This is a genomic window from Myxococcus sp. XM-1-1-1 (assembly GCF_020037095.1).
Lineage (GTDB): Bacteria > Myxococcota > Myxococcia > Myxococcales > Myxococcaceae > Myxococcus > Myxococcus fulvus.
On the sequence record NZ_JAIQDH010000036.1, the window covers coordinates 1 to 57,347 of the forward strand.

48 protein-coding genes and 1 tRNA gene (1 of these 49 running past the window's edge) are annotated in these 57,347 nt (G+C 70.8%); 24 read left to right on the plus strand and 25 right to left on the minus strand.

The window, feature by feature from the left end:
• Positions 1–29 precede the first annotated feature (29 nt).
• The 9 genes from K8640_RS39730 to K8640_RS42760 all read left to right on the plus strand — a co-directional run bounded on the left by K8640_RS39730 (position 30) and on the right by K8640_RS42760 (position 8,507).
• Entirely contained in the window at positions 30–1,436 is a 1,407-nt protein-coding gene (locus K8640_RS39730; RefSeq protein WP_223751888.1) for an asparagine synthase C-terminal domain-containing protein, read from the plus strand.
• Complete coding sequence (locus K8640_RS39735; RefSeq protein ID WP_223751833.1) at positions 1,421–2,614, plus strand: glycosyltransferase; 1,194 nt, start codon at positions 1,421–1,423, stop codon at positions 2,612–2,614. Before K8640_RS39730 ends, K8640_RS39735 begins: the two co-directional genes overlap by 16 nt.
• Before the next feature lie 77 nt (positions 2,615–2,691).
• Positions 2,692–3,468, plus strand: a complete 777-nt coding sequence (locus K8640_RS39740; RefSeq protein WP_223751834.1) for an ROK family protein — start codon at positions 2,692–2,694, stop codon at positions 3,466–3,468.
• Positions 3,469–3,659: 191 nt separating this feature from the next.
• Positions 3,660–5,087 carry a tetratricopeptide repeat protein gene (locus K8640_RS39745; RefSeq protein ID WP_223751835.1) on the plus strand — a complete coding sequence of 476 codons (1,428 nt, stop codon included), beginning with the start codon at positions 3,660–3,662 and terminating at the stop codon, positions 5,085–5,087.
• A gap of 65 nt (positions 5,088–5,152) precedes the next feature.
• Positions 5,153–5,815 carry a hypothetical protein gene (locus tag K8640_RS39750; protein WP_223751836.1) on the plus strand — a complete coding sequence of 221 codons (663 nt, stop codon included), beginning with the start codon at positions 5,153–5,155 and terminating at the stop codon, positions 5,813–5,815.
• Positions 5,816–5,947: 132 nt separating this feature from the next.
• Positions 5,948–6,844 (plus strand): S1C family serine protease, encoded by an 897-nt coding sequence (locus tag K8640_RS39755; RefSeq protein ID WP_223751837.1) that lies wholly within the window; start codon positions 5,948–5,950, stop codon positions 6,842–6,844.
• A 16-nt stretch (positions 6,845–6,860) separates the two neighbouring features.
• On the plus strand, positions 6,861–7,775 hold the full coding sequence (locus K8640_RS39760) for a S1C family serine protease (protein ID WP_223751838.1): 915 nt from the start codon (positions 6,861–6,863) through the stop codon (positions 7,773–7,775).
• 160 nt (positions 7,776–7,935) lie between these two features.
• On the plus strand, positions 7,936–8,376 hold the full coding sequence (locus K8640_RS39765; protein WP_223751839.1) for a type II secretion system protein GspG: 441 nt from the start codon (positions 7,936–7,938) through the stop codon (positions 8,374–8,376).
• Complete coding sequence (locus K8640_RS42760) at positions 8,373–8,507, plus strand: hypothetical protein (protein ID WP_255653851.1); 135 nt, start codon at positions 8,373–8,375, stop codon at positions 8,505–8,507. The genes K8640_RS39765 and K8640_RS42760 overlap by 4 nt, the downstream gene beginning before the upstream one ends.
• Here K8640_RS42760 and K8640_RS39770 read toward each other — a convergent pair.
• Positions 8,504–8,797, minus strand: a complete 294-nt coding sequence (locus K8640_RS39770) for a UBP-type zinc finger domain-containing protein (RefSeq protein WP_046710489.1) — start codon at positions 8,795–8,797, stop codon at positions 8,504–8,506. The two genes, K8640_RS42760 and K8640_RS39770, sit on opposite strands and share 4 nt — an antisense overlap.
• 149 nt (positions 8,798–8,946) lie before the next feature.
• On the opposite strand from K8640_RS39770, the gene K8640_RS39775 reads away from it, so the two are divergent.
• A complete protein-coding gene (locus tag K8640_RS39775) occupies positions 8,947–10,362 on the plus strand; it encodes an MFS transporter (protein ID WP_223751840.1) in 1,416 nt (471 codons plus the stop codon).
• Here K8640_RS39775 and K8640_RS39780 read toward each other — a convergent pair.
• The 5 genes from K8640_RS39780 to K8640_RS39800 all read right to left on the minus strand — a co-directional run bounded on the left by K8640_RS39780 (position 10,350) and on the right by K8640_RS39800 (position 17,624).
• Positions 10,350–12,626, minus strand: coding sequence for a zinc-dependent metalloprotease (locus K8640_RS39780; RefSeq protein WP_223751841.1), 2,277 nt, complete (start codon positions 12,624–12,626; stop codon positions 10,350–10,352). The genes K8640_RS39775 and K8640_RS39780 overlap by 13 nt on opposite strands.
• A 134-nt stretch (positions 12,627–12,760) precedes the next feature.
• Positions 12,761–13,342, minus strand: coding sequence for a thioredoxin family protein (locus tag K8640_RS39785; protein WP_223751842.1), 582 nt, complete (start codon positions 13,340–13,342; stop codon positions 12,761–12,763).
• A gap of 55 nt (positions 13,343–13,397) precedes the next feature.
• On the minus strand, positions 13,398–15,701 hold the full coding sequence (locus K8640_RS39790) for a protein-disulfide reductase DsbD (RefSeq protein ID WP_223751843.1): 2,304 nt from the start codon (positions 15,699–15,701) through the stop codon (positions 13,398–13,400).
• A 183-nt stretch (positions 15,702–15,884) separates the two neighbouring features.
• Positions 15,885–17,138 (minus strand): VWA domain-containing protein, encoded by a 1,254-nt coding sequence (locus K8640_RS39795; protein WP_141331093.1) that lies wholly within the window; start codon positions 17,136–17,138, stop codon positions 15,885–15,887.
• A 321-nt stretch (positions 17,139–17,459) separates the two neighbouring features.
• Positions 17,460–17,624: a hypothetical protein gene (locus K8640_RS39800; RefSeq protein ID WP_170300443.1), complete on the minus strand. Its 165-nt coding sequence runs from the start codon at positions 17,622–17,624 to the stop codon at positions 17,460–17,462.
• A gap of 574 nt (positions 17,625–18,198) precedes the next feature.
• On the opposite strand from K8640_RS39800, the gene K8640_RS39805 reads away from it, so the two are divergent.
• Positions 18,199–20,409, plus strand: coding sequence for a (Fe-S)-binding protein (locus tag K8640_RS39805; RefSeq protein ID WP_223751844.1), 2,211 nt, complete (start codon positions 18,199–18,201; stop codon positions 20,407–20,409).
• An 84-nt stretch (positions 20,410–20,493) separates the two neighbouring features.
• On the opposite strand, the gene K8640_RS39810 is transcribed toward K8640_RS39805, so the two are convergent.
• The 7 genes from K8640_RS39810 to K8640_RS39840 form a co-directional block, all read right to left on the minus strand.
• The gene (locus K8640_RS39810) at positions 20,494–21,048 is read right to left on the minus strand and encodes a DUF2378 family protein (RefSeq protein ID WP_223751845.1); all 555 of its coding nucleotides are present in this window, start codon (positions 21,046–21,048) and stop codon (positions 20,494–20,496) included.
• A gap of 145 nt (positions 21,049–21,193) precedes the next feature.
• Entirely contained in the window at positions 21,194–21,652 is a 459-nt protein-coding gene (locus K8640_RS42995) for an ankyrin repeat domain-containing protein (RefSeq protein ID WP_223751846.1), read from the minus strand.
• A 63-nt stretch (positions 21,653–21,715) separates the two neighbouring features.
• On the minus strand, positions 21,716–22,693 hold the full coding sequence (locus tag K8640_RS39820; RefSeq protein WP_223751847.1) for a hypothetical protein: 978 nt from the start codon (positions 22,691–22,693) through the stop codon (positions 21,716–21,718).
• Between the two features lie 120 nt (positions 22,694–22,813).
• On the minus strand, positions 22,814–23,341 hold the full coding sequence (locus K8640_RS39825; RefSeq protein WP_141331083.1) for a non-proteolytic archaemetzincin-like protein: 528 nt from the start codon (positions 23,339–23,341) through the stop codon (positions 22,814–22,816).
• Between the two features lie 66 nt (positions 23,342–23,407).
• A tRNA-Gln gene (locus tag K8640_RS39830) sits at positions 23,408–23,478 on the minus strand.
• A gap of 210 nt (positions 23,479–23,688) precedes the next feature.
• Positions 23,689–24,846, minus strand: coding sequence for an RtcB family protein (locus tag K8640_RS39835; RefSeq protein WP_223751848.1), 1,158 nt, complete (start codon positions 24,844–24,846; stop codon positions 23,689–23,691).
• Positions 24,843–25,232 carry a ribosome-binding factor A gene (locus K8640_RS39840; RefSeq protein WP_223751849.1) on the minus strand — a complete coding sequence of 130 codons (390 nt, stop codon included), beginning with the start codon at positions 25,230–25,232 and terminating at the stop codon, positions 24,843–24,845. Before K8640_RS39840 ends, K8640_RS39835 begins: the two co-directional genes overlap by 4 nt.
• A 570-nt stretch (positions 25,233–25,802) precedes the next feature.
• Between K8640_RS39840 and K8640_RS39845 the strand changes: the two genes are divergently transcribed.
• The 8 genes from K8640_RS39845 to K8640_RS39880 all read left to right on the plus strand — a co-directional run bounded on the left by K8640_RS39845 (position 25,803) and on the right by K8640_RS39880 (position 36,344).
• A complete protein-coding gene (locus tag K8640_RS39845; protein ID WP_223751850.1) occupies positions 25,803–27,194 on the plus strand; it encodes an NAD(P)/FAD-dependent oxidoreductase in 1,392 nt (463 codons plus the stop codon).
• Between the two features lie 433 nt (positions 27,195–27,627).
• Complete coding sequence (locus K8640_RS39850; protein WP_223751851.1) at positions 27,628–28,890, plus strand: glycosyltransferase family 87 protein; 1,263 nt, start codon at positions 27,628–27,630, stop codon at positions 28,888–28,890.
• Between the two features lie 82 nt (positions 28,891–28,972).
• A complete protein-coding gene (locus K8640_RS43000) occupies positions 28,973–29,749 on the plus strand; it encodes an energy transducer TonB (protein ID WP_305070718.1) in 777 nt (258 codons plus the stop codon).
• Between the two features lie 44 nt (positions 29,750–29,793).
• Positions 29,794–30,546 (plus strand): MotA/TolQ/ExbB proton channel family protein, encoded by a 753-nt coding sequence (locus K8640_RS39860; RefSeq protein WP_074948347.1) that lies wholly within the window; start codon positions 29,794–29,796, stop codon positions 30,544–30,546.
• A complete protein-coding gene (locus tag K8640_RS39865; protein ID WP_046710473.1) occupies positions 30,530–30,937 on the plus strand; it encodes a biopolymer transporter ExbD in 408 nt (135 codons plus the stop codon). The genes K8640_RS39860 and K8640_RS39865 overlap by 17 nt, the downstream gene beginning before the upstream one ends.
• Positions 30,938–30,946: 9 nt before the next feature.
• Positions 30,947–31,372 (plus strand): biopolymer transporter ExbD, encoded by a 426-nt coding sequence (locus tag K8640_RS39870; RefSeq protein ID WP_141324143.1) that lies wholly within the window; start codon positions 30,947–30,949, stop codon positions 31,370–31,372.
• Positions 31,373–31,737: 365 nt separating this feature from the next.
• On the plus strand, positions 31,738–34,938 hold the full coding sequence (locus K8640_RS39875) for a TonB-dependent receptor domain-containing protein (protein ID WP_370640445.1): 3,201 nt from the start codon (positions 31,738–31,740) through the stop codon (positions 34,936–34,938).
• A 26-nt stretch (positions 34,939–34,964) separates the two neighbouring features.
• Positions 34,965–36,344, plus strand: a complete 1,380-nt coding sequence (locus tag K8640_RS39880) for a hypothetical protein (RefSeq protein WP_223751852.1) — start codon at positions 34,965–34,967, stop codon at positions 36,342–36,344.
• 174 nt (positions 36,345–36,518) lie between these two features.
• Here K8640_RS39880 and K8640_RS39885 read toward each other — a convergent pair whose 3' ends face one another.
• The 3 genes from K8640_RS39885 to K8640_RS39895 form a co-directional block, all read right to left on the minus strand.
• On the minus strand, positions 36,519–37,037 hold the full coding sequence (locus tag K8640_RS39885) for a hypothetical protein (protein WP_223751853.1): 519 nt from the start codon (positions 37,035–37,037) through the stop codon (positions 36,519–36,521).
• Positions 37,038–37,193: 156 nt separating this feature from the next.
• A complete protein-coding gene (locus K8640_RS39890) occupies positions 37,194–38,300 on the minus strand; it encodes a metallophosphoesterase (protein WP_223751854.1) in 1,107 nt (368 codons plus the stop codon).
• Between the two features lie 178 nt (positions 38,301–38,478).
• The gene (locus tag K8640_RS39895) at positions 38,479–39,852 is read right to left on the minus strand and encodes a hypothetical protein (protein ID WP_223751855.1); all 1,374 of its coding nucleotides are present in this window, start codon (positions 39,850–39,852) and stop codon (positions 38,479–38,481) included.
• Positions 39,853–40,301: 449 nt separating this feature from the next.
• On the opposite strand from K8640_RS39895, the gene K8640_RS39900 reads away from it, so the two are divergent.
• Entirely contained in the window at positions 40,302–43,130 is a 2,829-nt protein-coding gene (locus K8640_RS39900) for a serine/threonine-protein kinase (protein ID WP_223751856.1), read from the plus strand.
• A gap of 445 nt (positions 43,131–43,575) precedes the next feature.
• Here K8640_RS39900 and K8640_RS39905 read toward each other — a convergent pair whose 3' ends face one another.
• A complete protein-coding gene (locus K8640_RS39905; RefSeq protein WP_223751857.1) occupies positions 43,576–44,205 on the minus strand; it encodes an FMN-binding negative transcriptional regulator in 630 nt (209 codons plus the stop codon).
• 130 nt (positions 44,206–44,335) lie between these two features.
• Here K8640_RS39905 and K8640_RS39910 point away from each other — a divergent pair, with 130 nt between their 5' ends.
• Positions 44,336–45,346 (plus strand): hypothetical protein, encoded by a 1,011-nt coding sequence (locus tag K8640_RS39910; RefSeq protein ID WP_223751858.1) that lies wholly within the window; start codon positions 44,336–44,338, stop codon positions 45,344–45,346.
• 114 nt (positions 45,347–45,460) lie between these two features.
• Here K8640_RS39910 and gyrB read toward each other — a convergent pair whose 3' ends face one another.
• Complete coding sequence (gene gyrB / locus K8640_RS39915; protein ID WP_223751859.1) at positions 45,461–47,914, minus strand: DNA topoisomerase (ATP-hydrolyzing) subunit B; 2,454 nt, start codon at positions 47,912–47,914, stop codon at positions 45,461–45,463.
• A 157-nt stretch (positions 47,915–48,071) separates the two neighbouring features.
• Positions 48,072–48,530, minus strand: a complete 459-nt coding sequence (locus K8640_RS39920) for a hypothetical protein (protein ID WP_223751860.1) — start codon at positions 48,528–48,530, stop codon at positions 48,072–48,074.
• 100 nt (positions 48,531–48,630) lie between these two features.
• Here K8640_RS39920 and K8640_RS39925 point away from each other — a divergent pair, with 100 nt between their 5' ends.
• Positions 48,631–49,380 (plus strand): GNAT family N-acetyltransferase, encoded by a 750-nt coding sequence (locus K8640_RS39925; protein ID WP_223751861.1) that lies wholly within the window; start codon positions 48,631–48,633, stop codon positions 49,378–49,380.
• Between the two features lie 10 nt (positions 49,381–49,390).
• On the opposite strand, the gene K8640_RS39930 is transcribed toward K8640_RS39925, so the two are convergent.
• The 3 genes from K8640_RS39930 to K8640_RS39940 form a co-directional block, all read right to left on the minus strand.
• Positions 49,391–50,209, minus strand: a complete 819-nt coding sequence (locus K8640_RS39930) for a helix-turn-helix domain-containing protein (protein WP_223751862.1) — start codon at positions 50,207–50,209, stop codon at positions 49,391–49,393.
• A gap of 10 nt (positions 50,210–50,219) precedes the next feature.
• A complete protein-coding gene (locus K8640_RS39935; RefSeq protein ID WP_223751863.1) occupies positions 50,220–52,370 on the minus strand; it encodes a cation:proton antiporter in 2,151 nt (716 codons plus the stop codon).
• A 95-nt stretch (positions 52,371–52,465) separates the two neighbouring features.
• Positions 52,466–52,834 (minus strand): response regulator, encoded by a 369-nt coding sequence (locus K8640_RS39940; protein ID WP_141324131.1) that lies wholly within the window; start codon positions 52,832–52,834, stop codon positions 52,466–52,468.
• Positions 52,835–53,278: 444 nt separating this feature from the next.
• On the opposite strand from K8640_RS39940, the gene K8640_RS39945 reads away from it, so the two are divergent.
• Positions 53,279–53,968, plus strand: coding sequence for a hypothetical protein (locus K8640_RS39945; protein ID WP_223751864.1), 690 nt, complete (start codon positions 53,279–53,281; stop codon positions 53,966–53,968).
• Between the two features lie 11 nt (positions 53,969–53,979).
• Positions 53,980–54,693 (plus strand): ferritin-like domain-containing protein, encoded by a 714-nt coding sequence (locus K8640_RS39950; RefSeq protein WP_223751865.1) that lies wholly within the window; start codon positions 53,980–53,982, stop codon positions 54,691–54,693.
• 10 nt (positions 54,694–54,703) lie between these two features.
• On the opposite strand, the gene K8640_RS39955 is transcribed toward K8640_RS39950, so the two are convergent.
• The 3 genes from K8640_RS39955 to K8640_RS39965 all read right to left on the minus strand — a co-directional run.
• Positions 54,704–55,312: a TIGR02265 family protein gene (locus tag K8640_RS39955; protein ID WP_223751866.1), complete on the minus strand. Its 609-nt coding sequence runs from the start codon at positions 55,310–55,312 to the stop codon at positions 54,704–54,706.
• A gap of 296 nt (positions 55,313–55,608) precedes the next feature.
• Positions 55,609–56,769: an alanine--glyoxylate aminotransferase family protein gene (locus K8640_RS39960; RefSeq protein WP_223751867.1), complete on the minus strand. Its 1,161-nt coding sequence runs from the start codon at positions 56,767–56,769 to the stop codon at positions 55,609–55,611.
• A gap of 103 nt (positions 56,770–56,872) precedes the next feature.
• Positions 56,873–57,347: the 3' end of a M20/M25/M40 family metallo-hydrolase gene (locus K8640_RS39965; RefSeq protein ID WP_223751868.1), read on the minus strand. Its footprint extends 821 nt past the window's final position; 475 of the gene's 1,296 nt are visible here — the last part of the coding sequence; the start codon falls outside the window, past its right edge; its stop codon occupies positions 56,873–56,875.

Sequence of the window (57,347 nt, forward strand, 5' to 3'; positions counted from 1 at the left end):
CCCACCGACCTGAGGAGGGACACGCGCGCATCGCCACGCATCGCGAGGCCCACCGGCAGGATGACGGACAGGCCCGCGCGCATCGCACGGCCCACCAACAAGAGGACGGACCGGCCCCTCCCGTTGCTCACGGTGACGACGAGCTCGCCGGGACGCTCCTTTCGGCATGCTCCGATGCCGTCTCCGCGAGGCTGGATGAAGGGGCACGGGACGTCAGCCTGAGCGGCGGCGTGGACAGCGCGGTGCTGTGCATGCTCGCGGCACGCCTCGCGCCGGGCCAGGTTCGCGCCTGGAGCATGGACGTCCACTTCGCCGATGAGACGGAGCGCCGCAACGCGCGCACGGTGGCTCGGCTCGCGGGCGTGGAGCATGTGGACGTGCCCATCCCGGACGCCGTGCTGCCCGAGTTGTTCGAGCAAGCCGTCCTCGCCACTGAGAGCCCCCTCCTCAACGCCCGAGCCATCGCGAGCTTCGCGTTCTACGCGGAGGCGCGACGACACGGCGCCTCGGTGATGCTGAGCGGCGCCGGCGCGGACGAGGTGCTGATGGGCAACCCCGGCGCGCTCGCGGCGGCCATGGCGCGCATCGAGGAGGACCGACGACTCGTTCAAACGGTGCTTCGCCCCTCTGTGGACAACTTGCGGACGGGCAACTCGCGCGCGCCCGCGCCTGGTGCGGCCAGCGTAGCGGAGGACCGACGGCTCGTTCGCACCTCTGTGGATAAGTCACAGATGAGCAGTCTTGGCGCGGCCCCGCCTGGCGGAGTGGAGGAACATCGCCGCCCCCGAACCGACGACGAATCACAGAAGGACAGTCCCCGCGTGTTCTCCCCGCCTCCGGCTCGTGCCCAGGAAGACGGTCGACACACGGGAACGAGGCATCGCGGCACTGTGGACAACTTGGGGACGGCACCCTGGTCCGTCACGGAAACCTCCGCCTCCGAAGAGGTCCGTTACGCGGCCTGGGTCCTCCGTGAGCTGGTGTTGCCCCCCGAGCTGCGCGGTGCCCGGGCCCACGGCATCACCGTGCACACGCCCTATCTCGACACACGCTGCGCGGACGTGGCGCTCGCGCTCCCCGAGTCCTCACTCCGGCGAGAGGGTGTGGGCAAGTGGCTCTTCCGTCACGCGGTCCGTGGGCTCGTCCCCGATGAAGTCCGCCTCGCTCGCAAGACGCCCCGCTACGGACACACCGCGCTCTCCAGCCCCGTGCGAGCGCGCTGGCTCGAGCTCTATCGTGAGTGGCTGTCCCCCGCGCACATGGAGCCCCTCGGAGTCATCCTCCCGGGGGCTCCGCTCTCGCTCCTGGAGCGCTACATCCGCTTGGAACCCGAGGCGCCGGAGGCGAGCGTCGTGGACCGCCTGTTGATGCGCCTGTGCTCCCTCGCCATGCTCCACGCGCACGCCGTGCGACTCCGCCCATGTCCCGAATCCTGATCGCCACCTCCCCCGAGAAGGGCCACATCAACCCGATGATGGGCGTCGCGCAGTGGCTGCGCCGCCTGGGACACACCGTGGGATGGCTCTGCATCCCCGAGCCGTCACCCCAGCTCTCCACGCTCGGCGTGGAGGTGCTCCACCTTCCCGCCGCCGCGCACGAAGCCCCTGGCATCGAGACCGGAGGCGAGGCCCTGGCGCGACTGGTGCGCGACGAAGCCACGCTCGGGAAGTGGATTCGCGGACTGCTGCTGGACGCGGTGCCCACGCTGCTCGAGCCCGTGAGCGAGGTCGTCCGCGCCTTCCGTCCGGACGTCATGGCCCTCGATGGAATGCAGTACGCGGCGGTGCTCGCCGCGCATCGCGAAGGCATTCCCTGGGCCGGAGTCTCCTCCGCGCTCTCCCTGCTCGAACCCATGGAGGACTACGGGCTGCGCCGCAACGTGCGAGCCCTCGCGTCCGAGCGCGCCGCGCTCTTCGCCCAGCACGGCTTCGACGCGCGCTTCCGCAACTGCGAGTGCCTCTCGCCGCGCCTCAACATCATCTTCGCCACCGAGGACTTCCTGGGACCCGACGCGGGCCTGCCCCCAGCCACACAGCTGGTCGGTCCGTCGACTCCACCCGAGCCCCGAGGCGACGAGGTGGACTTCCCCTGGGAGCGATTGGGCACGAGGCCCGTGGTGTACGTGTCCTTCGGCAGCCAGATTTCGTGGCAGCCCACGTTGTTCCGCACCATCGCCGAGGCCGCCGCGCCCCTCGGCGTCACCCTGGTCCTCAGCGCCGGAGAGCTGGCCGACACGGACTTCGCACGCTCGCTGCCCGGTGACGTGGTGGCGGTGCCCTACACACCTCAACGTCAGCTCCTCCCACGCGCCTCCGCCTTCGTCTCGCACGGCGGCGCGAACTCCGTGATGGAAGCGCTCACCGCGGGCGTGCCCCTGTTGCTGCTGCCTGTCTGCAATGACCAGCCCATCCAGGCCCACTTCCTCCAGAAGTCTGGCGCGGGCCTCGCGCTGTCGCCCGACACCTTGAGCGTGGAGGAGTGCCGCGCCGCGCTCCGTCAGCTCCTCGATGCGGGGACGCCCCTGCGCGCGAAGGTGTCCGCCATCTCCAAGGCCTACCAGGCGCGCGACGGCGCGAAGGAAGCCGCCGAGCGCATCGCCGCCCTCGTCGCATGAGCGCACCGAAGCAAGGCTGGCGCCCACGCCGATATCACGCCCCCGGAGTGACTCCGCTGGAGGTGTGGAACCTCCCGGTGCTCGGCCACGAACTGTGGGAGCTGCTCAGCACCCCGCGGGTCGAGGCGGACCGGAGCGCCAAAGTCCCCGAGCACGCGCTGGCGACACGCCTGATGCCCGCGCTCGCGAGCGCGCTGGAGTCCCTGGTCCATCAGCACAAGGTGGACGCGGTGTGGCTCAGTGGCGGACTCGCGTGCCTCCAGGGTTTCGAGCAGGCCCTCACGACCGCGACGACGAAGCTCGGCCGTCCCGTGGTCCTCGCCGCGTCCCCGCGCTTCGCACCCGTGCATGCGGGCCTCGGGTTGCTGACGTCCTCAGGCTCCGCACACGAAGCGCTGTGCCTCGACGTGGGCCAGACGAGCCTCAAGTGCGCGAGCCCCCAGACCCTCCAGGTCTTCGAGCGGGACACCACGATGCTGCCTCGGCTCTTCATCGGCATGCCTCGCCCCGAGGACGGGCACCACATCATCGCGGCGGTGCGCTTCCTCGCGGGAGCGCTGCGCGCCCTGGCCCCAGACGCCTCGCTGGACGCACTGTGCCTCGCGCTCCCGTGTCCTCTCGATGAGGGACTCGTTCCGGGCGGCTGCACCTACGGCTGGGAGGGACACGCGACGCTCGTGGCCGACATCCTGGCGGAGGCGCGACTGCCAGGAAGCGGAGAGGTGCTCGTGCTCAACGACGCGGAGCTCGCGGCGGAGGCCGCGCGCGGCGACGCCCGTCTCGCGAGTCATCGTCGCATCCTGTGCCTCACCCTCGGCTTCGGTCCGGGAGGCGCGCTGCTCGTGCGCGCCTGACACATCACCGTCGACCACGCGCTGTTCCTCGGCCCACGGGGACGACCCGCACCTCGCGAACGGTCCGTGGTCCTCATCATGCTACCGTCCCTCACACCGTGCGCTCCGAGCACGGCGCATGAGTCCCCGAGCAGGCGTCGGCGCTGCCCTTCCCCGGTCTTCGCCATCCATCCCGCCGCCTGCGTCCCGACATGAACCTCCCCTCCCCGCTCCGAGTCCTCACGCTGGCGGTCCTCGTCACCGCCTGCGCCACGTCGCCCAAGCCCCTCCCCGAGTCCAAGCCGGGCGAGCCTCGCTACGTCGTCGGCTTCCTCTCCCTGCGCCCCACCACCCCCGAGGCAGCCGAGGAGGCCCGAGCCCAGGAAGCACGACTCCTCACCGCGCTGACCGAGCTGAGCCGGAACACGCCCATCGACGTGGTGCGCCCCACCGTGGCGGTGCCGGCCTCGCTCGAACAGGCGCCCGGGCTCGCCCGCGAGGCGAAGGTGAACCTGCTGCTCTGGGGTGACGCCACGGTGGACGCGGGCAAGCTCACGGTGAAGCTGAGCGCCTTCGAGACACTGCTGTCCCTGCCCTCGTCGTTCTGGCCCATGGAGTACGCCGCCGGCGACGCGAAGCGACCCGAGGCCCTGTCACTGGACGCCCTGCGCCTCTCGCAGGCGGTGCTCCAGGAGACCCTGCTGCCGATGATGATGCTCGACCAGCCGGCGAACACGCGCGCCGTGCTGGGCGTGCTCGTGGTGCAGCAGCCCAAGGACTGGGTCGACTGGAACATGGACATCATCCAGCGGCGCTGGGGCATGCTGGGTCGGCTCCTGCGTGACGGCGCGCTGACGGAGAAGGGCTACCGGGCCGCGCTCGACAGCGTCCTCGCCTGGCGCGAGGACCACGCGGCCACGCCGAGCTCCGACATCAAGGAAGCCTTCTACAGCGTCGGGCTCGCCCGGGGACTGTTGCTGCAAGGCAAGCCCCAGCCGGTGGTGGACCTGCTCGCGCCCATCGTCGAGCGCATGCCGAGAGACCTCGAGTCCCGCCTGCTGCTCGGCCGCGCCCTGCTCGCCCTGGGCCGCGCGAAGGACGCGGCGGACACCCTGGAGCCGCTCGCCCGCGAGGGCACGTCCATCGGCGCCACCCGCATCTACGTCGCGGCAGTCACTGAATTGCCCGATGGCCCATCACGCGCGACCACGGCGCTCGACACGTTGGTGGAGAGGAACCCGGAGGACGCCATGGCCCATCTGCTCCGCCACCTCACGGCGCCGGGCACCCGGGACGCCTCCGCGCTGAAGTCCTTCACCGCCACGCACCCCGGCGAGGACTGGCCGCTCCCCCTGGCGCGCCACCTCACGGGCGAGGCCCCGACCTTCGGCGCCAACCCGGACGCGGAGGAGGCGACAGACCACGGCGTACGCCTGCGTCGCATCCAGCTCCACTACTACCTGGGCGAGGCCGCGCTCGCGGGTCGGCTCCCAGGCAAGGCAGGCGTCGTCGACCCCACGCTGGCCCGACAGCACTTCGAGGCCGCCCTGGCCACGCACGCCTTCCACCATCCCACGTACGACGTGGCGGACTTCCAGCTCGAGCAGCTCGCCCGGGCACCGTCGGCCGAGACGCCCTGAGCGCCGTTGCGCAAGAAGCACGGCTCCGGGGTGATGCCGTGACGCGGGCTGTGAAGGGAGCACGGATGCGGCTGGGAACGATGGCGACACTCACCGGGCTGCTCTGTGCTTGCGGCACGGGCCTCCAGAGCGCTCCTCCGGACGCGGGGGCGGCTCCGAAGGAGGAGACCCTCCCGCCCATCACCCTGGAAGAAATCGCGGTGACGGACCATGAGGACGGCACCCTCACCGTTCGCGTGCGTGGCGAGGACTTCAGCACGGGCAGCCTCCTGGTGATGACGCGTCGGACACTCGCCACCCAGGTGACGAGCAGCACCGAGCTGCGGGCGACCCTCCCTCCCTCCTTCCTCGAGGAGCGCGAGGGCCTCTATCTCGAAGCGCTGACCGCCTCGCCCCAGTACCCGCATGGCGCCAGGTCCCCGCGGCTCGGGTTCAACATCCCCGCCCCCGAGCTGACCACCGTGGAGCCCCAAAGCGTCCCCGCGGGCTCGTCCGAGCCCATCACCGTCCTCCTCTACGGAAAGAACTTCGTGAGGAACAGCGTGGTCACCTTTCGTGGGTTGACGTACCCGCTCCACGTGGTCAGCCCCACCAGCGGCGTGGTGAACCTGCCCCCCATGCTCACCCCCGGCGAAGAGGAGTTCGAGCCCATCCACATCGGCGTCCCCGCGCCGATCTCCGCGAAGACGAACTCCGGATGGCTGACGGTGTCGGCGCCCTCTCCCTGAGGTGAGGGCGCCGGGTCTCACTCCTCCGAAAGGAGGGGTGACCTCCCCGAACAGGCAGGTCCCCTCCCTGCCCGGTCCGCCGATGTGGCGCGCCTTCGAGGCTTTTACCTTCCGCCTCGAAAGGAACACGCCATGTCCACCGACCTCTCCTCCCTCTCCCAATCCCTCGCCTCCGTGGTGGAGCGCACCGCGCGGAGCGTCGTCCGCGTGGACGCCCGCCGTCGTCGCTGCGCCACCGGCATCGTCTGGAGCGCCGACGGGCTCATCCTCACCACCAGCCAGGTCGCCGAGCACGGCAGCCACCTCCAGGTCGGCCTGGGCGACGGGCGCACCCTCCCCGCCGAGCTCATCGGCCGGGACGCCAGCACCGACGTCGCGCTGCTGAAGGTCGACGCCACCGGACTCAATCCGCTCACCCCCACGCCGCTGGACGGCGTGAAGGTGGGGCACCTCGTCGTCACCGTGGCGCGGCCGGGGCGCACGGCGAGGGCCACGCTCGGCATGGTGAGCGCGCACGGCGAGGGCTGGCGCACGCACGCGGGCGGACGCGTGGACCGCTACCTCGAGACGGACGCGGACCTGCCTCCCGGCTTCTCCGGGGGCGCGCTGGTGGATGCGACGGGACAGTTCATCGGAGTGCTCTCCGCGGCCTTCTCTCGCACGTCCGCGGTGGTCATCCCGCACGAGACACTGACGCGGGTGACGTCGTCGCTGCGAGAGCACGGCGGCATCCGCCGGAGCTACCTGGGCGTGGGCGCGTATCCCGTGAAGCTGCCGCAGCACCAGTGGGCGGCGGCCGGAACGGAGGCAGGGCTCATCTTCCTCTCCGTGGACCCTGAGGGCCCCGCGCAGAAGGCCGGGCTGCTGATTGGCGACGTGCTGGTGAGCCTGGATGGACAGTCACTGCACCGCGTGGAGGACCTGCTCGGCTATCTGGGCGACGCGAAGACGGACACCACCATCCAGGCGCGCGTGCTGCGAGCCGGCGAGGTGAAGGAAGTGCCCATCACCCTGGGCCGGCGCTCGTGAGGACGAGGAGCACACGATGAAACTCCTGCAACAGTTCTCGGACGACCTGGAGACGCTCGTCGCGCGCGCCTCGCCCGCGGTGGTGGGCGTGGAGCACGCGCGGGGCCATGGCACGGGGCTCTTCCTCACGCCGGATGGCTACGTGCTCACCAACCGCCACGTCGTCATGCGCGGCTCGCGGAAGCTGACGGTGCAGTTGTCGAACGGAGAGGAGCTGCGCGGCTCGCTGGTGGGAGGCGACGCGCCCACGGACCTGGCGGTGGTGCGAGCGGAGGGGACGGACTTCCCGACACTGCCGCTCGCCGCGCCGGAGACGGTGCGCGTGGGCCAGCTGGTGATGGCCATCGGAAATCCGTTCCGGTTGGAGCAGTCGGTGGCGCTCGGCGTGGTGAGCGCGGTGAACCGGAGCGTCACCCTGCCGGACGGCGTCATCCTGGAGGGCATGCTCCAGACGGACGCGGCCATCAACCCGGGCAACTCCGGCGGGCCGCTCATCAACACGCGGGGCGAGGTGGTCGGGCTCAACACGCTGGTGCTGCCGTACGCACAGGGCATCGGCTTCGCGGTGAGCGCCACCACGGCGGCGTGGGTGGCCAGTCTGCTCATCCAGCGTGGCAAGGTGGAGCGGCGCTTCCTGGGCATCGCGGCGGCGGCGGTGAACCTAGGCGCGGAGCACGTGAGAGACCTGGGGCAGCCCCGGGCCGTGCGTGTCATCAAGGTGCAGGGTGGAACACCGGCGGATGACGCGGGGCTCCAGCCGGAGGACCTGCTGCTCGCCATCAACCGACGACCGGTGAGCAGCGTGGACGACCTCCAGCGACTGATGGCCCTGGCGACCGATGACGAAGTCTCACTGGACGTGCTGCGCAAGGGACGGCGAAGGACGGTCGCGGCGCGCACGCGTCCACGCATCGAGCCGGTGGCCGCGTGAGCACAGTGTGGCTCCGGGGCCCTGTGCGCCTCGGAGCCACGGCTGTCATTCCGGCCGGTGCGGACCCGTGGCCTTGACGGGATGACAGACACCGAAGGACGCGAGTCGGTCGGAGCGAGGGGAGGGCCACCTCGGCACGTGGCTTGAAACGCGGGCGGCGATGACCGAATCCATCCCTCGTCGCCCGTTGTCACGAGCACTCCGCCAGGCGGGCCTCGCGCTGCTATGGGTCGCGGGGCTCGGCGTGCTGGTGTTGTTCGCGATGCTCGTGGTCGCATCGGAGGTCTGCGCCGAGGCCTCACGGCGCGACCGTGCGGCCATCGACCTGAGCGCCATCCAGGGGGCACTCCTCATCCACCAGGAGCAGCACCGTCGACTGCCCACGGAGACCGAAGGGCTCAGGCTGCTCGTCGAGCACCAGTCGCTCCAGGCCCTGCCGATGGACCCGTGGCACAACGCCTACGAGTACACGGTGCGCGACGGACAGGTGCGGCTGCGCAGCCTCGGCGCCGATGGAGACCTCGGCGGCGACGGCGGCGACGCGGACATCGAGCTGACCTTCCCCGTGGCGACAGCCCCCGAAGGCGGGCCGACACCATGAGCCCCTCTCCGCATCAGCTCATCACCGGCCTCTGGCTCCACCTCTCGGGCGTCCTGGCGGCGCTGCTGCTGGCGATGCTGCTGGTGGGCTGCTTCGCCAGCCTCTTCCGCGAGGACCGCGACACGCCCTAGACGCGAGAGCCCTCTTCCTGCTCGGGCCTGTCGTCCAGGAAGAGCCGGTCCTCGAAGCACCACACCCACGTCTCACCCGGCTCGAACGACTGCACCACCGGGTGCTTCGTCTGATGGAAGTGCTTCGTCGCGTGCTTGTTCGGCGACGAGTCGCAGCACCCCACGTGCCCGCACTCCAGGCAGCGGCGGAGGTGGACCCACTGGGCATTCATCTTCAGGCACTCCTCGCAGCCGTTGGTCCGCGGCTCGGGGTTGCCCGCCTGCTCGATGTGCTTGCACTCGGTCGCCATCGCTCGTCTCCATTCGAAACACGTTGTCCGCGGACAGGGTGTGCACGGGGCCTTCGCTCCACCATGTGCTGGGCATCCGGGCAGCCAGGCTCACGGCTCCTCGAAGCCCGCCGTGGCACGATGACGATGCACGTCCCACGCTGAAGCGTATGCCTTCCGACACCACGTCCGTGGCCTACGCCAGTCCGCGCGGGCGCGGGGTGCTGCTGGCCAGCGTGCTCGGCAGTGGCATGGCCTTCCTCGACTCCACGGCGGTCAATGTCGCGCTGCCCGCGCTCGGACGCGAGCTGAACACGGGCCTCGCGGGCCTCCAGTGGGCCGTGGATGCCTACCTGCTCACGCTCGGCTCGCTCGTGCTCACGGGCGGCGCGCTCGGTGACGCGTGGGGACAGCGGCGCGTCTTCGTGCTCGGCCTCATGGCCTTCACGCTCACATCCGTCCTGTGCGGCCTGGCCCCCAACGCCTGGATGCTCGCCCTCTTCCGCGCGGCGCAGGGCCTGGGCGCGGCGCTGTTGGTGCCCGCGAGCCTCGCGCTTCTGCGCACCTCCTTTCCCGAGGCGGACCGACAGCGCGCGGTGGCCGCGTGGGCGGGGCTCTCGGGTGTCACCACGGCCCTGGGTCCGCTGCTCGGTGGCTGGTTGGTGGATGCCGCGTCCTGGCGCTGGGTGTTCTTCCTCAACATCCCCATCGCCGTGCTCGCCGTCTGGGCGGCCCTCCGCTACGTGCCGGATGACCGGCCCACGCGAGACACCCGAAGACTGGACCTCGCCGGCTCCATCACCGCCGCGCTCGGACTGGGCGGCGTCATCTACGCGCTCATCGAAGGTCCCTCGCGAGGCTGGTCCCTCGCGCCCGTGCTCGCCGCCGTGGCTGGCGTGGCGCTCCTGGCCGCGTTCCTCGTCATCGAGGCACGCGCGAGACATCCGATGCTCCCACTCGGGCTGTTCCGCTCGCGGACGTTCTCCGGCGCCAACCTCACCACGCTCGCGGTGTACTTCGCGCTGGGCGGCGTGAGCTTCCTGCTCATCCTCGCGCTGCAGCAACAACTGGGCTACTCGGCGCTCGCCGCGGGCGCATCCCTGCTGCCCATCACCGTGCTGTTGCTCACGCTGTCTCCGCTGGTGGGAAGGCTCGCGGGACGCATCGGCGCGCGTCCGTTGATGACGGCGGGGCCGCTGCTCGCGGGCCTCGGCATGGCGCTGCTCACGCGGCTGCACCGTGGCGGTGGCTACGTGGATACGGTGCTGCCAGGGGTCCTCGTGCTGGGCCTGGGATTGAGCCTCACCGTGGGGCCCCTGACGGCGGTGGTGCTCGGCGCGGTGGAGGACCGACACGCGGGCATCGCCTCGGGCGTGAACAACGCGGTGGCGCGCATCGCGGGCCTGCTCGCGGTGGCGCTGTTGCCGTTGCTCGGTGGGCTCGCGAGCAAGACAGGGGACGCGTTCCTCCAGGGAACACGCGAGGCGCTCTGGGTCTCCGCGGGCCTGTGTGGAGCGGGAGCGCTGTGCTCCCTGCTCATGTTGCCTCGTGACGTGGGCCGGGTGGAGCCACCTCAGCGGAAGTAAGGCGAGTTCGCAGCCTCGATGCGCCCCAACAGCTCCAGCGTCCCCCATCGCGCCTCACCGCTGAGCGTCGGCAGCCGTGCGGTCAGCTCGGCGTGCAGCTCCAGCAGCAGCCCATAGGCCGCGAGCGTCTGGTGCGCCTTGAGCACCGCCACCATCTCCCGGCGCAGCGAGAAGGGCCTGTGCCCATCGACGTCGAGGAGGATGCCACGCACATCCGAGAACAGGGCCTCGGTATAGGCGGGCGTGCTGGGCGGCGGGTTCGGGAACGGCGAGTAGTAGGGGTCCAGCTCCAGGAGGTAGAGGTCCCTCAGGATGCGCAGGGCCATCGCATTGGCTCGCGCCACATACGCGGCGCCCTGCCCGGAGGGCACCTGGAGCGGCGGCCGGACCTGCTCCATGAGGAGGTCATAGCCCCGGACCTGCTCCTGCGCCGTGCCTCCCCGCACGTAGTCCTCGACCGTCTGGCGGGAGATGATGAACGGGAATGATTGGGGCGTGCCCGCGAGCACGTCCGCCATCAGCTCGCGCATCACCGGCGTGTGGTAGCGCGTCAGCGGGTCGTCGAAGCGGTCCAGGCTCGCGCACGCCGGCTCCGCGAGGGCGCGGCCCCTCGGCCCCGACGTGCAGAACAGGTCCGTGGGCAGCGCCGAGGACAACCCATGCAGGTAGCGCACGGCCGCCACGTCGAACGAGCCGGGCTTCACCATGTGAATGGTGTCGAGCTCGTGCAGGTGGTCCATGACCGAGCTCGAGCGAGGCGTGGCCGGCGTCCCGTCGTACGTCCGCGAGCCGTTGAGGTTGTGCCGCAGCCCCAGCGTGTGCCCCACCTCATGCACCACGATGTGCGTGAAGTGGCGCTCCATCTTCTCCTTCTTCGTCATCGAGGCCAGCGCGGCGCGGTCCGGGTCCGTCAGCGCGGCGAGCGAGCCGTGCGCTCCCATCCGGGACGTATCGAGCTCACAGAGGCGCTCCTGCGCCTCCCCTCCCCAGGACAGCCTGGGACGAGGCGGACGCTCCACGGGCGTGTTGGAGGAGAGGAGCGCCGGGTCATCCGAGAAGAAGAGGTCGGCGTCACGGAACAGGCCCGCGTTGAACACGAAGTGCGCCCGGCGAAGCTCGCCCGTGTTCGGATTGGGCGCGACGTCGGCCCAGGCCCCGGCCGGCTCGAGGACGGGGTGGAAGATGGCGAAGTTCTTGTCGTCCTCGCCGAAGTCCACGGACGCGTCCGCCAGGACCGCCTCGAAGACGGGGAAGCCGAACACCTCGTTCCACGCCTCGATGCCCCGCTTCAGCGCGCCCACCAGGTCCAGGTCGCGGTAGCGTGGGTCCTTCTTCAGCTCCAGCAGGTTGGGCGTCATGTACCAGCGGATGGGCTTCATCCCGGGGTGGATGTTCCACTTGAGGGCCTCCTGCTCCACCTCGCCCGAGGCGGGCAGCAGTCGCCCCGAGTTGAGGAAGTAGTACGGGAGCTCCGGCGGAGGCGTCCGCGTGTAGCCGGGCCCCTCACGGTACTTGCGCAGCGCGAGCGACAGCGTCCCCACCCAACGCGTGTCGTTGTACTCGAGGTACGCGGTCCGGTCCTCGGGGATGGACAGGTGCCCGAGGAAGACCTGCTCGAACATCGCGCCGCCGTCCGATGCCCGTCGGAAGCGCTGGGCGAAGCTCATCTCCATCCGGAACGTCGCGCCCCCGAACCACCGGTCTCCGACGATGCCGATGCTGTCGCCTCCCGCCGCCGGGTCGATGAGCACGTACTGCTCCGAGCCCGACAGCCGGTTGAACGGCGCATGGTCCGTGACGATGGGATACGACTCCAACGGGAAGTCGAGCTTCTCGTTGCCCCCGAACAGCAGGCCGTCCTTGGCATTCATGAAGAACAGCCGCCCGTTCTTCTCCCGCATCGTCACCACGTACGTCCGCAGGTTGTGGGGAACGCCCCAGTAGGCGCCGTCCGGGAAGAAGTGTCTCAGCATCCCCGACCAGAACCAGCGCTGGGACAGCTCGCTGCGGCGGATGGCCAGGTAGAACGTCCGCTCGCCATTCCCCACCACGCCATCGACCTCGCCGCGCAGCTTCGACTGCGCCTCGGACAGCGCGCCTCGGGGCACCTCCACCACGTCGCCCTCCAGCACCACGTCCGACTCCGGAGGCTCCGCCACCCGCACGGTCTCCGGGGGCTCTGAACATCCCGAGCCTGGCACCCCGCACAGGATGAACATCACCGCCACGAGGCATCGCTTCGGCAGGCGTCCGCGTCTCACCATGGGTTCGCTCCCTCCGGACGGAAGAGACGCGCGAGTCCGCTTGCAGGGGACATCGACGGCATGGCCCAGAAAAAACGAAGGTCCTCCTCCCGCGAAGGGAAGAGGACCCTGGGGACCACAGGTGGCCAGCGTCTTCAGCTCTTGTACTTCACCGAGCAGCCGTAGGGCGTAGTGGTGGCCGCGGGCACGGGCTTGCCATTGAGCACCGCGTCCACGGCGGTCTGCACGTGGTTGACCTTCTTGTCGTTCTTGCCGCGCGGGTCATCATCGATGGCGCCCGCGTAGCGGACCACGCCCTCGGTGTCGATGATGTACATGTGCGGCGTTGTCTTGGCGCCGTACGCCTTGCCCGTGGCGCCGCTCGCGTCCTGGAGCACCGGGTAGGCGAAGCCCTCCGTCTTCTTCCAGGCCGCGGACTTCTCCGGCGTGTTGTGCGCCGTGGAGTCCACCGCCAGCCACACGACCTTCTGGGCGTCGAAGCCCTTGAGCGTCTTGGTCATCGTGTCCGCCTCGTAGTGGCGCTTCACGAAGGGGCACTCGGGGTTGGTCCACTCCAGCACCACCACCTTGCCCTTGTACTTCGACAGCGAGTGCTCCTTGCCGGCCTCGTCCTTCAGCGTGAAGGCGGGAGCGGGCTTGCCGACCTCGGCATCCGCGAGGGCGGGCATGCCCACGAACAGCGAGCCGAGCGCGAGCGCGGTGAAGACCTGCTTCATGGCGTTCCTCCAGGTTGGGGACTGCATCACATGACTGCGGATGACTTCGGATGCCTCAAGGCCGCGGGAGCTGCGCGGCGCACAACACCTTCGAGCCGTCCGGACGCGGCGAGCACGCCGACGCGCGCTTCACCGAGTCCACCACCGAGTCCACCGTGAGCAGCTCCGGCAGCACCTCCGGCTTGTCCGGCGCGCTCGGGCTCAGCACCAGGTACATGGGGACACCGGCGCGCCCATGGTCCGCCAGCCGCGCCGTGATTCGCGCGTCGCGCCGCGTCCAGTCCGCCACGAAGAAGGCCACCTGGTGCTCGGTGAACGCGGCGCGGACCTCCTCGCGCGACAGCACCGTGCGCTCGTTGAACTTGCAGGTGAGACACCAGTCCGCGGTGAAGTCGATGAACACCGGCTGCCCCGCCGCCAGTGCGGAGGCCACCGCCTCATCGCTCCACGGCTGCGCCATCGCCACGGTGGAGGACGCCTTCGCCGCCGGAGCCGCCGCCTCGTCGAAGCGCAGCGCCGCCACGCCCGAGCCCACCAGCACCACCGCCGCGATGCCCAGCGACGCCCAGCGCTTGCCGCCCTCCTGCAGCTGCGACTGGCCATACACCCACGTGCCCAGGCCCACCGCCACGAGGAACGCGAGCAGCCGCGCCATGCCGTCCACACCAGCCAGCCCGCCCATCACCCACACCAGCCACACCGTGGTGCCCAGCAGCGCGAAGCCCAGCACCTGCTTGAAGCGCTCCATCCACGCGCCCGGCTTCGGCAGCTTCTGCGCGAGCCCCGGCACCAGCACCAGCAGGCAGAACGGCAGCGCGAGCCCCAGGCCCAGCGCGGTGAACACCGCGAGCACCGTCAGCGGCCCCGCCGCGAAGGCGAAGCCCACCGCCGTGCCCAGCAGCGGCGCCGAGCAGGGCGTGGCCAGCACCACCGCGAGCACACCCTCGCCCGCGCTGTGCATCAGCCCGTGGCTCCGGTCCACCTTGCCCGCGAGCGCCGTGCCGTCCAGGCCCACGTTGAAGACTCCGAAGAGGTTGAGCGCGAACGCCACCAGCACCGCGCTCACCGCCGCGACGAAGAGCGGCTCCTGGAACTGGAAGCCCCAGCCCACGCCCGCGCCGCCCGCGCGCACCGCCAGCACCGCGCCCGCGAGCACCAGCATGCTGGCGATGATTCCGCCCGCGTACGCCGCCGCGTGCGCGCCCACCCGGCCCTGCTCCTGGCGCACCATGCGCGTGAAGCCGTAGGCCTTGAGCGCCAGCACCGGGAACACACACGGCATCAGGTTGAGCAGCGCGCCGCCGAGGAACGCGAACAACAGCGCCATGCCCAGCCCCATGGACGCCTCCTGGGGCGCGGCCGGCGCGGCGCTCGTCACCGGCTTCACCGCCGCGAGCGAGTCCTTGATGGAGGGCGCCTTCGCCACCGCCGTCGGCGCCAGGCCCGGCGCCGCGGCCACGAAGGGCGCCAGGGCCAGGTCCACCTCGAGCGCCTGATAGCCCGTGGCCTTCGTCCCCAGCCGCAGCACGCCCTTGAGGCGCGGCTCGACCTCGGGCGCGTCCGGCTCCGCCTTGCCCTTCAACGCATAGCGGCCCGGGGCCGTCTGCGTGAGGGTGACCTTGTCCACGCCGGGGTTGCGCTCGGGGACGAAGAAGTCCTTCTCCGTCGCGGCTACGCCAGCGCCGCCCGTCAGCGTGACGGTGCCGGTGAACTCCTTGCCCGCGGTGAGCTCCTTCGCGTCCAGCGCGAGCACCGCGCTGTGCCCCGTGTCCTTCGTCGGGCGGGGGACCTGCGCCTTCGCCGCGTCGAACGTGGGCGCGGCCTCGGTGTCCGCCACCGTCGCGGGCCCCACCGGGATGGAGCGCGTGAGCATCAGGTCCGCGGGGATGCAGTGCACCTCGCACACCAGCGCGTTCACCGCGGCCGACAGGTTGAGCGAGCCCGAGGCCTGCTCGGAGGCGCGCGCCTGCGCGAACAGGAGCACCTCCCCCTCGTAGCCGTGCGTGGTGATGAAGCCGTCGGGGGTACGGAAGGTGCTCGGGAACGGCCACTGGAGCGCGCCCACGGTGGAGCCGGGCGTGTCCCACGCGATGTCCGTCTCCAGACCGGAGTCGCCCGGGTTCTTCCAGTAGACATGCCAGCCCGGGTCCAGCCGGAAGCGCACGCCCACGCGGAAGGTGTCGCCCGGCTTCACCTGGGTGGAGTCCACCAGCAGCGCCGCCTCGATGCGCGGGTCGCCCTCGTCGGGCGCGCCCGTGGCCACCGCGGACGGAGGCAGCGCCGCGTGCGCCACCGCCGCCGTCAGCCACAGACCGATACCGCCCACCAGGGCGAACCTCTTGGACACCGAGTGCTTCATGCGCCTCCCGTTAACCCAGCCGAGACGGGCCCGCCAGCATCGGCGCGGGGACCACGTCCGTGCCAGAACCTCCCAGGCGGGCGGACATTCCCCGCGCCCGGCTGTGGTCCAGGGAGGTAACGAGGCACACATTCCAGCGCCAACACGGGGGCGGCCCACCCGGGAGGGGCAGGCGGCCGAGCCTCAATCCTCCGACTTCCAGGGCGCCAGGGCGGGCAGGGGCAGCGCCGGACCGATGCGGCTCAGGGTGATGCGGGACGCCTCCGAGTGCGCGCGGCGCATCACCAGCGCCTGGGGCTGGGCCGCGCGACGCTCGACGATGCGGCGCAGGTCCGCCAGCCGCTCCAGGTGGCGCTGCGGGGGCACCTCGGGCGCGCCCAGCCGCGCGAGCTTGTAGAGGGCCAGGTCCGCGGACTCCAGCGCCTGCTCCGCGGCGGACTGCTGCTTGCGTCCCAGCGACTTCCAGGCGGCGGCCTCGGCGGCCACCAGCTCCAGCTCCGCGGACACCGCGCGCACGAAGCGGCCCGGGTCGCTGTCGGTGTCCACGCGCGTGACGGACACGGGCCCCCGGCGCGTGTCGCTGCCCTCCACGAAGGACGTCGTCACACCCAGGCTCCACTCAGTGGACACCGGACGTCCCGCGAAGAGCACGCGGCGCGGGAAGGACTGGGACACCGAGCCCAAGGACGCGCTCATCGCGTCCCCCTCCACCCGCGCGGGATAGCGGTGCCGGCAGCGCAGCTCCAGGAAGCCCGAGGGCAGCACGTACACGCGCGCGTCCGAGCCCACCTCGCCGAACAGCTCCGCGGACAGCGAGCCCACCGCGTCGGGCAGGCCCTCCGGGTCGTCCACGTGCACGAAGCCCGTGCCGGACGGACTGGTGAGCGCCTCCAGGATGTCGGGCAGGTAGTGGCGCCCCAGGCCCAGCGCGTGGAGGACGACGCCGGACTCGACGACGCGGGCGCCCAGCGTCTTGAACTCGGCGAGGTTCGACACGCCGACGGACGGCTCACCGTCGGTGAGCAGCAGCACCTGGGGCCGCGCGCCGGGGACGAGCACGCGGCGCACGGCGTCCGCGCCCCGCTCCACGGCCTCGTGCAGCGCGGTGCCCTCGCCGGACTCCAGGCGGGAGAGCGCCTTGAGCAGCGCCGCCTTCGCGGGCGCGTCCATCGCGCGCACGGGCAGCACCTGCTCCGGCTCCGCGTCGAAGGTGAGCAGGCCCAGGTAGTCACGGGGGCTGGCGCGCTCCACCAGCGCCTGCGCCGCCTGCACCGCCGCGAGCAGGGGGATGCCGCGCATGGAGGCGCTGCGATCCAACACCAGGTTCACCGCCACGGGGGCGCGAGGCGCGTCGACGTCCGCCTCCAGCGTGACGAGCAGCAGCACTTCCCGGCCGTGCTCCGCGTCCCGCTCCACTGCCAAGGCCGTCTGCTTCATCCGCGCTCCCGTGCGAGCCCACGACCCGTCCCGCCCGCGAACCGTCCCAGGCAGACGGCGCCCGCCAAGGCCGGAAGTCTCATGGACCTTCAGGGGGCGCCTCGCGGGGGTGAGGCCAGCCCGTCGAGGATGTCGGCAGTCACACCCCGGACGCAAGAGGGGCCGTCCGCACCCCACGCGGAGCACGACACACGCCGTCGCGATTCGAGTCTTGTCCGGGAAATCCCACCGGCCCGGGAGCCACCAGCAAGGGGCCACCGCGCGAGCCGACCGACGTCTCAGCAATGCCCCCGCGCGTCCACGAGCCGCGGGGGCCGCGTGTCACTCCGCCGCGTTCCAGCCACCCCACGACTCCTCGGCGTAGCCCCACCTGCGGCCACCTGCGGAGCCATCCACGGGCGTCACGCTCTCGCACTCGCCATCTTCCGCGAGGTCCACATACGGCAGCCCCTCATCGTCCATGTACGTGGTGTCATCGTGAACCATGTCCGGCTCCTCCACGGGCGCTCCGCTCGACGAGGGTGAACGGCCTTCCGGCTCGCCTCCCCACGGACGCCCTCTTTTCGGTCCTCGTGGGCCCGCCCCATGCGGTACCCGGCTACGACTCGTTGACCGATTTACTAACCATGGTGACCATGTCGCTTCGCGTTGTAAAGCCCTTGGGACGTCAAAGTTTCGGGCCCTGCCTCGCTCCGCTGCTCCCCTGCCTGCCCTCCAGCCACGAACCCAACAAATCCAGCGGGTTGGGGCAAAATCCGGTGGCGGACAGTCTAGGGAGCCATCGTACAAGGTAGGGCCGACCCTGGCCGGATGGAAGCACACACCTGTCAACACTCGGCCGTTTTCAAGCGGGTGAGCGCTGAGTGCGGGTGTTGGTAAATCGGTGTAGCGAGCCAGCTTGCTCGCCCAGGGCACCGCGCCGTGCTTCAGTCCCGGACACGGCGCCCGCTCGATGCTTGATTCGAGAATCACCCCTGTTAGGGTTGACGGGCACTCAAGTTTTGCCGCATCGCGGCAACGGGCCTACCGCAACATCCCCTGAGAGGTCCCCCGAGTCCCAATGAGCCCCATCATCACCGGCCTTTTACTCGCCATTGCCATCCCCATCTTCGTGATGACCATGTCCGGTCGCGTGGGCGTGCTGCTCGCGATGAAGAAGGAGGGGCGGCTCGACAACATCCCGTTGCGCATCAAGCGGCTCGTGTTCTTCGGACTCGGGCAGCGGCGCATGGTGGACCCGGAGGAGTTCACGCCCGGGTTGATGCACGTGCTCATCTTCGCGGCGTTCCTGGTGCTGCAGGTGCGCACCCTGATGATGTTCGCGATGGGCTTCTCCACGGGCGCGCTGGAGCTGTTCACCGACTTGAGCCACCCGTTCTGGCTGGAGAACGCCGGGCTGGGGATGCTCTACCGCGTCTACCTGCTGGTGAAGGACGTGGTGGCGGCGCTCGCGCTGGTGGGCTGCGGCTACTACGTGTGGACGCGCTGGAAGGTGAAGCCGGACCGCATGTCCCAGTCCTGGGAGGCGTACCTCATCCTGGGCTTCATCTCCGGGCTGATGGTGTCCGAGTTCCTGTTCGGCGGCAGCCACATGGTGGCCGCGAACGCCGCGGCGCAGGTGCCGGTGGGCGCCACCCAGGTGCCCGCCTCTCCGTCCGCGCTGGTGTGGTGGGAGCCGTTCACCAGCCTGACGGGCCTCTTGATGATGCCGCTGGGCGCCACCGCGGCGCACGTGCTGGGCGTGGCGGGGTTCTGGATCCACCTGGTCATCGTCCTGGCGTTCCTGAACTTCCTGCCCATCGGCAAGCACTTCCACATCATCACCGGCCTGCCCAACGTCTTCTTCCAGCGCACGCACTCCACCGGGAAGCTGTCCACGCCCAACCTCGAGAAGGAGGAGTTCGGCGCGGCGACGGTGACGGACCTGACGTGGAAGCAGGGCCTGGACCTGTACTCCTGCACCGAGTGCGGCCGCTGCCAGACGCACTGCCCCACGTACATCACGGGCAAGCCGCTCACGCACAAGGCCGTCAACCAGGACCTGAAGCACTGGCTCTGGGACCACGAGCAGTGGGTGGAGGAGGGCTACGGCCCCAACCACGTGAAGGAGGCCCTGCCGGAAATCGTCGGCAGCGCGCTCAAGTCGGAGACGGTGTGGGCCTGTACCAGCTGCGGCTGGTGCGAGCAGGCGTGTCCGGTCTTCATCGAGAACGTGCCGCGCCTCATCGACATGCGCCGCTACCAGGTGCAGGTGAAGGCGGACTTCCCGCCCGAAATCCAGCGCGTGTTCGAGGGCATCGAGCGCCAGGGCAACCCCTGGGGCCTGGGCCAGGACCGGCGCGACGAGTGGGCCGAGGATTTGGCGCTGCCCACGTGGGGTGACGACGGCGGCCCGTACGAGTACCTGTTCTTCGTGGGCTGCGCGGGCAGCTACGACGACAAGCAGAAGAAGGTCAGCCGCTCGCTGGTCAAAATCATGCGGGAGGCGGGCGTGAGCTTCGCCACGCTGTCCAAGCAGGAGATGTGCAACGGCGACTCCGCGCGCCGCATGGGCAACGAGTACCTGTACCAGACGATGGCGAAGACGAACGTCGAGTCGTGGAACTCGATGGGCGTCAAGGCGGTCATCACCCAGTGCCCGCACTGCTTCAACACCATCAAGAACGAGTACCCGGAGTTCGGCGGCGAGTACCGCGTCATCAACCACACGGAGCTCATCAACGAGCTGTTGCGTGAGAAGCGCATCAAGCTCTCCGCGGTGATGAACACGAAGCTCACCTACCACGACCCCTGCTACCTGGGCCGGCACAACGGCGTGTACGACGCGCCCCGCGAAGTGCTCAAGGCCATCCCCGGCCTGGAAGTGGTGGAGATGCAGCGCAGCAAGCGCGAGGGCTTCTGCTGCGGCGCCGGTGGCGGCCGCATGTGGATGGAGGAGCACATCGGCACGCGCATCAACCACAACCGGTTGAACGAGGCGGCGCTGACGCTCAAGCACGCGGAGGACCCCACGACGCCGTTCCCGGACGCCGCGGACAAGAAGAAGCCCGGCCAGGTGGGTGACTACAAGGAGAAGGGCGGCACGGGCATCGTCGCCGTCGCGTGTCCCTTCTGCTCCACCATGCTCGGCGACGCGGTCAACGACACCGGCCGCGAGGAGAACATCAAGGTCAAGGACATCACCGAGCTGGTCGCCGACGCCATGGAGACGCGCGGTGGCCCGGCCGGCGGTGTCACCCCTGGCGCCACGCTGAGCGCCAAGCCGGAGTAGCTCGGCCAGCGCTTCGAGCGAGGGCCCGGAGGCTTCCTTCAAGGAGCCCCGGGCCTTCGTCGTTTCAAGCGCCCCACGGACGGCTCAGGGCTCCCACTCCAGCAGGTACGTGCAGGAGGGGCCCTCGCGGTGGAGGATGGCGACGCGGGGACTTCGCGCGCCGGAGAGCGTGAGCACCGACTCCAGCACGCCCGCGTAGTAGGTGGGCCGCTCGTTGATGTCGCTGAGCCACAGCTCCACGCGCCCCGGTGCGCTCGCCTTCACCTGGGACGTCACGTAGTTGTCCGCGCCGCGAAAGCCGCGGTTGAGCTGGAACAGCACGAACTGGGGCCCCAGCGCGCGCACCCCCACGCCGAGCATCCGCCCCAACACCGTGCCCAACAGCCCCTGCATCACGGTGTGGCCCAGCTGGCGCCACGCCTCGTCCTCCGGGAGGTCCGGCCACACATCCGCGAGCACGATGCGCTGCCAGCGCAGCCACTGCGACAGCGGATAGGTGGGCAGCAGGGGCTTGGACAGGTCCAGGCCCGCCTCGCGAAGCGCCTCCCAGCCGTCGGCGGAGAGGCGGTCCTTCAGCGCAATCTGGAACAGTCCGTGGACCGTCCCGCCCTGGACGAGCTTCGGTTCAGGGGTCTCCATGTGGCCGCTCCATAGAGGACCCGACGCGCGGGGTCTCGCTTCACACTTCCAGACCACCGTATGTCCCGCGGGCGGGGTCGGTGACAGCGTCCGGGCGCGCGTGGCCTCTGGTGAACGGCGCGACTGTCGCCGCGCCGACGCGCGCTCAGGGCTTGCGTTGCTTTTGCGAACGCAGCGCCCGCTCCAGCCGCGCGGTGGGGCCGTCATCGCCCAGCTTGCCGGCCACGTACGCGCTGGCCGACGCGAGCTTGTGACGAAACCCCTCGGGTTGGGTGGGCGCCGTGGTGCCCGCCCGCCCGGTGGCCAGGTGCGCGCGGGCCATGTCCTGGTCGGCCTGGGAGCCGGAGTCCCACAGCAGGCGGACGCTGTCCGTGTTGCCGTAGGTGGCGGCCAGCACGAGGGCCGTCTCGCCCAGGGCGTTGGTGAGGATGGGGTCCCCGCCCGCCTCCAGCAGCAGCGCCACCAGCTCCGAGTGGCCCTCGCGCGCCGCGACCATCAGCGGCGTGAGCCCCTCGTCATCGAAGGGGTTGGGGTCGGCGCCCGCGGCGAGCTGGGCGCTCAGGGACCTGCTGTCGTTGGCGAGCACGGCGTCGAAGAGGGACATCTGGAAGCCTCCGTGCTCGCGAGCATCGCGCCTTGGGGGCGCGGATGCCACCCGCCCTGGGGACTACAGGGGGCCGTACGAGGGCTCGGCGGCGCTGGGCACCGCGAGCGTGACGGAGTTGGACGGCGCCGCGGCCACCGTGGCGCGGTAGATGCCCGGGTCGCTGCCCGCTGAGTCGGCGAAGAGGAAGCCCACCTGGCTTACGCCCGTCCACATGGGCCACGTCTCCTGGGCGCTCGCGCCGCCGTAGCTCGTCACGCGCCGCAGCGCGCCCAGCCGCCCGTTCGACAGCGACGTCACGTAGGTGCGCACGCTGCCCGAGCCCCCGCGTCCATCCAGCGCCACCTGCGTGCCGTCCGGCGACACCACGACGCGGTTGGCCACCGCGACGACGTCCCCCAGGGACGAGGTGTAGATGATGGAGCCGCCCGTCAGCGGCACGTACGCCACCTGGTTGAGCTGCTGCAGGCCGCTGCCCGCGGGCGCCACCAGCGCACTGCCGTTGGGCACGAACGACGGCGCCCCGTAGGCGATGGTGGTGTTGGGGGTGAGCTCCTGGAAGCCGCTGCCGTCGGTGTTCACCCGGCCCAGCGACGTCAGCGAGCTGTTGCCCGGGGAGAAGACGAAGACGACGCTGCGGCCGTCCGGGCTGAAGGTGGGCGTGCGGAAGTTGGAGCAGCCGCGCGCGCACGCCGGGTCGTTGGCGCCGAACAGCGTGGCCACCGTGCCGCCCGTGGTGGGCACCGTCTGCAGGGCGGTGGCGCCGTTGGTGGCGCGCGTCACGAAGACGACGCTGCGGCCATCCCGCGACACGGAGGGCCAGTACGCCCCGCCCGCGCTCGTCAGCCGCTGCGGACTGTTGGGGTCCCCCGCGTCATCCACCACGTAGACGTTGCGGTCGTCCTCCCGCACGAAGGCGAAGCCCCGGCGGAAGTCGACGTCGCCGATGCCACCACCACCGCCCGCGTCGTCGAGCGCCTCGCACCCACCCAACAGCCCCACCGCCAACACGCCACCGACGAAAACCCGCATGCCCGTCATCACAGTCGTCGCTCCACGTCAGCCGGCCCGGTCCCGCAGCCCCGCACTACAGGGCGCACGGGGTCGGACGTCAACGCATCCGACGGCATTCACGGGCAGGCTGGCGCGGGCGCCGCGGCCTCAACGGTTGAGCTTGTTGAGCTCGTTGCGACACTGGTTGCAGAGCGACAGCTGCTTGCGGTCGCAGTCCTGCGGCGTCTGCGCGAAGAACATCACGCACCGGGGGTCCTCACAGTAGGACAGCCCGAGCAGGTGACCGGCCTGGTGGATGGCCTCCACCTGGATGCGCCGCCGCAGGTGCTCCCCGTCCGCGCCCTGGCGCAGCCGGAACACGCTCACCACCGCCGTGCGCGACTCCCGGTCCGCCTCACCGAAGACGAACGGCGAGTCCGGCACGAACAGGTCCACGTCCGTCACCCCCAGCACCAGCTGCTGCCCCGGCTCCATCATCGGCGTGAGCCGCTTCATGATGGCGTTGCAGTGGTACTGCGACCGGTCCTTGTTGAAGGCGTAGGCGGGCGTGGTGAGGACAGTCTTCGACACCACCGAGGCGGTCCCCATCTGGGTCGCCAACGGGTCCTGGAGGTCTTTCAACAGGGAGGCCGTCTGGCTTCCCACGGAGACCAGCAGGAGTGTCTTCTGCGGCATCGGGCCACCGTCCTTCATGCACGCGGACGGACGCGCTGGCTACCGCGTCCCCCCGGAGCGGATTGACTGGGGCGCAAGGATTCGAACCTTGATACTCAGAGTCAAAGTCTGATGTCCTGCCATTAGACGACGCCCCAGCAGGTTCGCACGTGTACTTCTGGCGGCCGATTCTACGGCATCTGGACGGCCTCGGGAACCCACTCTGACGTCAGGTTCGACGCGGAGGTGGATCAACCCCGGAAAGAGCCGTCCTCGGACGCCGAATTCCACCTGGAGTGAATACATCGCTCCGGGTGTATCGGCGGAGTCCGGCGCTGGCCTGCCACCGGGCCCCGTTCCGGGGTGTTTCAGCCCTTGAGGACGGCGATGGGCGTCAGCCGGCGCACGGGGGTGACGAGGTCGGCCTCGTCCTCGAGCACCTCGGCGATGTCCCGGTAGGCGGCGGGGGCCTCCTCCACCAGGGAGTCGGCCTTCCCGGCGTCATGCACCACGCGGCGCAGGGCGTGCTCCAGGGCGGCGGGACGGATTCGGGCCCGCGCCTCCGTCCGGGAGAGGACACGTCCGGCGCCGTGGGAGCAGGAGCGGAACGAGCGGGGCTCGCCCAGGCCCTCCACCACATAGGAGGCGGTGCCCATGGAGCCGGGGATGAGGCCTCGCTGTCCGGCCTCCAGGCCCACCGCGCCCTTGCGGTGGACCCAGAGCGTGCGGCCGAAGTGCTCCTCCGGGGCCACGTGGTTGTGGTGGACGTCCACGGTGGCGTCGGCGTCGGGGGTGATGCCGAGCACGTCGGACAGCACCTCCAGCGCGCGGGCGGCGAGCACGTCGCGGTTGGCACGGGCGAAGCGGCACGCCCATTGGGTGTCCGCGAGGCACGCGGCGCCCTCGGGGGTGTGCAGGCTCAGGCCCGGCAGCGTGCCCTCCCCGAGCGCCGTGGCGACGCGGAGGTGGTGGTCGGCGATGGTGGCGCCCACGCCCCGCGAGCCGGAGTGCAGGAGCAACCACAGGTCGCCGCCCGCGTCCCGGTCCAGCTCGACGAAGTGGTTGCCTCCGCCGAGCGTGCCCAGGTGCCGGGGCGCCCGTCGCGCCCACTCGCGGCCCAGTCGCTGGGTGGAGAGCGGGGGTGACTCCAGCTCGACGGGCAGCGCGAGCCCCCTGCCCCGGTGCGTGGCGTCTCCCACCGGGATGACCCGGGACAGACGCGTGAGCAGCGACTCCAGCAGGTCTCGACCGAGCAGCGCGGCGGGATACGCGAAGCGGTACGCGCGCACGCCGCAGCCCAGGTCTCCTCCGAGCGCGCCGGGCACGATGTGATGCCCGGTGGCGAACACGGAGCCCACCGCGATGCGCCGCGCGACGTGGAGGTCCGGCATCGCGGCCACGTGCTCGACGACATAGGGCTGGGACGCGATGAGGCGCAGCTGCTCCTCCGCGCCCGGTGGCAGACGGCGCGTCCACGCGAGGATGGGCACGCCCCCGGGCTCGGCGGGGAGGACGCGCGGGCTCATCGCGCACCTCCCTGCTCCGTGACACCGATGAACGTGAAGCGCAGCCGTGGGATGCGCTTGAGATTCAGGTGCTCGGCGAGCAGCGAGCGCAGATAGCCGTGGGTCCTGGCCAGCGCGTCCTGCACTTCACGAGGACTGGCCTCGGATTCGGGCGTGAGGGTGTAGCCGATGTGGATGAGGCGACCGTCCGGTGTCAGCTCGAACGACGCGAGCTGGAGTCCCTCGAAGCAAGGGTCCGACAGCTCCGAGCGGAAGAGGTGCGCCACCTCATGGGACAGCGAGGACTGCACGCGCAGGTGATGCGCGGAGAGGATTTCGGAGGACGACGATGAAGCACCCTCACGCCGACGCGGCGCGCGGGAACGACGGTTCCTGGAAGAAGACATGAGTGGACGAAAGGATTCCCAGCCGGGCCACGCGCGACGGGGTGTCGGGGCTCACGCTCCCGAGCACACCCGTGTCACGTCGCCGGATTGCACGGTGACAATGGCTGCGCGCCCTGCCGTCCCGTCCGGGAACCGGCCCGCTTCGTCCCACCTGGCCGCGAGGGCCGACGAGGAAGCGGGGCTCAGTCTCCGAGGGAGGCGCACGACGCGAAGCGACCCGAGACACCGTTGAGTGCAGTCCCCATGGCACACCTCCCGCCGCGCACGGACGCATCCGCCACGGACCTGACTGGGTTCACGTCTCACGCGAGGAGGCGCTCATCGCATGCCCGCGTTCCACGGCGGACGCGGACGAGGACGTGGCCGCCGTCCTGACAGCGGTGCTCGACATCCTCGCGGGGCGGGGCCGTCGTCTCCTGGCGGACAGCGCACGGCGCGGGACTCCCAAGGGCGCCGCGCGGATGTCCGGTGGTGGCCATCGCCTCTTTCCACCATCCGACGAGGAGCCCCCGGTGGGATTGGCCCACCCGCACCTTGCTGCCTACGCAGCAGGAGCGCGAGGGCGAACACATGGCGGAAGTCTTCGATGTGGTGGTGATTGGTGGTGGGCCCACGGGCGAGAACGCGGGAGCGCGAGCCGCCGCGGCCGGGTTGTCGGTGGCCCTGGTGGAGCACGAGCTGCTCGGCGGTGAGTGCTCGTACTGGGCCTGCATCCCGAGCAAGGCGCTGCTGCGTCCGGCAGACGCGCTGTGGCTGGCGAAGCAGGTGCCCGGCGTGCGGGAGACCCTCAAGGGTCCGCTGGTGGCCAGCGCGGTGCTCGAGCACCGCGACGCGATGGTCGGCTACTACAAGGACGACTCGCAGGTGAAGTGGGCGGAGGGCGCGAAGCTGAAGGTGGTGCGTGGCCACGGCAAGCTCGCGGGCCCACGCAAGGTGCGCGTGGAGGCGAAGGACGGCGGCGTGCGCGAGCTGGAGGCGAAGCGCGCGGTGGTGCTGGCCACCGGCAGCCGGCCTCGCATCCCGGACATCCCGGGGCTGAAGGAGGCGCGGCCCTGGGACAACCGCGAGGGCACGGCGGCGAAGCAGGTGCCCCAGCGACTGTTGGTGCTGGGCGGCGGCGTGGTCGCGGCGGAGCTGGCGCAGGCATGGCGCTCGCTCGGCGCGGAGGTGACGCTGGTGGAGCGTGGCAAGGCGCTCCTGTCCCGCTTCGAGCCCTTCGTGGGCGAGCAGGTGGAGCATGCGCTGCGCGAGGACGGCGTGAAGGTGGTGAAGGGGGCCACCGTCACGAACGTGAGCCGGCCTGGGGGACAGGGCGAGGTGACGGTGAAGCTGTCGACGGGCGAGGAGCTCCGCGCGGACGCGCTCCTGGTGGGCATGGGCCGCGTGCCCCGCACGGACGAGCTGGGGCTGGAGACGGTGGGGCTGAAGCCCGGCGAGACGGTGCAGGTGGACGACCAGCTTCGCGCGAAGGGCGTGGAGGGAGGGTGGCTCTATGCCTGCGGAGACGTGAACGGGCGAAATCTGCTGACACACATGGGCAAGTACCAGGCGCGCCTGGTGGGCGACGTCATCGCGGGGAAGAAGGCGAGCGCGTGGGCCGACACGAAGGCCACGCCGCAGGTCATCTTCACGCACCCGCAGGTGGCCAGCGTGGGGCTCACCGAGGTGAAGGCCCGCGAGAAGGGGCTGCCCGTGCGCACGGTGCAGTACGATTTGGGCAAGGTGTCGGGCACGTCGCTGCTCGGCGAGAAGCTGGGCGGCACCGCGAAGCTGGTGGTGGACGAGAAGCGGCGCGTCGTCCTGGGCGCGACCTTCACCGGCCCGGAGGTGGGCGAGATGCTGCACGCGGCCACCATCGCCGTCGCGGGTGAGGTGTCGCTCGACACGCTCTGGCACGCGGTGCCGTCGTTCCCCACCATGAGCGAGGTGTGGCTGCGGCTGCTCGAGGAGTATGGGCTGTAGCGTGTCGACGGCGGTCGTCGCCCGCACGCATGTCTGACTTTGCGTCCGGGCGACCCATCCCAGACAACACCCCCGCGCGCCCTCCGCGCAGGCGGGCCGTCATCGCCCGTGAGACATGACGTCGAGCGCCCGCACGCTCCCTGGCCAGGCTCATGTGCCGCCAGGTCAGTGAAACACCTCCCTCCACGCCAGGCCCACACCGCCGGACACCGCGTGCCGGAGATGGCCCCCCTGCCCGTGGAGCCCGCCCCCTCCTCCACGCACAGGCCGTTGCCGGGCAGGGCCCCGGCGTGAAATGGTGAACACCTCCCCCGCCCTTCATTCCCGCGATGAACGTCGATGCCCTGGGGCCGTGCCGACACCACGGCCTTCCCCGCCCATGGCCCTCACCTCGCGTGAATGGGCCCGTCCACCCGACCCGGAGCCTGGCCCCGTGACGACCTCGTCCCAGTCCGCGAGTGCGCTCAGCGAGCCCTCCAGCCAGACGACCTACACCACCACCCGGTGGGCCCGCTGGCTGTGGTGGCTGGTGCTCGCCGTGCTCCTCGTCGCCGCCGTCGCCGTGGGCCAGCACCCCCGCCGGGGCGTGGACTTCCGCGTCTACCTCACCGCGGCCGAGCGCTTCATCGAGGGCACTGACCTCTACCGCGTCTCCGACGGCACCATGCCGTTCAAGTACGCGCCCATCACCGCGCCCCTCTTCATCCCCTTCTCCCTGCTGCCCTCGCGCATGGCCGTGGCGCTGTGGAACGTGGGCTCCATCCTCGCGCTCATCGCCGTGGCCCGGCTCACCCGCCGCGCCCCCCATGGCGCAGGCGAAGCGCCCCCCTGGTCCTGGGGGCCCCCGCTCGCCACCATCGCCCTGCTCCCCGCCTTCACCTTCGAGCTGTTCTACGGCCAGGTCGACGTCGTCATGCTCCTGCTCGTCGTCGTCTCGGCCCTGGGCGCCGAGCGCGGACAGGTGTGGCGCCCCGGCGCGGCCTTCGCCGTGGCCTTCCTGCTCAAGCCCCCCGCGGCCCTCATCGGCCTGTTCTTCCTGTGGCGCCGGCACTGGAAGGTCATCGGCGCCACCGCCGTGTTCGGCGCGCTCCTCTGCCTGCCCACCCTGGCGCGCTATGGCTGGGACGGCACGCTCGCCCAGTTCCAGCTGTGGAGCGAGACGCTCGCGCGCACCACGCCGCCCTGGGTGCTCAGCACCAACGCGCAGGGCCTGCCCACGCTGTTCATCTCCCTGTTCTACCCGGGCTCGCTCGAGACGCCCCCCGGCGCCACCATCACCCTGGCGCAGCTGGTCGCCCTCACCGTGTTCCTGGTGGGCGTGGCGTGGGCCCGGCCCGGTCCCGCGGACCTGTTGGCCCTGTGCTGCCTGGGCGTGACGCTCCTGTCACCGTTGGCGTGGCGGGCCAACTACGTGCTCGCGTGGCCCCTGGTGCGCGCGGCCACCGAGGGGCGCGCGCGCGGCAACCTCACCCTGGTCGCGGTGATCGCCTTCATCGGCACCGTGTTCTCCGACAAGGGCCTGGGGTTCGACTGGTCGCATCATGTGATGCTGATGCGCCCCTTCGCCCTCATCTACACCGCGTTGCTGATCGCCACGCTGTGGCAGGTGCGCAAGCAGGGCTCGCTGTCGGCCATGACGCCCGGTGACACTCTCGCCCGTCTGCCGCGCACCCTGCGTGGCATGCGGGCGTCGTGACGCTTCCGTCATCTTCCTGGCCTGAAAGTGTCACGGGGTCCGGACACCCCTGAAACATGGCGTCGCTATATGCGCGTCAGCCATGTTCGAAACGTTCGACAGCGCCTCCGATGTCGCCTCGGCGCGAAGGTTCGCGCTCTCCACTTCGGCGTCCGTCGCCGTCTTCGTGCTCATCGGCGTCGTGGTGGTCTCCGCCGCCGACAAGGTCCGTGAGGTCATCCAGGAGAAGAAGGGCACGGACGTCGTCTTCCGTCCGCCCCCGCCTCCCGTCGTCGAGGTGAAGCCGCCTCCGCCCCCGCCTCCCGCGCCGCCGCCCAAGGCCAAGCTGCCGCCCAAGGCCGCGCCGCCCGCCGTGGCCAAGGCGCCCCCTCCCGCCGCTCCGCTCGTCGCGCCCGCCGCCATCGTCGCGCCGCAGGCGGTGCCGCTCGAGAAGCCGCCCGAGGCCGCCACGGAGACCGTGGCCGCCGCGCCCATCGCCGTCGGAGGCACGGGCGCGCTGGTGCCCGGCGGCGTGGTGGGTGGCACGGGCACGGGCACGGGACTCGCGGGAGGTGGCGGCCGCGCGGCCCCCATCAACCTGCCCGAGTCGGCCACGCCGCCCGAGCCGCTCGAGTCCAACCTCATCCCCGAATACCCCTCCGACGCGCGCTCACGCGGTCAGGAGGGCATGGTCATCCTCAAGGGCGTCGTCGAGGTGGATGGCCGCGTCACCCAGCTCAAGGTCATGCGCGGTGACGAGCCGTTCGCCAGCGCGGCGATGTCCGCGGTGCGCACGTGGCGCTTCAAGCCCGCCGTCGTCGAGGGCCGCCCCACGGCGGTCTTCCGCATCTTCAAGGTTCCTTTCCGTCTCAAGTCGTAGGTCGTCTGTCTCACCCCGCACCTGCCCCCCAGGAGCACCTCGTCATGAACTTCAATCTTCGGGACATCTACAACCACATGGGCGTGTTCGCCCTGGGCATCGCCTGGACGCTGATGCTCTTCGCCGTCGCGTCCCTGGCGGTGTTCTTCGAGCGTCTGTTCGTGTTCTTCCGCTCACGCAGCAAGTCGCGCGTCTTCGCCGCCCGCGCCGGCCAGCTCCTCCTGCAGCAGCAGCACGAGGCGCTGGTGAAGGAGGCGGAGGGCACCAAGGGCAGCCACCTGGCCATGCTGCTCGGCGGTGGCATGAAGACCTTCCTCGCCAAGTCCAAGCTGCCCGCGGGCAAGCTGGGCCCGGTGGAGCTCACCCGCCGCGAGCTGGTGCGCATCAACGAGCGCGTCAGCGCGGACGTGCGGCGCGGGATGTCCGTGCTCGCCACGGTGGGCTCGGTGGCGCCGTTCGTCGGGCTGCTCGGCACGGTGGTCGGCATCATCGAGGCCTTCTCCGGCATCGCCAAGGAGGGCTCCGGCGGCCTGGGCGCGGTGTCCGCGGGTATCGCCGAGGCGCTCGTCGTCACGGCGCTGGGCCTGCTCGTCGCCATCCCCGCGGTGCTGATGTTCAACTTCCTGTCGACGCGCGCGGACTCGCTCCAGCTGTCGCTGGATGCGGCGCGCAGCGAGCTGATGGACCACCTGGAGGACATGTCCACGGACAAGCGCCCGGGCGCCAACAACGGCGCCGTGGCCACGGGCCCGGAGACGGTGGCGCGCCGGGAGGGGCTCGATGTCCGCCCGGCGTAGCAGCCTCACCCCGGAGATGAACGTCACGCCGCTGGTCGACGTGGTGCTCGTCCTCCTCATCATCTTCATGGTGGTGACGCCGCAGATCGAGTCGGGCGCGTCCGTGGAGCTGCCCGCCGCCACGAACCCGGACAAGGAGAACAAGGAGCTGGAGCCCACCACGGTGAGCCTGGCCACCAACGGGTTCTTCTACCTGGACCGCAAGGAGCTCAAGAAGGACGCGCTCATGGTGGAGCTCAAGGCGCTGCGCGAGAAGAAGCCGGACTCGCCCGTGGTGCTCAAGGCGGACCGCGGCGTGCGCTACTCCGAGGTGCGCGGGCTCTTCAAGAGCATGCAGGAGATGGGCTTTCCGGGCATCAACCTCCAGGTCGTCGAGAAGAAGGGCCCGTAGGAGCACGCCATGGCATTCGACCTCGGTGGAGCCAAGGGCGGCCTTCGCCCCTCGATGAACGTGACGCCGCTGGTGGACGTGGTGCTCGTCCTCCTCATCATCTTCATGGTCGTCACGCCGCTGATGACCAAGCAGATGTGGATGACGGTGCCGGCCAAGCCGGACAAGGAGGACACCACGCCTCCGCCTCCGGACGCGCTGCCGCCGGTGGTGCTCACGGTGGACCGCGCGGGCGTGCTGCGCATCAACCGGGAAGAGGTGCCGAGGGACCAGGTGGTCACCCGGCTCCAGCGCATGCTCAACGCGCGCCCGGACAAAATCGTGTTCTTCGACGCGGGCGACGACGTGCCCTACGGCGCCGCCATGGAAGTGCTGGACCTCGCCCGGGGAGGCAATCTCACCGTGGGCGTGCTGCCTGACAAACTCGCGGACTGAGTCTTCCGCGCGGCGGCGGGTCGTGACCTCGAGTTTGCGATCCGCCGCCTGAATCGTCACAAGCCATCCATTCCAATGCCATCCGTATCGCGTTGTTTACGGCGCGACCGTTGGCAAGGAGAGTCGTGTTGTCTCCCGCAAGCTTTTCGCGCGCCCTCGTGGCGGCGCTCACCCTCATCACCACCCCCGCGTTCTCGCGGATGAACGGCCAGGAGCCCGTCGCTCCCGCCGTGGCGGCCCTCGGTCAAACCCCTTCCACCCCCGGCGGGGAAAGCACGCCGTCCGGGACGGAGACGCAGGTCGTCCCGCCCGTGACGGACCCCAACGCGCCCCCGTCGGAGGAGCTGCGCCCCTCGGCGCCCGGCATGGCGCCCGCGCCCGACGGAACGAAGCAATCACAGACACCTCCGCCCTCACCCGCGCCGAACACGCCGCGGTCTGGTGCCACGCAGGCTCCCGCCGCCGCGCAGCCGGGCGCCACGCAGGCCCCCGCCGCCGTGCAGCCCGATGTCTCGCAGCAGGGTTCCACCGCACAGCCGGACGGCTCGCAGCCGGGCGCCACGCAGGCTCCCGGCACGGTGAAGCCGAATGGCTCGCAGCCGGGCGCCATGCAGGCTCCCGGCACGGAGAGGCCGAATGGCTCGCAGCCGAGCGCCGTGCAGGCTCCCAGCACCGTGCAGCCTGATGGCTCGCAGGCTCCCGCCACCGTGGCCACGCAGCCCGATGGCGCGCAGCCCCCGGGCGCCGTGCAGCCGGATGGCTCGCAGGCTCCCGCCACCGTGCAGACGCCGGGCGCCGAGGAAGTCCCGACCGAGGGCATCGCGACCGACGAAGCCGTGACGGCCGAGGACGAGGCGATGATGGCCGAGGCCTCCGAGCCTCCCGCGGGCTTCACGGGCGTCTACGGCAAGGTCGTCGACGAGACGAACCAGGAGGGCCTCATCGAGGCCACCGTGAAGGTCGTCACGGGCGCGCAGAAGCAGGCGCTCACGGACCTGGACGGCAACTACCGGCTCGCGCTCCCCCCCGGCAAGTACGACCTGCGCGTCTTCTACGACGTGTACCAGGGCCGCCGAATCACGGGCGTCATCGTCACCCAGGGCAAGGCCACCAAGCTCGACGTCGCGCTCAGCGCCGACGTGGGCGCCGTGCAGGAGGTCGTCGTCGAGGCCCGCGCGGACCGCCGCGCCGAGGGCGCCCTGCTCCAGGAGCGCAAGAAGGCCGCCGCCGTCTCCGACGCCATCAGCGCCCAGGAGATCTCCCGCACCCCCGACTCCAGCGCCTCCGACGCCGTCAAGCGCGTGGTCAGCGCCACCGTCGTCGACGGCCGCTACGTCCTGCTGCGCGGCCTGGGCGGTCGCTACACCACCACCCTGCTCAACGGCGCGCTCCTGCCCAGCCCCGAGCCCGACGAGCCCAGCGTCCCGCTGGACCTCTTCCCCACGTCCCTGCTCGCCAACCTCAACGTGGTCAAGAGCTACACCGCCGACCTGCCCGGCTCCTTCGGCGGCGGCACGCTGCTCATCGAGACCAACACCTACCCCAGCCAGTTCGAGTTCAAGCCGCGCATCACCTTCGGCGGCGACACCGAGTCCACCTTCCAGGGTCGCAACGCCCAGCGCGGCGGCGGCGCCATGGAGTTCCTCGGCTTCCCCGGCGACACCCGCCGCCTGCCCGCAGCCATCCCCACCGACCACGCCCTGGGCAACGGCGGCGAGTCGCGCGAGGAGCTGACCCGCCAGTGGAACAGCTTCAACAACGTGTGGAACGCGCGCCGCACCACCGCGCTGCCGAACATGGGCCTGAGCGCGTCGCTCGGCGACACGCTGCGCTTCGAGAACAAGCGCCTGGGCTACCTGGCCACCGTCAACTACGGCCACCGCGAGAACACCCAGCGCACCCAGTACACCAAGGCCGCGTATGACCTGCGCGGCGACTTCGTCAGCTACGACGACGCCCAGACGCAGCTGGGCACCGAGGTCGCCAACCTGAGCGGCCTGGCCAGCGTGGGCTACCAGCTCAACCGCGACAACGAGCTGACCCTCTTCAGCCTCTACACCCGCGGCACCGAGACGCGCACCACCACCAGCGACGGCGTGGACTCGCTCAAGGGCGACCTCTACCAGGGCAGCCGCCTGCAGTTCATCGTCCGGCAGCTGTCCTTCAACCAGCTGCGCGGCTTCCACCGCATCGGCCTGTTCGGCGACTCGGAGGTGGACTGGCAGGCCAACTTCTCCCGCGTGGACCGCGACGAGCCGGACACCCGCGACTCGCTCTACAGCGACAACCTGGGCAACCCCTCCGGCGGCATGTCCTTCCCCAACCAGGCCAACAGCGGCGAGCGCTTCTTCGCCGACCTGGGCGAGACGTCCTTCGGCGGCAGCCTCAACGTCACCGTGCCCTTCAGCGACGTGCGCGTGAAGGTGGGCGGCCTCACCCAGCTGTCCTTCCGCGACTTCCGCGCCCGCCGCTTCCGCTACAGCCTCAGCCCCAACTCGGACGTGGACCGCTTCCTGCCGCCCGAGGTGCTCTTCAGCAGCGACTACCTGGGCAACGGCATGCGCATCCAGGAGAGCACCCGTCCGGACTCGGACGCGTATGACGCGTCGCTGGGCATCTTCGCCGGCTACGTCACCGCGGACGTCACCCCCACCGAGTCCCTGCGCCTGGTGGGCGGCGTGCGCCTGGAGAGCTCGCGTCAGGAGCTGGTCGCGCTCAACCAGTTCACCGACGTGGAGGCGTCTCGCAACGACGTCAACTACCTGGACTGGCTGCCGTCGCTCAACGCCATCTACGCGCTCACCCCCACGGTGAACCTGCGCGCCGGCTACAGCTACACGCTGGCGCGGCCGTCCTTCCGGGAGCTGGCGCCCTTCTCGTTCTACGACTTCGTGCGCCGCCGCAACATCTCCGGCAACCCGGACCTGGTGCAGACGCGCATCCACAACGTGGACGCCCGCGTCGAGTGGTTCGCCGGGGAGAACGAGGTCCTCGCCGCCAGCGCCTTCTACAAGCGCTTCCAGAACCCCATCGAGCGCGTCATCAACTCCGTGGGCTCCGGCGACATGAACTTCGAGAACACGCCGGCCGCCAACACCTACGGCCTGGAGCTGGAGGCGCGCGCGTCGCTGGGGCGCCTCACCCCCACGCTGCAGCCGGTGAAGGTGGGCGCCAACCTCACGCTCATCCAGTCCGAAATCGACCTGGGCAACGTGCAGGGCCTGCAGACCAATTCCAAGCGCCCGCTGCAGGGCCAGTCGCCCTACGTCATCAACGTCAACCTCGGGTACGAGCGGCAGCAGAGCGGCACGGAAGTGGCGCTGCTCTACAACGTGTACGGCCGCCGCATCGCCGAGGTGGGCACGGACAACCTGCCGGACGTCTACGAGCAGCCCTTCCACCGCGTGGACCTGGCCGTCACGCAGAAGCTCACCGAGTCGACGCAGCTGAAGCTGACCGCGTCCAACCTCCTCAACTCCCGCATCAAGTTGCAGCAGGGCGACATCGCCCTCGTCGAGTTCCGCCCGGGCCTCGCGTTCTCCGCGTCGCTGGGCCTCTCCCTGTAGTTCCCCTCCCGAAAGGAAGTCTCGTCATGAAGCGCTTGTTCGCCTCCCTCTTCATCATGTCCAGCCTGGTGGTTGGTGCCGCCGGCTGCGGCGACGACGACAAGAAGGACCCGCCTCCCACCAACCCGGAGCCCACCAACCCGGAGACGGTGGAGGTCTCCCAGGACATCACCGCGGACACGACCTGGAAGGCGGGCAACACCTACGTGCTGAAGAAGTACGTCTTCGTCAACAGCGGCACGCTCACCATCGAGGCGGGCGCCACGGTGAAGGGTGAGACGGGCAGCGCGCTCATCATCACCCGCAACGCGCGCATCAACGCGGTGGGCACGGCGGACAAGCCCATCGTCTTCACGTCCTCCAAGGCGGAAGGACAGCGCGAGGCGGGCGACTGGGGCGGCGTGGTGCTGCTGGGCAAGGCGCGGCTGAACGTCTCCGGCGGCGAGACCACCGTCGAGGGCTTCTTCGCCACCAGCGGCAACGAGCAGACGAAGTACGGCGGCCAGGACGACGCGCACAGCTGCGGCACGCTGAAGTACGCGCGCATCGAGTTCGCCGGCTTCGAGCTGGCGCCGAACAACGAGCTCAACGGCCTCACCGTGGGCGGCTGCGGCTCCGCGACGGACATCGACTACGTGCAGGTCCACCTGGGCCTGGACGACGGCATCGAGATGTTCGGTGGCACCGCGCCCCTCAAGCACATCGTCATCACGCAGGCGGACGACGACGCGCTGGACTACGACCTGGGCTACACGGGCAAGGTGCAGTTCCTGGTGGTGCAGCAGAGCCCGCGCGTGGGCGACCGCGGCATCGAGGCGTCCAGCCACAAGACGACGCCGACCCAGGAGCCCATCAGCGCGCCGGAGATCTGGAACGCGACGTTCATCGGCTCCAACGCGGACCCGGGTGGCAACCCCTCGCAGGAGGGCCTGGTGTTCAACACCGGCGCCGGCATCCGCCTGCGCAACGCGGTGGTCGCGTACTTCAAGGACCAGGCGGTGGACGTGGACGGCGAGGCCTCCGCGGCGCTGTTCAACGAGGCCGGTGACTCGCGGCTGTCCATCCGCAACACCTTCTTCTGGGACAACGCGAACCTGACGGACACCATCCCGTTCGCGCCGAATCCGAAGGTGGAGGGCGGCGTGACGGTGGACCCGGACGTGAGCCGCTTCAACGAGGCGGAGAAGATCCTGGTCGCCGCCAACGGCGTGAAGGTGCAGGACCCGCAGCTGACGGACGCGACGAACCTGACGGCGCCGAACTTCCTGCCGAAGGCGGGCTCGCCGCTGCTCAACCCGGACAACGCGGCCACGCCGGGCGCGGGCTTCGACACCAGCGCTCGCTTCGTGGGCGCGTTCGGTACGACCAACTGGATGGCTGGCTGGACGGCGTTCCCGCAGAACTGAGTCGTCTCGGGTGTACCCGCCCGGCGTCCGTGCGTTGAGCGCGGAGGTCGGGCGGTCTCGTGGCCCGGCGCGGGTCTCTTCCGGAGGGGGGCTCCGGGAAGGCCTCGCGTCCGGGCCGCGGTTTTTCAAGGCAGTGGGTGCTGCCCTCCTCCGTGTGACGCGACTTCCCTCGCGCTACGCGGAGGGCAGCACGCCGTTGCCCTCGTGGGCGATGGCCAGGGACTCGGCGGTGGCGCCCTCGGAGAAGAGGGACGCGCCCTGCGCGGGACGCGCCTTGGGGGGGCGGCCCCGGCGCTTCGGCGCGTTCTCCTCGTTGCCGTTCGCCGCGGCCACCGGCTCCGAGGTGGCGCCCTCCGACTTCGGCCCCTTGCGCACCGGACGCGGCAGGTGGATGGCGTCCAGCTTCGTGGCCAGCTCCGGGTTCTCCTCGGAGAACACCCGCGCGTAGGCCAGCGCGCGCTGGCCCTTCTGCAGCAGCGCGTCCTGGCTCTCCTGCAGCCCCTGGCGCGCCGCCTCCAGCGCCGCCTGCGCCTGGGCCACCGCCTCCGCCTTCGCTCGCACCTGCGCCGCGGCGTCGTCCAGCACGTCCCCGCTCATGTCCGGGAAGCGCACCTCCGCCAGCTCCGTGGTGAACAGCTCGAGCAGCGCACGCAGCGCCGGGGAAATGGGGTCGTTCTCGTTCGAATCGAACATGGCGGGCCTCCTGGCTCCTCGCGGTAGGGCCGCCATCTGCTCACGTGTTCAGTGTCAGATCAAGAGGGTACGCTGCGAGGCCGGATTGTCGGCCCCGCGCGCGTTTCCTCCCACACACCGCCGGCTGACGCTTCGTTCAGTGCCGACGTTCCGGCGTCAGTCCACGCGCACCAGGGCCGCCTCGCGCAGCCCCTCGTTCGCGCCGACGTCCACCGCGAGGTAGTGACGGCCCACCCCATCGAAGGTCTCGGGAATCGCGCCGCCGCCTCCGGAGATGAAGGCCGGGATGCCCGCGTTGGTGAACGAGTAGTACGAGTGGATGTGGCCATAGAGCGTGAGGTCCACGCCCTCGCGCGCGAGCTTGCCGACCAGGCTCGCGGACTCGCCGCGGTTCGCGAAGCCGCCGCCGCGCAGGCCCACCGGGTCCTGGGGCGGCACGTGCATCGACACCACGTGCGTGCCGTGTCGCGACGACGCGAGCCACCCGTCGAGCTGCTCCTCCACGATGGGGTCCAGCGTGCCGTTGCTCGAGTCCACCACGGTGAAGCGCACACCCTGGAAGACGAAGCTCTGGTTGCCCCGGCCCACGAGCGCCGTGTACTCCTCCGCGTCCTTCGAGAAGGTCTCGTGGTTGCCGAGCGTCGCGTACAGCGGGATGGGCGAGCCCGCCTCCAGGCGCTCCTGGAACTCCAGCAGCTGCTCGCGCGTGCCGTTCTCGGTCAGGTCTCCGGAGAAGAGGATGAAGCGCAGCGTGGGGTCCTTCGACAGGCGCGCGTAGATGTCTCCCACCCGAGGCAGCGCCTCCTGTACGTCCGCCAGCGCCGCGAAGCGGAACGGCTCCGCGGAGTCCCAGCCCGGCGGCGCGACGTGCAGCTTCGCCACGGCGCCGGCGCGCAAGCCCACGCGCCAGGCCTTCACGGTGCGAATCGACTGGGGCACGGGCTCCACCGCGAGCAGCTCGCCGTCCTCCAGCTCCGCGACGAGCCGCGCGTCCGGCATCGCGTTGCGGACCGTGATGAGCCAGTTCGTCGTCGCGCTCGCGTCCAGCGTGGCGCGCGCGGTGAAGACCGGGGCGTTGCCCCACAACGTCACGCCTCCGGACTCCACGCCGCGCACCGCCGCGAGCCCGTCCTCCACCACGAGCGAGAGTCCACCGCCCTCCGCCTGCCCGACCTTCAGGTCGCGCATCGCGCGGTTCTCCGCCGGACGCAGACACCCCGCCAGCAACAGCGCCGACACCACGCCCACGCTTCCGAGCCGCATCACTGCGCTCCTCCCTGACCCGACACGCCGACACCACGCGTCCTCGCGCCCTGCTTCGCGGCGCGACTCCCATGCAGCGTCAGCGCGGACATGAGAGACCGACGCCTCGCCACTTCGGTCCTCTCCCGCGTCCGCTCACGACGTCCCGACGCGGAGTCGGTACACATGCGCTCGTGCATCACAGGTCACCTCCGAACGCGTAGATGAGCGACAGGCGTCCGACGAGCGCTCCACCCGCCTGCGCCTCCGCGGCCACGCCCCACGCGTCCGTCAGCAGCACGCGCCCGCGCAGACCGAAGTTGCCCACCACGCCGCCGCCCAACGAGCGCACTCCGCCCGCGAAGTCATCCTTGCGATGGTCGTAGTACAGCATCGCCTCGCCCCTGAACGGCCCGCCTCCGCGCCCCAGCCACACGCCGTAACCGAACGTGAACAGCAGCTGCGTGTGCAGGTTCCCGTCGTCCACCGGGCCGAAGTACGTGTAGCCCTGCATCGACATGCCCAGGCTCACCTCGGCGAACGAGCCCGCCAGGGACGGGCTCACCCGCGCCATCGCGTAGCGGCCTCGCAGCCCCACGTCTCCGCCGATGACGGCGAAGCCCTCCGTGGGGAAGCGGTGGAACAACCCCACCAGCTCCGCGTCCAGCGAGGACCCGTCCGAGCCTTCGAGCCTGCGCTCCGACACCCCGAGCAACCGATACGCCCCGCCCACCCGCACCTGCGTGTTGCCCTCGTCCGGCGCCAACCTCGCGGTGGCCCGGAGCTGCACCTCGTCGAAGCGCGCCACCGCGCCCAACGACACGAAGTGGTCGTAGTCGAACGACGTGTCGCTCACGTACTGGTAGCCCATCTCCAGTTCCAGCGGCGGCAACGACGGCGGAGGCACCCCCGGGTCGAACGCCGGCGACGCCACCGAGTACAGGTTCGCGAGCGCCGAGATGCCGAACACGCTGAAGCCCGCCAGCGTCACCGCGTACAGCGGCGCGATGGTCTTCCGCGACGCACCCGTGAGCGCGATGGGCACGCCGCCCAACGCGATGAGCCCCAGCCCCGTGCCCTCCAACGCGAACAGCCGCTTCGCCGTGTGCCCATCCCCCGCCACCGCCGGCGCCAACCCGTGGAACAAGAGCCCCGGCACCACCGACACCACCGCGGGCAGCACCTTGAACTCGCGCGGCCCGGCCGTCGACGACGCGGGCATCAACGTCAACGCGCCCTCGCTCGGCGCCACCGTGGCTCTGCTCGCCAGGTCCCTGTCGGTCAGGACCCTGAGCGGGAAGTCCGACTCGCCTTCGAGGTGCTCGTCCGGGGAGGACGTCTGCGCCTCGGGAGGCTCCACCCCCGGCCGCATCGCGGGCCCCACCGTGACGCGACCCGGCAGGTCCCTCGGGATGTCCGACCCGCCCAGCTCCGGACTCCGGGCGAGCAGATCGAACGCGGAGGGTCTCACCGCCTCCAGCTCCTGCGCCCGCCCACGCATCGGCAACGCGAGCAATGCGCCCATCACCACCAGGGCAAGGGGCCTCGAGCGGGAGGACAGCTCGGACAACATCGGCGTCGCCTCGTTTCTCCGGAAGAAGGCCGACCGCCCTCCACCACCGGCCCGCGCGGCCGTGCCGGCCTACATAACCGCCCTTCCCCCGCGCGCGCCGGACACGTCCGTGAAGAAATGTGAAGCGACCCGACAGACTCGGGCGCGGCTCCCACAACCCTCTGGAATCACGGCGACTCTTCGCCACAATCCCCCGGACCCCGGATTATCCCCCGACCGCGACGAATCATTCTGAGACCCCCAGCCCCCTCAGTCCGAGAGCTGTCACACCCCCGCGACAGGCCACCCGGGCGAGGTGAGGGATGACTCAGGTCTCGGTTTTCCACCAGGCCCCGAGGCACGGAACACCCTGGTGACGCGTTCGCATGCGACTGGAGCCCGTTCCGGGACTTTCAATGGAACAAGAGTATGCTTGGTGTTTCACGACGACCTGACCTGGCCTTGTAAACGTGGCGGAATCCCCCCCTCAGCAGTTCGGCAAGTACGTCCTTCTTTCGAAGATTGCCGCGGGCGGCATGGCCGTCACCTACCGCGCCCGGATGACGGGGGCCGCGGGCGTCACGAAGCCTTGCGTCATCAAGCAGATCCTCCCCCACTTCGTGGACGAGGCGGACTTCGTCGAGATGTTCATCGGCGAGGCGCGGCTGGTGGCCAGCATGAGCCACAGCAACATCGCGCAGGTCTTCGACTTCGGCGAGGTGGGCGGCCAGTACTTCATCGCCATGGAGCTGGTGCAGGGCCAGCCCTTGTCCAAGGTGCTGCGCCGCGCGCAGCGCGCGGGCATGGGGTTCTTCCCGGAGCCGCTCGCGCTGCATGTGGCCAGCAAGCTGTGTGACGGCCTGGACTACGCGCACCGCCACGTGGGCGAGGACGGCGTGGAGATGGGCCTGGTGCACCGGGACGTCTCGCCCGACAACGTCCTCATCTCCTACGAGGGCGAGGTCAAGGTCATCGACTTCGGCATCGCCAAGGCCACCAGCGCCGTGGAGGCGAAGACGTCTCCGGGCACGCTCAAGGGCAAGTACCCGTACTTCTCCCCGGAGCAGGCGCAGGGCCGGCAGGACCTGGACGCCCGCACGGACGTGTACGCGGCGGGCGTGGTGCTCTACGAGATGGTGTGCGGCAAGCGCCCCTACGAGGGCGAGTTCGTCACCGTCCTGCCGCGCATCCTCACGGGCGACTGTCTGCCGCCGTCGGCGAACAACCCGACGGTGAGCCCTGATTTGGAGACGGTCATCGGCAACGCGATGGCCATCGACCGGGAGGCGCGCTACCAGACGGCGAAGGAGCTGAGCGAGTCGCTGGTGGAGCTGCTCTACCGCGACAACCCGCGCTTCACGCCGACGATGCTGTCGCAGCTCATGGCGTACCTCTTCGCCGAGGAGCTGATGGCGGAGGGGCGCAAGGCGGAGGTGACCCCCGCCTTCAAGGAGCAGGTCGCGCTGTGGCAGGCGGGCATCGTGGAGCCGTCACAGGGCCGGGCCCGGCCCCTGTCGTCGGGGAGCGTGTCGCGGCCCTCGAGCCCCGGCATGCGCTCCAGGCCCGGCAGCGAGGGAGGCGCGCGGCCCCCGAGTGACGGCGCGCGACGCTCCGCTCCGGGCAGCAACCCCGACATGCGCAAGGTGTCGAGCGCGGGCGGACGCCGTGCGACGAACACCGGCATCCCTCGCGCGGAGACCACCGGCGCGGGCCGCAAGTCCGGCTCCTACGAGCGCCCCGGTCCGCCCGTCCCGGAGCTTCCGGACGAGCCCGCCACGGACGCGGGCATCGACATCCTCAAGACGTACGTGCCCACGGTGGTCCCCGCCGCCGTGGCCGCGATGGGCGACGACCCCCGGGACACGCCGGTGGAAATTCCCGTCGTCACCGCGCAGGCGGTGGCGCCGCAGCCCTCGGGTTCGGCGCGCACGTATACGGGGACGGGGTTCCGCACCGCGGCGGACGAGGCTCGCGAGAAGCTGGCCCGCGAGGAGGCCGAGCGCGGGGCGAAGCGGCAGAAGGACATGCGGACGATGACCCTCTACATGTTCGGGTCCGCCATCGTCCTGCTGTTCGTCGCGCTCTTCTACCACTTCGTCATCAAGTCCGACCCGCCCCCGGAGGCGGTGGCGGTCCACACCACCACGCTGCGAATCACGTCCACGCCCGCGGGCGCCAGCGTGAACCTCAACGGCAAGGACGTGCCGGGCAAGACGCCCGTGACGCTGGACGGCGTGCGCGTGGGCGAGGCCAACACCCTGGCGCTCACGATGCCCGGGTATTCGACGTGGATCCGCCGCTTCACCCCGACGTCGGTGTTGCTGGAGCCGATGAACGCGGAGCTGGAGGCGCTCAAGCCTCCGGAGCCCGCGCCCGTCGCGGTGGCGCCCGTGGACGACAAGGCGGATGACGACGTCGTGTCCCTCGTCGGGGCCGAGCAGGATGGCGGCGGCGCGGCGACGGACGACGCGGGCACGGTGGCCGTGGCGGCGGAGGGCAGGCCCGCCGAGCAGCAGCAGGCCGCGGTCGAGAAGATGACCGCGTCGCAGCGGGCACTTCATGAGGTGGACTACCCCACGCGGCTGTTGGTGCTGCGGCCCCAGTACAACGCGGCGCCCATCCCCGAGTACTCGACGGCCTCCATCGACCTGAACCCCTCGCTGTCCTACTCGGTGTGGACACAGGGCAGCGCGTCGCTGGCCGAGGGTCGGGGGACCGCGTCGGGGACGCTGGTGTACTTCATCGAGGGCGAGGGCCCGGCGGACTCGAGCTTCGGATTGTTGAGCGCGTCCACGCGGACCATCAAGAACGCTCGCAAGCTGCATGTGTTCGCGGTGGATGACAACGGGCCGGAGGACAACAGCGGCACGGTGCGCGTGAACCTCCGGCAGTCCGCGTATGTGCCTCCGCGCTCGCTCACGTTCGACGCGAAGGAGCACGCCCTGCAGCTCAAGCCCGAGCACCAGGTGGTGCTGCGCGGCCTGAATCCGCGCGCGACGTACCTGTTCACGGTGCGCGACGACTTCGCGGAGGTGCGCCCCGGGGCGAATGGACGCATCCAGCAGATGCTGTGCGTCGAGCGGGGCACGGAGCCGGCCTCGGTGCGCGCCACGCATCGCATCCTCGAGACGGGCAAGCGCTACCAGATCACCGACACCGAGGACCTGCGCTGCTTCTTCCCGGACGTGAAGCGCGAGGACAACCAGGGCGCGCTCGAGGTGGACATCGTCGATGCCACGGCGATGACGCGCAAGGAGCGCGCCGCCGCGCTCAAGGGCTCGCGCCGCTCGGAGCGGTAGTCAGGCCCAGTCGGAACGGACGCTTCTCGCGAGCGGCGTCCTCCTCGTGGCGCCGCCATCCAGGGAGGTCGGCCGCGCGGAGAGGCGGTGGACGCGGACGACAGACACGCGGGCCCCGGCTTCGCTCGCTCACGTGCCCAGGTGCTGGGTCGACCTGCCCCCTCCGCTCTGGGGTAGCAGGCGACGGGGCGAGCCCTCCATGCGCCTCCCGGTCGGCGAGCATGAGCCGGAGCCGTTCATCGGGGGCTCGGCGACATGCGTTCCCGGACCTGGGCGGGGTGCCTAACCTGTCCCTGTCGCACCCCGCATTCAGACGGGGCGCGATGCGAGCTGACAGCTTCCCGCCGTAAGGGCTATCGGGGCCCGTGTCGCACTCGTGGCCCGGCTCGACAAGACGGGAAAGGCACGTGGGCGCGGAGCCGAGGAGGGCACCGGGCCCACGAGTCTATCCAGGCTCCTCGCGTGAGCGCATCAGCGCCGCCAGCTCGCCGTCCCCCGGGAACGGGCTGTGCTCCAGCGCCGAGATGACGGCCTTGCGGTCCGCCTCGCCCTTGTTCTGGCTGAGCTTGAACTTGCCCTCCAGCCGCGTCACCCGGAGCTCGAACGCGACGATGCCGCCGAGCAGCCGGTTCACGTACTCCTGGGACTGCTCCATCGTCCACGGGGGAGCGTTGCCGGCCTCGTAGCGCGCCGCCGTGTCTCGCAGGATGCGCAGCACCTCGTCGCGAGACTCGATGACGCTGGGCCTGCCGTACGCGTGCACCGTGGCGTAGTTCCACGTGGGCACCTGGGAGCCCGTCGTGTACCAGGTGGGTGACACGTAGGCGTGGGGCCCCTGGAAGATGACCAGCGCGTCGCGCTCGGCGGGGAACGCGCGCCACTGCGGATTCGGCAACGCCATGTGCGCGAGCAGTCGCAGCGCGCCCGCCGCGTCCCGCTCGACGAGGAACGGCAGGTGCGTGGCGAAGGGCGCGCCGTCCTGGTCCATCGTCACCAGCACGGCGAAGGCGTGCCGCGTCATCAGCGACAGGAGACGCTCCGCGTCCCGTTCCTCGAAGTGGCGGGGGATGTACATGCCCCCTTGCGTCCCCCGGGTGGGGCCACCGCGTCAACCGGGGCTTAAGAACCGCGCAAGGTTTGTCCCCTACCTTGGTTCTCGTGCGCGGGGCCGGCGCGCGCTTCGACGTGTGTTGCGGGGAGACACCATGAAGCTCAAGGCAGGCATGTTGGCGGCCGCGCTGGTTGGCGCGGGCTGTGGCGCCCAGAAGACGCAGGACACCACCGAGCAGCAAGCCGTGGTCGCCGTCGCGGGAGCCATCAACGAGGCGCAGTCCGCGGACGTGCCTCTCGGCTCCCGGTTCCTGGAGGGGTTGCCGCTCGAGGTGCGTCGCTGGGAGCACGAGGGCTTCCAGTGCGACGCCGAGCCGGAGACCGCCGAGGTGGAGGTCTGCGGACAGCGCTTCCCCTCCGAGCTCCATCTGTCCTGGACAGACTGCCAGGCGCGCGCCCGTGGGCCCCGTGGCGGAGGTTGTGGATGGGAGCGGCCGCCCGCGCCCGGTGGCGGCCCCCGGCCCGAGGACTCCGAGCGCGGTGAGGCCACGGGTGTGGTCTCATCGGGCACGGTGGAGGTGGTGACGGCCATCGCCCCGGTCGAGGCGTGCGGTGAGGACTCGCCGCTGCGCTTCGAGCAGCAGTCCACGCACGACATCACCCACACCCTGGAGGATGGGCGGAGCGCGAAGATGGCGGGCAGCATCGCCTCCACTTCGGTGCGAGTGCCCGGCGCTCGCCAGACGCTCAGCCGCGCTGTCACCGTCGACACGACGCGCACGCACCTCGACGCGGCAGGGACGGTGCTCGACAGCCTGCACCTCACGGGCTCGCTGGAGGAGAACTTCGACGCGGAGGCGGACACGCCCACGCGCACCAGCAACGGCACGCTCACCGCGACGCTCGCGGATGGCAGCGCGTCCTCGGTGACGCTCACCGGCATCATCCGGGTGCCGCCGTCCGTCTGCGCGTGGCCGCTCGCTGGCACGCAGGTGCGGACGGATGCGGAGGGCACCACGAACACGCTGGTGTTCGGACCCGAGTGTGGACAGGCCACGCTCGATGGCGAGGCCATCACCCTGCCCGCGCGTCCGCTCGGGCCCCGTGACGGAGGGTTCGGTGGCAAGCCACCTCGGGGCGGTGGCCCCCGCGGTGGCGGGCGCTGAAGCCTCGGCGTACTCCACCCCAGGCCCCTGAAACGACACGAGGCGCGGCGCCTGCTTCCGGCACCGCGCCCCATGAGTCCGCGCATCCCCGGCCTCAGGCCGGGAGACGGCGTCTCAGATGTCGAGGTTCTGCACGTCCAGCGCGTTGCGCTCGATGAACTCGCGCCGCGGCTCCACCGCCTCGCCCATCAGCAGCGAGAAGATTTCGTCGCTCTCCACCGCGTCCTCCACCCGCACCTGCAGCAGCGTGCGCGTGAGCGGATTCATCGTCGTGTCCCAGAGCTGCTCCGGGTTCATCTCGCCCAGACCCTTGTAGCGCTGCAGGCCCAGGCCCTTCTGCGCGTCCTTGCGCAGCGCCGCGTGGACCTCCTGCACCGAGTACGCCGTCACCGTCCCGGCATCCACCTTCACCTTGTACGGCGCGTCCCCCAGGGACTTGAACGCATCCCGCAGGGCCACCAGCTCCACGTACTCCGGCGACGACAGGAACGCGTGGTCGAACACCGTCGGCCGCATCGCGCCGTTCACGTCCGTGCGGAACACCAGCTTCTTCGTCCCGTTCTCCGTGTCCGTCTCCACCTCGTGCGACACCCGGCCCAGCACGTCCGGCATGCGCCGCTCGAACTCCGCGTACGCGCCCTTCACCGCCGCCGCCAGCGCCGCCTCGTCGCCCAGCACCTCCGACGTCAGCCGCGCGCCCTGCACCACCGCGTCCACCACCCGCGCGTCGCGCCGCTTCGCCTGCTTCTCCAGCCGCTCCTCGTACGTAATCACCTTCTCGAGCAGCGCCTTCAGGTCCGCCCCACCCACCTCGCCCGAGGGCGTCAGCACCCGCCCGTGCTCCGTGGCGATGCCCAGCAGGTACTCGTCCAGCGCGCGCTGGTCCTTGACGTACTTGTCCTTCTTGTTGCGCGTGACTTTGTAGAGCGGCGGCTGCGCGATGTAGAGGTAGCCCTTCTGCAGGAGCTCCGGCATCTGCCGGAAGAAGAACGTCAGCAGCAGCGTGCGGATGTGGCTGCCGTCCACGTCGGCGTCCGTCATCAGGATGATGCGGTGGTAGCGCGACTTCTCCGGGTTGTAGTCCTCCGGCCCGATGCCCGTGCCCAGCGCCGTGATGAGCGTGACGATTTCGGCGCTCGTCAGCATCTTCTCGAAGCGCGCCTTCTCCACGTTCAGAATCTTGCCGCGCAACGGGAGGATGGCCTGGTTGCGCCTGTCCCGCCCCTGCTTCGCGGAGCCACCTGCGGAGTCACCCTCGACGATGTACAGCTCGCTCTCGTGCGGGTCGCGGCTCTGGCAGTCCGCCAGCTTCCCGGGGAGGCCGCCGCCGTCCAGCACGCCCTTGCGGCGCACCGTCTCACGCGCCTTGCGCGCCGCGATGCGCGCCCGGCACGCATCGCCAATCTTGGCGACGATCTTCTTGCCCACCATGGGCGTCTCTTCCAGGAAGGTGGCGAGCTGGTCGTTGACCATCTGCTCGACCAGGCCCTTCACCTCGCTGTTGCCCAGCTTCGTCTTCGTCTGCCCCTCGAACTGGGGGTTGGGCAGCTTCACGGAGATGACCGCGGACAGGCCCTCGCGCGCGTCCTCGCCCGCGGGCGCCTCCTTCAGGTCCTTCCAGAGGCCACCCTTCTCCGCGTAGCTGTTGAGCGTGCGCGTCAGCGCGGCCTTGAAGCCGGACAGGTGGCTGCCACCCTCGTGGGTGTTGATGTTGTTGGCGAAGGTGTAGATGCGCTCGTCGTAGCCGTCGTTCCACTGCATGGCCAGCTCGAGCGACACGCCGTCCTTCTCCACCTGGAAGGCGATGGGCTTGTCGTGCAGCACCTGCTTCGACTTGTTGAGGAACTCCACGAACGAGGAGATGCCTCCGTCGAACTTGAAGTCGTGCTCCTTGTTCGTGCGCTCGTCGCGGATGCTGATGTGCAGCCCCGCGTTGAGGAACGCCAGCTCACGCAGCCGCTGGCTGAGCGTCTCGAAGTTGAAGTCCACCGTCTCCATCACGGTGCTGTCCGGCTTGAACGCGATGAGCGTGCCGCGCTTGTCGGTGGTGCCCACCTCCTGCGGCGCCCCCTGCGAGACGCCTCGGGAGTAGGCCTGCTCGAACACCTTGCCGGCGCGCTGGACGCGGACCTTGAACCACTCCGAGAGGAAGTTCACGCACGTGACGCCCACGCCGTGCAGTCCGCCGGAGACCTTGTAGGCCCCGTTGCCGAACTTGCTGCCGGCGTGCAGCTCCGTGAGGACGACCTCCAGCGTGTCCTTGCCCTTGAACTTGGGGTCGGGGTGAGGACCCACGGGGATGCCGCGCCCGTTGTCCTGGACGCTCAGAGAGCCGTCCACGTGGATGACGACCTCGATGTCCGTGCAGTGGCCCGCGAGCGCCTCGTCCACGGCGTTGTCGACGACCTCGTACACGAGCTTGTGGAGCCCGTAGGTCATCGTGTCGCCGATGTACATGCCAGGGCGCTTGCGAACGGCCTCCAGGCCCTCGAGCTTGGTGATGCTATCGGTCCCATACTCCACGGGCGGCAAAGCGACCTCGGCGCCAGTAGCGGGGGTCTTTTCCATGTGATGCTGTCCTTGGGAAAAGGAGCCTTGCAGAAGGCCTGTGCCTACCATTTAGAGGCACACTGAACAAGAGTAACGAGCCCGCGCAAAGCTGCGTAAATATTCGTGAAAATCGCTTGGCCGCCCCCTCGGGCGGCGGCGCCCCGGGAGCGGGGGTTCAGGCGTCGAACCGCGGCGGCGGCAGGCGCTCCTCCAGCGCGGAGATCAACTCCTCGAAAACAGCTCTGCGGGCGAAGAGATGCCGGGTGACGAGCACCCTTCCCTCTTCCTTGAGGAACAGACCGAGCACGTTCCCCCGCCGACCGAGCCGGCGCACCGAATCAATCTGGCCCCAGTGCAAATCCAGCTCGCTGGCGCTGAAGGGGCGGGCCACGCGCACGCCGCGCGCGTCCAGGGTGACGCCCCAGCCGGTGCGCGGGCGCAGCCGGTGGAGGGCCACGAGGAAGGCGAGCATCAGCCCCGCGCTCACCCCGGCGCGAGCCAGCTCCTGCACGCCGCCGCCGTCCTGGGCGTTGGCCAGGGCCCAGGCCGTCAATACCGCCAGCACGCAGGCGCCCAGGAAGAGCGCGATACGGGGGACGCGAGGGTCGAAGGCGTAGAAGCGCTGGCTCGTCATGAGTGCGGGCGCACCCTACCCGTCCTGGAGGACGGGTGCGCGCTTTTGCGCGGTGCGATGTTCGCCGCCCGGCGCGGGCACCCTAGGCTGGGGGCGTCCCATGACCGATGCCGAACTGAACGACCGCCTCCTCACCAACGTCATCGCCTTCAAGCACCTGCAACGGGAGCGGGGCATGCTGCGCCACTTCGGCGCCCCGGGCCTGGATGCCTTCAGCCTGCCGACCCATCCCGCCGAGTCCCACTTCCAGCAGGCCTGCTTCCGGACGACCCAGGCGCTCGCCGAGGGACTGCCCGCGCTGGAGGACTTCTACCGGCGCCAGGGCATCCCCGCCTGGCGCGTGGCGGTGCTGCCCGGCCAGGACGAAGGGGCCAGGCTGCTGGGCGCGCACGGCTATCGCCCCGACAACCGGCTGCCCGCCATGGGGCTGGCGCTGGCGGACATCCCGGACGAGCGCCCCACCTTCCCCCTCGTGGAGACCGAATCCCAGGAGGAGATGGTGGCGCTCAACGTCCGCGTCTGGGGCAAGTGGGACGACCTCCTCTGCGTGTGGAACCAGCCGCCCCGGCTGCCCGTGCACACGCTGGTCGCGCGCGAGCAGGGCCGCGCGCTGGCGTGCGGCTTCAGCCTGGACGTGGACGACACCGCGGGCGTGTACATGGTCGTCACGCTGCCGGAGGCGCGGGGCCGGGGGCTGGCCGCGGAGGTGATGAAGGGCCTGCTCTCCGGGGCCCGCGCCCGGGGCCTCGCCGCCTCCGTGCTCCAGGCCACCGAGCAGGGCCGGAGCGTGTACCGCAAGCTCGGCTACCGCGAGCTGGGGGACTGGGTGAACTGGGCGCGCGTCGCTTGAGGAGAAAGCCTCAGCGCAGCGCCTCCAGCTCCTCCAGGATGGCGAACACCTGCGAGGGCTGGCGCGCCTCGCCGAGCCGCGCGGACAGCCCTCGCGCGGCGAGCCGGGCCACGTGCGCCATGCGCACCAGCCGCACGCGCCCCAGCTCCCCGTCCACCGCCGCCACCACCAGCCGCAGCGGACGGCCGTCGGGCGTGTCCACCGCCAGCCCCTTGGCCAGCGTCACCAGGGCCGCCACGGGGGATGCGCCCGGCACGAAGACGTGGGGCACGGCCACCTCGCCGCCCACCGCGCACGAGGACGTGATGTCGCGCCGGCGCAGGCTCTCCGCCAGGCGCGGCGCGTCCACGCCGGGCAGCTCCACCGCCAGCCGCCCCGCCACCACGTCCAGCACGTCCTCCCAGCCCTCGCAGGACAGCTGGAGCACCATCCGCTCGGGCGCCAGGAGCGGCGCCAGCGCCGGCACCGGCGCGTCCGAGGGCCCCCGGCGCACGGGGAACTCCGCGTCCAGGAAGTCGCGCACCCGGGCCAGCTGCGCCCCCGACAGCCGGCGCCGCGCCAGCTCCAGGAAGAGCGTCCCGGAGCCCGGCACGTCCTCCAGGTACTCGGACACGTAGGGGCTGACCCGGTTCGCCACATCCATCAACAGGCTGGGAGGCACGTCCAGCTCCCGGGCAATCGCCGTGAGCCGCTCCACCGTGGGCGGCGCGTCCACGCCGTTCTCCACCCGGCTGAGGTACGCGCTCGACACACCGATGCGCCTTGCCAGGTCCCTCAGGGACAGGCCCGCGTCCACCCGCAACAGTCGCAGCGTCGCACCCAGGTGCATGGTGGTGTGCTCAGCTCCTCGAGGCCGCCGTCCGAGGGGAGACCGGGTCCGCGGCGGCGACGGCCTGGGTCACCGGCTCCGACTCGTGCACCACGAGCAGCGAGCCCGGCGCGTCCCGGATGATGCGCTCGCGGTGCAGCCCGAAGACGCGGTCCTCCAGGCCCCACTGCGCGCCCATGCCCACCACCAGCAGGTCGTAGCCTCCCTGGCGGATCTCCTCGAGCACCGCGTCCTCCGGGGACTCGTGCCGCACCACCTTCAGCCGCACGGCCGAGCCCTCCGCCGCGGGGAACAGCTCCTCCACCTGCGCGCGCGCGTGGGTGTTCTCGTGGGACGTCACGTGCAGCACGGTGACGTCCGCGCCCGCCTGCTTCATCAGCCGCCGCGCCAGCTTCAGTGCCGCGCGGTCATGCCGGCTGCCGATGAAGGGCACCAGCACCCGCTTCACGTCGGACAGGCCCCGGTCCACCAGCACCGCGACCGTGCCGCCGGCCGCGTCCTTCATCACCTCGTGCACCGTGCCGCCCAGCACCGTCTGGCTGAACAGCGGCTTGTGCCAGCCCAGCAGCACCAGGTCCGCGCGCCGGGCCTCGGCCGTGCGGCGGATGTCCTGCGCGGGCTCCGTGGAGACGAAGGACAGCGGCCGCACCGACAGGCCCAGGCTCCGCGCGCGGCCGAGCAGCGGCGCCAGCGCGCCCTCGCCCTCGGCGGACTCCTCGGACGCCCCTGCGCGCGGCTCGGCCTCGCGCAGGGACACGCGCTCCGGGTGCACCAGGTGCAGGGCGTGCAGCTGCGTGGCCTCCGTGCCGGAGAGCGCCTTGGCCAGCGTGGCCATGCCCGGCCCGGCCTGCTGATGGGAGACGCACATCAGCATCGTGTAGGGCGTCAGGCCCGGGGCCATGACCGGCGCCAGCTCCAGCTTGTCGCGCGCCATCTCCTCCAGCGGGTAGATGAGGCGCAGCAGCGGCGTGGTCATGAACGTGGTCACCAGCGCCATGATGACCATCATGGTGAAGAGCGTGGGCGAGATGACGCCCAGGTCCAGGCCCAGGTTGAGGACGATGAGCTCCATCAACCCGCGCGTGTTCATCAGGATGCCGACGGCGCCCGCCTCGCGCCAGCGCATGCCCGTCAGCCGCGCCGCCACCGCGCTGCCGCCGAACTTGCCCAGACAGGCCAGCAGGATGATGACCCCGCAGGTCATCCAGGCCTCCGGCGTGTTGAGCAGGCCAATCTGCGTGCGCAGGCCGCTGAAGGCGAAGAACAGGGGCAGGAGCAGCACCACCGCCGTGTCCTCCAGCTTCTCCACCAGCGCCTCGGCCAGCCCCCCCTCCTTGGGGATGACGGCGCCGAAGAGGAACGCGCCGAAGAGCGCGTGGATGCCGATGAGCTCCGTGGCGAGCGCGCTCGCGAGCAGCAACAGCAGCGTGCCCGCCACCACGTTCTGCGTCAGGCCCTCGCGGCTGGCCACGCGCGCGCCCAGCCGGGCGAGGAACGGCCGCACCGCCAGCAGCATGAACGCGATGTAGCCCACCGCGAACGCCGTGGTGAGCGCCGCCTCCGCCAGGCTCGCCGCGCGGACGATGGACACCACGAAGGCCAGCAGGCACCACGCCGTGACGTCATCCACCGCGGCGCACGTAATCGCGATGGCGCCGATGCGCGACTGCAGCAGCCCGCGCTCGGCGAGGATGCGCGCGAGCACCGGGAAGGCCGTGATGCTCATCGCCACGCCCATGAAGAGCACGAACGAGGAGAACGGCACGCTCGGGTCCGACAGCGACTTGTAGAGCCACAGCGCGCCCGCCACCGCGCCCAGGATGAAGGGCACCACGATGCTCGTGTGGCTGATGGCCACCGACGCATGGCCCCGGCCCTTGAGCATCTTCGGGTCCAGCTCCAGTCCGATGAGGAACATGAACAGCACCAGGCCCACCTGGCTCAACATCTTGAGCACGGGCATGGAGCTGGCCGGGAACAGCGCGTCCATCAGGTCCGGCGCCAGCCACCCCAACAGCGACGGCCCCAGCACGATGCCCGCCACCACCTCCGCGATGACCAGCGGTTGGCCCAACCAGCGCGCGCCCCGGCCAATCAACCTCGACACGCCGATGATGACGATGAGCTGCGTGATGAGCAGGGTGAGCGGGTTGAAATGCATCCGGCCTCCTTCGGCAACGCGCCTGTTAAGTGAGCACTTACCAGCCCACCTCGCGAAGCGTCAAACGCACATTGCGCGCGGGGAGGCGACGGACGTCAGGCCGCCTGGTGCCTGCGCACGGCGTCCAGCAGCGTGTCCACGTCCACGGGCTTGCGCAGGTGTCCACACGCGCCAATCTCCTCGGCCACCTGACGGGCGTTGGCGGACGCGGAGAAGACGAGCACGGGGATGTCACGCCACGCGGGCACCTGGCGCATGGCCCGCGCGAAGCCGGCGCCATCCAGCACGGGCATCATCATGTCGAGCAGCACGAGCACGGGCAGCGACGACATGTCCCCGAGGACGTCGAGCGCGTGCTTGCCATTGATGGCCCCCGTCACCGAATAGCCCGCGTCGCGCAGCACCTCCTCCAGTGCCTCGCGCAGGTCCGCGTCGTCGTCCACCACCAGCAACGGCCCAGTCACGCACTCGCCTCCTTCTCTCGACCCCACCACCCGACGGCCTCGAGACTATCTCGCGCCACCCACGCATACGTCACATGTCTCGACGGGAGGCGGGCGCCCCGCCCCAGGCTCGTGTCGTGTTGTCGGCGCGGTGTTGAGCATTGGCCAATACGAGGCAACGGCAGCGTGTGCATCTGGGGATTCCTCGTGAAGCAGTGAAGCGCGCTGGGTGACGAGCGACCGCGCGGACTCTCGGGTGCTGGGAGTCGATACGCGTTCGGGGGCGAACGGGGCCTCACCCCCGAGACCTAAGGGTGCGACATCCTCTGTCTCGGAGACACCGTCCCCGTGTTTCACGACGTGCGCGCGAGAGGGCCCGCCCCCATCTCCTTGCCTCGCCCGCGCGAGGACCGAAGGGGGCCATGGAGGCCCGCCAGCGCGCGCGGACGGAAGCCGGGGGGCACCATGACCGAAGCACTCTCTCGCCGTGCCGCGCTGGGGCACGCCGCCGTCGCGGGGCTGGGCCTGCTCACGGCCGCCCCGCGCGCCCACGCCCAGCGAAGCATCAAGGAGGACCTGCCGGTGGTGCGCGCGCTGCTCGCCGCCGAGCGTGACGCCGTCGCGACGCATGACGCCCTGGCCGGCGTGCTCGCGGCCGCGCCCGCCACCGACGCGCTGTTCGCCTTCCGGGGGCTGCTCGAGGCGCTCCTCTCGCGCTTCCGCCAGCAGCACGCGGAGCACGCCGAACGGCTGGTGGACGCGCTCGTCCAGCAGCGAGGCACCGACGACGTGGGCGCGGGCACGGCGAGGCTCCCCGAGGACTTCGCGCCCTGCCTCCAGAACGCGCTCGACCTGCTGACCAACCTGGAGAAGGCGTGCGCGCTCACCTGCACCCAGGCGCAGACCGCCCTGAGGCTCGACGCCAACGGAGGGCTCGCCGCGAGCCTCGGCGCGGTCGCCTCCCAGCGCTTCGTCGTGCTGAACCTGCTCGCGCGCGGCCTCGCCACCCCGCCCGCGGCCACCGAGAACCAGCCCGCGGACGCGCTCGCGAGCCTCGTCGCCGCGTGGGTTCCGCGCACGCTGGCCATCAGCCTGGACGACGGCGCGGGCCTCGACGACGAGACCGGGCTGCCTTTCTACGACGTGACCCGCTGAAGGAGCCCCCCATGACTGCGAACCCGCGCCTCGCCCGCCGCCGCGTCCTCCAATGCCTGGGCCTCGCCACGGGCGCCCACGCGCTCGGGGCCTGTGATGCCCCCATGGAGTACCGGCCGAACCAGGAGGTGAACCCCATCGAGCGCGCCCGGGAGGTGGGCGCCCTCAACACGCTGCTCGCCGCCGAGTACTCGCTCGTCGCGGCCTACGCCCAGGCCACCTCGCGCCTCGTGGCCGCGCGCGATGACCCGGCGCGCCCCCAGGCGGAGCGGGAGCTGGCCGTGCTCGCGCTCGGGCTGGCGCAGGCCTTCCAGCAGCATCACGCCGCGCACGCGGCGCTGCTCGCCCGGACGATGACGGACCTGGGCGCCATCCCCGTGCGCGAGGACACGGTCTCCTACGCGCCGCCCGCGGGCTTCAAGCCCTCCGTCGGCAACGTCCTGAAGCTGTCGGCCAACGAGGAGCGCCGCTCCATCATCGCCTTCACCCGCGTGCTCGCCTCCATCCAGACGCCGAACACGCGCTTCGTGCTCGCCTCCATCCAGGGCATCCACGCGCAGCACTTCGCGGTGCTCACGGCCCTCGTCGAATCGCGCCTGGAGATGGCGCCCGCGCTCGACGCCTCGCGCGTGGTGCCCCGCCCCTTCGTCGCCTCCACCGAGGAGCTGGGCGGCGGCGAGGGGCTGGGCGCGGAGCCCGACCTCGCCGTCGGAGACGCGGGCTGACGAAGAAGCCCTACCGCCAGGACAGCTCGAACTCGCTGTCCAGCAGCGCCACCTGCCGCCCGCTCACGCGCACGTCGCGGGCGCCCACCGCCTCCAGCGCGCCCCGCAGCACGCCCTCGTGGTACGCGGCGGGCATGAAGTCGCGGCGCATGATGAAGCGCGCGCTGCGCTCGCCCGTCCACACCGGGTAGCGCTCACCGTAGCTCACCGCCATGCGGTACGCGTCACCCAGGGACTCGAGCAGCAGCCGGGGACTGCCCGCCGACTCCGCCAGGAGCTCCCGACCGAACAGCGACGCCAGGAAGTCCACCGTGGCCTGCGCGCCCATGCGCTCGAGCACCTCGTCGAAGCCGCCCTGCCGGGGCGCCAGCAGCCGCGCCGCCGTGGACACCATGCGCAGGTAGCGCGACACCGAGTAGAGCTGGAACGGGTTGATCTCCCACACGCCCGCCACGCCCTTGCACCGCGCGACGGAGCCCTCTCCGCCCAGGAACGCGATGACGTGCAGCGCGCCGCGGAAGAACATCCCGCGCGCCTGGTCGTCCTCGGTCGCGGCCAGCCGACGCTGCTCCAGCTCCCACGCCGCGCCACCACCGCTCACATCCATGCTCACGTACATGGTCGTCTCCCCCGAGGGGCTCGCACTGCCTCGGCTCAGGGGACACGTCCGGCGCTGCTCAGGTCTTTCTGTGTTCGCCGGATTCCCCCCACTTCCTAGGTACCAACCCTCTCATATTTTTCTACCCCTGTCGAATGGTTCGAGATGGCCCCGGGGTCCGGACCAGGTTCCGCCAGCGTACGAAACGCCCGGATTCCAGGCACATGGACGTCTCGGAGGCCACGAGCCTGGAGGTCCCTCGGGGTGCGGGGGACCTGGGAGGTGCGGGGAAGGGCCCTTCCCGGGCGGCGCCCGGGTCAGCGGGCGGCGAGCACGGACTCGGCGGCGCGCAGGCCCGCGCCGGCCTCCGCCCGGTGACCGGCGGCGAGCAGGGCGCGCTCCACGGCGCCCACGGTGACGAGCACGTCGCCGGGGCCCACGCGGTTCATGTGGCCCACGCGGAAGTAGCGCGTCTTGAGGTCCGGGTGGAGCCCGCCGGCAATCACCACGCCCTCGGCCTTCACGCGCCCGACGAGCGAGGCGTCCACGCCCTCCGGGTAGTAGACGGCGCTGAGCGTGTTCGCCGTCACCGCCTCCGACACGGGCAAGAGGCGCAGGCCCAGCGCGCTCCACGCGGCGCGGAAGGCGCGGGCCAGGCGCTGGTGACGGGCGAAGCGCGCCTCCATGCCCTCGGCCAGAATCTGCCCCAGGCTCACGTCCAGCGCGCTGACGAGGTTGACGGGCGGCGTGGCGAAGTACGAGGGCTTGCCGCCCGCGTACGCCTCCATGATGGGCAGCCACTCCGCCCAGTCCGAGTACACGCTGGCCACCGGCGCCTTGCGGCCCTTCCACGCCGCCATCGCCTGGGGGCTCACGGTGACGAGCGCGAGGCCGGGCGGCACGCCCACCGCCTTCTGGCTCGCCGTCAGGTACACGTCCGCGCCCCACGCGTCCTGGTGGAACACCTCGCCCGCGGTGGCGCAGACGCCGTCCACCACCGACAGCACGCCGAGCGCGCGCGCGGCCTTCACCAGCCCCTCCACCGGCGCGAGCACGCCCGTGGACGTGTCCACGTGCGTGACGGTCATCACCTTGAAGCCGCCGCGCTCCAGCTGGGACTTCACCTCCGCCACCGAGGGCGCGTCGCCCGGGGAGGCGCGCACGTGCGTCACCTTCGCGCCGTGCCGCTCGAGAATCTTCGCCATCCGGTCACTGAAGTAACCGGTGTTCACCACGAGGGCCGCGTCGCCGGGCTCCACCAGGTTGGCCACGGCCATCTCCATGGCCAGGGTGCCGGAGCCGGAGACGACGAAGGGCTGCGCGGAAGGGGCGAGGCACACCTCGCGCAACCGCTGCAGCGCCCGGCCGAAGGTGACGATGAAGGCCGGGTCCGTGTGGCTGAGCGAGGGGGCGCCCAGCGCGCGCAGCACCTCTTCCTCGAACTCCACGGGCCCCGGAATCATCAGCAGTTCTCTCACGGCGTCACCACTCCTCAGGGGGCTCGGGGGCTCCGAGCGGTTGGGCGTCACGGTACAGGCACGGGGGACGACGGGCGGGAGCGTGGGCCCCGCCAGGGCGCACTCACAGTCTTTCGAGCAGCTCCCACAGGATGGAGAACCCCTGCCGGAAGTCCTGCAGGTGCGCCTGCTCGTTCGGCGCGTGGTAGTACTTCATGTCCCCGAAGCCTGTTATCTGCACGTCGCAGCCCTGGCGCTGCAGGTCCCTCACCAGGGGCAGCGAGCCGGTGAGCGAGAAGGGCTGCGCGTCCACGCCGCGCACGGCCTTCATCGCGTCCTTCAGCGCCTGGAGGCCGGGCGAGTCCAGCCGGCACGCGATGCCCTCGGTGCCGCCGCCCTGGAAGCGCAGGGCCAGCCGGCCGCGCCGCCCGTCCTCGGTGCGCGTGCGAGGCCAGCCGGCGGGGACGTCGCCGCGCTCCAGCCGCGCGTCCAGCTCCCGCACGAAGTCCTCGGTGGCGCGCCGCACCTCGGCCATGTCGTGGAAGGGCGTCAGGCGGACGTCGCCCTTCACCACCACGTCGCCGGGAATCTTGTTCTCC

Bases quoted from the DNA above. Each gene is read 5' to 3' on its own strand.
- K8640_RS39735 (WP_223751833.1), top strand. From the start codon at position 1,421: ATGTCCCGAATCCTGATCGCCACCTCCCCCGAGAAGGGCCACATCAAC.
- K8640_RS39745 (WP_223751835.1), top strand. From the start codon at position 3,660: ATGAACCTCCCCTCCCCGCTCCGAGTCCTCACGCTGGCGGTCCTCGTC.
- K8640_RS39750 (WP_223751836.1), top strand. From the start codon at position 5,153: ATGCGGCTGGGAACGATGGCGACACTCACCGGGCTGCTCTGTGCTTGC.
- K8640_RS39755 (WP_223751837.1), top strand. From the start codon at position 5,948: ATGTCCACCGACCTCTCCTCCCTCTCCCAATCCCTCGCCTCCGTGGTG.
- K8640_RS39760 (WP_223751838.1), top strand. From the start codon at position 6,861: ATGAAACTCCTGCAACAGTTCTCGGACGACCTGGAGACGCTCGTCGCG.
- K8640_RS39765 (WP_223751839.1), top strand. From the start codon at position 7,936: ATGACCGAATCCATCCCTCGTCGCCCGTTGTCACGAGCACTCCGCCAG.
- K8640_RS42760 (WP_255653851.1), top strand. From the start codon at position 8,373: ATGAGCCCCTCTCCGCATCAGCTCATCACCGGCCTCTGGCTCCACCTC.
- K8640_RS39770 (WP_046710489.1), bottom strand. From the start codon at position 8,797: ATGGCGACCGAGTGCAAGCACATCGAGCAGGCGGGCAACCCCGAGCCG.
- K8640_RS39775 (WP_223751840.1), top strand. From the start codon at position 8,947: ATGCCTTCCGACACCACGTCCGTGGCCTACGCCAGTCCGCGCGGGCGC.
- K8640_RS39780 (WP_223751841.1), bottom strand. From the start codon at position 12,626: ATGGTGAGACGCGGACGCCTGCCGAAGCGATGCCTCGTGGCGGTGATG.
- K8640_RS39785 (WP_223751842.1), bottom strand. From the start codon at position 13,342: ATGAAGCAGGTCTTCACCGCGCTCGCGCTCGGCTCGCTGTTCGTGGGC.
- K8640_RS39790 (WP_223751843.1), bottom strand. From the start codon at position 15,701: ATGAAGCACTCGGTGTCCAAGAGGTTCGCCCTGGTGGGCGGTATCGGT.
- K8640_RS39795 (WP_141331093.1), bottom strand. From the start codon at position 17,138: ATGAAGCAGACGGCCTTGGCAGTGGAGCGGGACGCGGAGCACGGCCGG.
- K8640_RS39800 (WP_170300443.1), bottom strand. From the start codon at position 17,624: ATGGTTCACGATGACACCACGTACATGGACGATGAGGGGCTGCCGTAT.
- K8640_RS39805 (WP_223751844.1), top strand. From the start codon at position 18,199: ATGAGCCCCATCATCACCGGCCTTTTACTCGCCATTGCCATCCCCATC.
- K8640_RS39810 (WP_223751845.1), bottom strand. From the start codon at position 21,048: ATGGAGACCCCTGAACCGAAGCTCGTCCAGGGCGGGACGGTCCACGGA.
- K8640_RS42995 (WP_223751846.1), bottom strand. From the start codon at position 21,652: ATGTCCCTCTTCGACGCCGTGCTCGCCAACGACAGCAGGTCCCTGAGC.
- K8640_RS39820 (WP_223751847.1), bottom strand. From the start codon at position 22,693: ATGACGGGCATGCGGGTTTTCGTCGGTGGCGTGTTGGCGGTGGGGCTG.
- K8640_RS39825 (WP_141331083.1), bottom strand. From the start codon at position 23,341: ATGCCGCAGAAGACACTCCTGCTGGTCTCCGTGGGAAGCCAGACGGCC.
- K8640_RS39835 (WP_223751848.1), bottom strand. From the start codon at position 24,846: ATGAGCCCGCGCGTCCTCCCCGCCGAGCCCGGGGGCGTGCCCATCCTC.
- K8640_RS39840 (WP_223751849.1), bottom strand. From the start codon at position 25,232: ATGTCTTCTTCCAGGAACCGTCGTTCCCGCGCGCCGCGTCGGCGTGAG.
- K8640_RS39845 (WP_223751850.1), top strand. From the start codon at position 25,803: ATGGCGGAAGTCTTCGATGTGGTGGTGATTGGTGGTGGGCCCACGGGC.
- K8640_RS43000 (WP_305070718.1), top strand. From the start codon at position 28,973: ATGTTCGAAACGTTCGACAGCGCCTCCGATGTCGCCTCGGCGCGAAGG.
- K8640_RS39860 (WP_074948347.1), top strand. From the start codon at position 29,794: ATGAACTTCAATCTTCGGGACATCTACAACCACATGGGCGTGTTCGCC.
- K8640_RS39865 (WP_046710473.1), top strand. From the start codon at position 30,530: ATGTCCGCCCGGCGTAGCAGCCTCACCCCGGAGATGAACGTCACGCCG.
- K8640_RS39870 (WP_141324143.1), top strand. From the start codon at position 30,947: ATGGCATTCGACCTCGGTGGAGCCAAGGGCGGCCTTCGCCCCTCGATG.
- K8640_RS39875 (WP_370640445.1), top strand. From the start codon at position 31,738: ATGGCGCCCGCGCCCGACGGAACGAAGCAATCACAGACACCTCCGCCC.
- K8640_RS39880 (WP_223751852.1), top strand. From the start codon at position 34,965: ATGAAGCGCTTGTTCGCCTCCCTCTTCATCATGTCCAGCCTGGTGGTT.
- K8640_RS39885 (WP_223751853.1), bottom strand. From the start codon at position 37,037: ATGTTCGATTCGAACGAGAACGACCCCATTTCCCCGGCGCTGCGTGCG.
- K8640_RS39890 (WP_223751854.1), bottom strand. From the start codon at position 38,300: ATGCGGCTCGGAAGCGTGGGCGTGGTGTCGGCGCTGTTGCTGGCGGGG.
- K8640_RS39895 (WP_223751855.1), bottom strand. From the start codon at position 39,852: ATGTTGTCCGAGCTGTCCTCCCGCTCGAGGCCCCTTGCCCTGGTGGTG.
- K8640_RS39905 (WP_223751857.1), bottom strand. From the start codon at position 44,205: ATGTACATCCCCCGCCACTTCGAGGAACGGGACGCGGAGCGTCTCCTG.
- K8640_RS39910 (WP_223751858.1), top strand. From the start codon at position 44,336: ATGAAGCTCAAGGCAGGCATGTTGGCGGCCGCGCTGGTTGGCGCGGGC.
- gyrB (WP_223751859.1), bottom strand. From the start codon at position 47,914: ATGGAAAAGACCCCCGCTACTGGCGCCGAGGTCGCTTTGCCGCCCGTG.
- K8640_RS39920 (WP_223751860.1), bottom strand. From the start codon at position 48,530: ATGACGAGCCAGCGCTTCTACGCCTTCGACCCTCGCGTCCCCCGTATC.
- K8640_RS39925 (WP_223751861.1), top strand. From the start codon at position 48,631: ATGACCGATGCCGAACTGAACGACCGCCTCCTCACCAACGTCATCGCC.
- K8640_RS39930 (WP_223751862.1), bottom strand. From the start codon at position 50,209: ATGCACCTGGGTGCGACGCTGCGACTGTTGCGGGTGGACGCGGGCCTG.
- K8640_RS39935 (WP_223751863.1), bottom strand. From the start codon at position 52,370: ATGCATTTCAACCCGCTCACCCTGCTCATCACGCAGCTCATCGTCATC.
- K8640_RS39945 (WP_223751864.1), top strand. From the start codon at position 53,279: ATGACCGAAGCACTCTCTCGCCGTGCCGCGCTGGGGCACGCCGCCGTC.
- K8640_RS39950 (WP_223751865.1), top strand. From the start codon at position 53,980: ATGACTGCGAACCCGCGCCTCGCCCGCCGCCGCGTCCTCCAATGCCTG.
- K8640_RS39955 (WP_223751866.1), bottom strand. From the start codon at position 55,312: ATGTACGTGAGCATGGATGTGAGCGGTGGTGGCGCGGCGTGGGAGCTG.